Raw genomic sequence first — 54259 nt, forward strand, 5'->3', positions numbered from 1 at the left:
TCCAGGTCGGTGGTGAACTGCTGGAAGGCCTTGCCGAGCAGGGCGACGAAGCCGGCGATGGCGGCGAACCCGGCGGCGATGGTGATCATTTCGCCCACGTCGAACGTCGACAGCGTCGTCATGAGCTTGGCGATGGAGTCGAAGAAGGTGTTGAGGTGCGGGATCACCTTCTCCAGGTCGGTGGTGAACTGCTGGAAGGCCTTGCCGAGCAGGGCGACGAAGCCGGCGATGGCGGCGAACCCGGCGGCGATGGTGATCATTTCGCCGACGTCGAACGTCGACAGCGTGGTCATCAGCTTGGCGATCGCCTCGAAGAACGAGTTGAGCTGCGGGATCACCTTCTCCAGATCCGTGGTGAACTGCTGGAACGCCTTGCCCAGCGCGGCCACGAAGAGCGCGATGGCCGCGAAACCCCCCGCGATCATCCCCAGCTCGCCGAGGCTGAACTTGGCCAGCGCGTTGATCAGCGGGATCAGCCCGAGCGACAGCAGCACCACCGCGGCGGCCGCCTTCAGCGCCCCCGCGCCGAAGGTGGCCAGCGCCGCGCTGACCCCGAACAGGAACGCCACGATGACCGCCAGGCCCAGCGCCAGCAGGCCGATCAGCCCCAGCAGTTTCAGCAGGTCGATGTTCGCCAGCGGGTCGGCGCCGGTCACGATGATCTGGATGGTCCCGGTCAGCCCGATGCCCTGGTTGAGCTTGTCCAGGATCGCCTGGAGCAGCCCGATGATCACCGAACCGATCCCACTGACCTCGGTGGCGAAGGCCGCCACCAGGCTCTCGATCCGGGCCAGCCCCTCGATGATCTGGTGCAGGTGCAGGTGCGAGCGCCCGTCCAGCCAGCGCATGTAGGCGATGTGGTCGAGCAGCTCGAGGAACTTGTTGTAACTCAGGTAGGCCACCGCCCACCGGGTGGCCTCGATGTGGTCGAGCAGCGCCTCGTTCATGATCTGGACCTTGAGCCGCCGGTCGGCGACGCCGTTGAACACGTCGACCACGTCGATGCTCAACATCCGCAGCCCGTCCTGGAGCGCCAGCAGGGCCGTCTCGATCCGGTCCAGCGGCGGGCGGACCACGTCGACCAGGCCGCTGCGCACGTACGCGCCGATCAGGCGGGCACTGTTGTCGCTCAGCGACAGTGAGATGGGCAGCACCCCGTCCACCGCGGTTCACCGTCCTTTCCTGGTATCCGTCGCCCCGTCAGTGCCGCGACTGCGCCTTCGCCCGGTCCATCTCGGCCTTCTGCTCGGCGAGCACGTCGGCCAGCAGCCGCACGTACGCCCGCCGCTCGTCGATCTCCAGTCCCATCGCCTCCGACCAGCTCCAGTGCAGGTGGTAGCCGAGCGCGAAGACCTCCTGCCGGAGCCGGTCGGCGTCGGTCAGCTCGGGGTAAAAAAACTGGTCAGGTCCAACGAGGTGCGCATCGGCCGGCCGCAGGTGCCGCAGTCGAACTCGCGGCTGAGGTCGACGCCCGGCATCTCGTCGCGGAACGCCCGCTCGATCCGGCCCCGGTCGCTCATCGTCAGGTCGGACAGGATCTTCGTGCCGAGCGCCTCGCGGCGGTTGTCGGGCATCTCCTCCCCGTCGCCGCTGACGCTGACCAGGCAGCGGGCCAGCAGCGCGTTGGTGCCCTTGGCCGCGTTGTCCCGGGCGATCAACGACACCCGCTCCTCGTCGGCGCCGATCGGCAGGCGGAAGCGCAGCATGTCGTACCAGGCGTCCTTGGCCCGGTCCTCGAAGCCGTCCTCCAGCTCCACCACGATCTCCGGGATCCCCAGCCCGTCGCTGCGGCGTACCGGGAAGGTGTCCAGGTCCTCCAGCACCACCGTGGTCTCCCGGCACGACGGGCAGGTGTAGTGCGCCTCCAGCTCGGTGCCGAAGGTGAGCTTGCGCAGCTCCAGCAGCAGGAAGTTGCGGTCCGGTGAGGTCAGCGCACCGATCACCGACCGGTTCACCTGGCTGATCTCGCCGACCCCGCGCACACAGCCGTTGAGCAGCTCGGTGACCATCTTGCCGCCGTTGGCGCGCAGCTTGCGGTCGGCGAGCAGCGCCTCCTCGTGCCCGGTCATCTTGCGCAGCAGGGCGGTGCGGTGCAGCCGCCCGTCCAGGTCGAGGTGGCCGACGGGCAGCCGCACCTCGTGCTCGCGGGGCCGGCGGGGCCGGACCTCGATCTCGGTCATCGTCACGAGACACGCTCCAGGCCCTCGTGCTCCAGCTCCAGGGTCTGCTTGAACAGCCCGGAGCTGCCCGCCTCCAGATCGGACAGCTTGGAGGACTTCACCCAGGCGCCGTAGAAGGCGAACCGGAGCACCTCCTGACCGTTCTCCAGCTTGATCACCGCGCCGTTGCGTCGCACGGACGAGGTGTTGGTGTTCCCGTTGAGCTGGAACATCTCGGCGAACCAGTCCTTGAAGAAGCCGTCGAACCGGCTGCCGTCCATGTTGCGCTCGATGACCAGCGTGTCGAACTTGATGATGCCGCTGGAGATCTTGTGCACCGTGGGCGAGCCGCCGTCGGGCTGCTCGATCGTCTCGGTCATGCCCTCGTTCAACCCGGTGACCTTGGTGACGGGGCACTGGGTGCCCTCGATCTCCACCAGGAAGCCGTGCGTACGGTACGACTCCTGGAACGTCAGCTCTGCCATCTGTCTCGCCCTTCCCGTGTGCCGCTGATCAGCCGTCGGTCGCGGTCGCGCCGCTGTCCTGCTGGCCGACGACGATGAGGATCGCCTCGGCCGGTTTGGCCGGATAGAAATAGACCTCGAGGGTGAAGACCCCGTTCGCCACGTCCGCCGGCGCGTTGTTCTCGGCGTCGCACTTGACCGTGAAGACCTGCTCGGCCGGATCGGAGCCGAACGCGCCCTGCCGCCACAGCCCCAGCAGGAACGGGGTGACCACGTTGAACCGCACCATCCGGCGCAGCGCCTCGTCGTGCGGCTCCTGCGCCACCCAGGTGAGGCCGTCGCGCAGCGACGACTTGACAAAGTTGAACAGCCGGCGGACGTTCACGAACAGCCAGCGGGTGTCGGTGGAGAGCGTCCGGGACGCGTCGACGACGATGCCCGCACCGGGCAGCGCCCGGATGCCGTTGACCCCGCCGTTGCGGACCAGGTCGGTGTGGTCGGCGTCGGTCATGTCGTACTCCACGCCGAGGGCGTCGGACAGTCGCGCCTCGTCCCCGGCGGGCGCCTTCCACACGCCCCGGGCGTCGGCGATGCGCGCGTACGTGCCGAGCACCTGCCCAACCGGCGGGATCCATACCAGCGGCTGCGCCACCGCGGTGGCCACGTCGGGGTTGACCACCTGGATCCACGGCCCGTACAGCGCGCCGAACACCTTCCGGCCGCGCAGCCCCGCCGCGTACGCCTTGGCGCCCTCGCGGTCGAAGCCGTACGGCACCGCGCCGACGAACATCGCGTCGCCGCGCCGCTCGCAGTAGCCGATCGCCCCGGCGGCCACCCCGATCGAGGTGGACTCCGGGCAGGCCAGCAGCTGGATCGCCACCTCGTTGAACGCCTCCAGGCCGGTGCGCTGGGCCGGGTCGCCCAGGTAGGCGGTGTCCGCCGGGTCGGCCCCGTCGTCGCCCCCGGTGAGCGGGTACACGCCCGGGGCGGGGGCGTCCAGGCCGACGCCGGAGGCGCTGTCCAGGTCGGTGACGACCAGGTACGCCGAGCCGCCCCGCGGGTCGTTGACCACCGCCTCCACGTACGAGTCGTGGTTGTCGACCATGCTGACCGGGCCGAAGCGTTCCACCTCGGCGCCGTCGCGGCGTACCACCAGGTCGAACTCGACGGTGGAGACCCGCACCGCGGCGGCCGGCAACGCCGGGAACGCCGGGCTCGCCCCCCACCCGATCAGCCGGTACGTCTCGGACGCGGCGGTGAGCTGCCGGAACGTCTGCGAGCCGGCGACCGGGGCGGCGGCGGCCAGCCCCAGCGCGGTGCGCGCGTCACCGCCGCCGCCCGGCGCGGCCGTCGCGATCGTGCAGCCCGCCCCGTCCCGGTTCGACAGCAACGCCAGCCGGTTGTTGTGGGTGACCTCGGCGCTGAACGCGACGGCCTGCCGGTTGATCGCCGCGACCACCTCGGCCACGGTGACCGCCGCCGGGTTGGCGAAGTCGGAGTTGTGGAAGACGATCGTCTCCCCGGGCCCGCCGTCGGTGGTCACCAGCAGGCCCGCGCCGTCGGCGACCGTGGCGGCCACCGCGGCGGTGCCGATCGCGTGCCCGCGGACCGCGAAGCGCACGGCCGAGCCGATCCGGAAACCGCTCGCCGACGACAGCGCCGCCACCGTCCGGCCCGCCGCCAGGGAGCCGTCACTGTTGGCGTTGCCGCCGGTGAAGCCGAGCGCGGCCGGTGCGGTCACCGCGAGCCGGGACCAGACCCGGGGGTCGGTGGCCACCGCGGCGACCGCGACGGTGCCGTCCGGGGTGACCGCGGCCCGGACCGCCGTGGTCTGCCGGTTGATCGCCGCGGCCACCTCCTGCGCCGACGCCGCGCCGATGGTGGCGAAGTCGGCGGCGTGGAAGGTGACGGTGCCGACCTGGTCGACGCCCCGGGTGGTGACGGTGAACTGGGCGGTGGCCCCGTCGGTCAACGCGAACGGCTCGGCGGTGCCGCCGACCACCTGGGCGGGCACCGAGGCGACCCCGAGCGGGTGCGGCTCGACGGCCACACTCAGCGCGTCGCCCCAGCCGCCCGGCTCGGTGACGCCCCGCGCGCCGGCCCGCAACCGCAACGTCGGCACCGGGGTGCCGGCCTGGTCGTTCACCACCACGGTGGACGACGCGGCGCCCGCGCCGACGACCCGCACCACGTACGCGTCCGAGCCGCCGTTGTCGAAGAAGCCCCGGACCGCGTACGCGCCGAACGCGTCGGCGGTGTAGCCGCCGAAGGTGGACACGAAGTCGCCGAAGCCGCGGACCCGGACCGCCCGGTCGGGCGCGCCGCGCGCGCTGCGGACGAGGAACCCGGCGGTCGAGGTGGGCGCGGAGACAATCGCGGGGGACGACTTGCCGTCGACCTCCACGACGGTCACACCGAGGTTGATGGTCATCAGCTACTCCTAGGCTTCGGCGGCGGTGCCGCCGCCGGGCTGCTGGCCGACGATGAGGTGCACGGTCTCGGCCGGGCGGACCGGGTAGAAATAGACCTCCACCCGGAACAACCCGAGGTCCACGTCGGCGGGCGGGTTGTTCTCCGCGTCGCACTTGACGGTGAAGACCTGCTCGGCCGGGTCGGAGCCGAAGGCGCCCTGCTGCCACAGGCCCAGCAGGAACGGGGTGATCACGTTGAACCGGACCATCCGGCGCAGCGCCTCGGTGTGCGGCTCCTGCCGGACGAAGCGCAGCCCGTCGCGCAGCGACGACTTGACGAAGTTGAACAGCAGCCGAACGTTCACGTACTGCCAGCGGGTGTCGGTGGAAAGCGTCCGGGAGCCGGCCACCACCGGCGTCCGCCCGCCGGGCGAGAGCAGCCCGTTGGTACGCCCGTTGCGGACCAGGTCGTCGTGCTCCCCGGCGCTGAACGCGGCGGCCAGCGACAGCGCGCCGCGTACGGCGGCGGCGTCCCCGGCCGGGGCCTTGTGGATGCCGCGCTCCTGCTCGGTGCGGGCGTAGACACCCATCACGTGCCCCTCGGGCGGGACGAACCGCACCGGCGTCGGCCCCACCCCGGCGGGATCGGCGACCTGGACCCACGGCGCGTACAGCGCCCCGTAGACCTTCGCGCCCTGGAACTGGGCCGCGTACTCCTTGACCGCCTGGGTGTAGTGCGCGACGGTCTCGGTGTAGTCCGCGGCGGAGCGGGGGACCGTGCCGGCCGGGTGGCCCCGGTCCGGGGCCGAGCCGACGTACACGCAGTCGCCGCGCCCGGCGACGTAGTCCAGCGCGCCCCGCACCACCAGCGCCTCGCCCACCGCCGGGAGCAGGTGCGCGTCGGGTACCGCCAGCAGTTGGACGGCGGCGGTGTCCAGCGCGTGCAGGCCGGTGTGCGCGGCGGCGTCGCCGACCAGGTCGCCGGCCCCGGCGGCGGTCTCGCTGCCGCCGGTGAGCGCGACGCCGCTGACCACGGCGGGCAGGTCGACGCCGGGCGCGGCGCTGCCCAGGTCCGCGACCGTGACGTAGCGGGAGCCGGTGACCGGGTGGTTGAGCCGGTCCGACACGTAGTCGGCGGAGCCGGCCTGCATGGAGAGGTTCGACCAGGTCTCGACGACCGGGAACGCGCCGGTGGCGGGATCCTGCTGCCGGACGACGAGGCGGAACTCGGCGCTGCTGACGGCCACTCCGGCGGCCACCGCCTCACCGGTGGCGGCGCCCAGGGTGACCGTACGGGTGGCCCGGTCCACGGCCGTGACCACTCGCAGCAGCGTGGTGGTGGAGGCGATCCGCAGCACCGTGCCGACGTCGACGCCGGCCAGTGAGGCGAGCTGCACGCTGGTGGCGGCGGCGGTCGCGGCGGCCCCGACGGTGGTGACGGCCCGGGGATCGTCGCGGACGTCGAGCCGCAGCGCGTGCGCCCAGACGCCCGGGTCGGCCACCCCGCGGTAGCCGGCGCTGACCCGCAGGCCGGCGGCCGGGGTGCCCTGCCGGTCGTTGAGGGTGGCCCGGGCGGCCTGGCTGCCGGCGCCGGCGATCCGCACGACGTACGCCTCGCGGCCGCCGTTGAGGAAGAACCCGGTGACCGCGTGCGGCAGGTACCCGTCGGCGTGGTGGCCGCCGAAGCGGGCGGTGAACTGGTCCAGGCTGCTGACCCGGACGGCCTGGTCGGGCACGCCCCGGCGGGTACGCCCGACGAACGCGCCGACGGAGGTGGGCGCGGCCGCCAGCGCGGGGCTGGCCCGCCCGTCGACCTCGGTGACGTTCACCCCTACCTGAAGTGCCATCGCTACGAGTTCCTTTCTGGCGACATCCGGACCGTCCCTTGCGCGACGAGGCGGCGGAGCAGGCCGTCGGCGGCGGTGCCGGAGGCGACGACGAGACGTCCGCGGGCCGGCAGCACCTGCCGGCCGGTGGGCAGCTGTAGTTCGACGGGGGCCGAGGTGAGGTTCTCCAGGACCGTGGTGCCGGCGGCCGGCCGGCAGACCAGCCGCGCCGGAGCGGTGGGGTACGGGTCGCTGAGCGCGGCGTCGCCGGTGAAGCCGAGGACGGCGGCGGCGTCCGGCACGTCCGCCGCCGGTGGGGTCACCGCGAGCCGGGATCCGACGCCCTGGGTGGGGGAGGTGAGGCGGACGTGCCCGTCGCCGGTGGGCCGGGCCACCGCGCGGCGCAGCTGCCGGTTGATCCGCGCCGCGACGTCCTCGGCGCTCCACTGCCCGTCCTGGTCGTCGAAGGTGACCTTGCGCCGTGACCGGTCGTCCACCTGCACGCTCATCGCGGCTCCCGGCGGCAGCGGGTACGGCCCGGCGGCGGCGCCGGTGAGCACGGCCGAGCCGGGTCCGTGGCCGGACACCGCGACCGGGCCGCCCGCGCCCAGCCCGAGGGCGGCGGCCGCGGTGGAGGCGGTGGGGTCCACCTCCAGCACGGTGCTCTCGCCGGTGCCCTCGGTGGCGAGCACCAGCGCGCCGTCGGGGTCCACGTCGGCGGTGACCCCGTCGACGCCCTCGAACGCCGCGGCGAGCTGCTCGCCCGTCGCGCGCAGCTCGCCGCCGTCGGCGGTGGCGTCCGGCACGGTGTCCTGGTCGAAGGTCAGGGTCTGCCACGGTCCGTCGTCGACCCGCAGCACGAGGGTGGCTCCCTCGCGGAGCCGGTAGCTGGTCATATCCGGAGCACGATTCCTTCCTGGTCCTCGGGCCCGGGCGTCGGCGGCGGCGCGGACCCGCTCGGGTCCCAGGGGGTGTCCAGCGGGCCGGAGCGCAGCTGCGCCTGGCGCACCCACGGCGCCTCGGTACGCGCCCCCTGCTCGACGCGGGTGCCGACGTGCAGGTAGACGGGGGCCGGCACCGCGCGGGCGCGGATGTCCAGCGGTGGTGGCAGCAGCGTCTGCACCGGCAGCACGGTGCCGTTGACGCGCAGCCCGGTGTCGACGCCGACCCGCCGCAGGATCTCCGTGCGCAGCGCCAGCGAGTGCGCCCGGTGCCGGGCGGCGGGCAGCAGCTGGTACTCGGCGAGGACGGGTCGCGGAGGCGGGCGCAGGCTGCACACGGTCAGCCCGCCCCGGACCCGGAACGAGTCGCGCTGCGGGATGTTCCAGCCCCGCTCGGGCTCCTCGCGCTGGTCGGTCAGGGTGAGCAGCACCACCGGGTCGGGCAGCCCGTCGACGGCGGTCACGTCGGTGAACGGGGGCTCCTCAACGACCACCGGGGCGGTGACGCTCAGGCGCGCCCCGGGGCCGGTGGCCGCGGCCAGGGCGGGGGTGACGGTCAGCGTCGTCGTGCCGGCCACCTCGTCGTGCGCCGCCGCGGTCACCGCGTACCGCCCCGCCGTGCCGTCCAGGGTGATCCGGTTGCCCGGGTACAGCGCCCGGTTGAGGCCGACGACGAGGGTGGTCGCGCCGGCCGCGGCGGGCTGCACCGGCAGTGCGGTCACGCCGGGCAGCGACAGCCCGGCGAGCAGCTCCACCAGCGCCGTCTCCACGTCGAGCAGCGCCTCGTCGCGTACCGCCAGCAGCTCGTCGAGGTGGATCTCGAAGGGCACGCCGGTCAGCACCCGGAGGGTGAAGCCGGTGACCTGGTTGCGCCGGTCGCCGACGATGCCGAACCGGTGCTGCTCCCAGGTGCGCCGCCGGTTGACCGGGATCAGCCAGCGGTGCTCCTCGCCGGGTGCGTCGGCCGCGTCCGAGTAGGAGAGCTCCAGCAGGAAGGGCGCGGCCGCAGTGCCGTCGGCGGCGCGCGAGGCGTACGTCCAGAGCCGCAGCTCGTCGTAGCCGCTCAGGTCCAGCGGGGCCGGCGGGGTGAGCTGCGCGGTGACGCCGGTGGCCCCGGCGTGCGTGGTGAGCCGCAGCGAGCCGGTGCCCTGCACCCGGAACGCGGTGACGGCGCTGTCGAGCAGGGCGGGGTTCGCCGAGGTCCAGGGCTGCTCGAAGCCGTGCACCAGTTCACTGGCCATGTCGTTCCCCCCTCACCCTCGTCCGGTCTTGCTCACCGTTCCGCCTCGTCGTCCGCCCGGATGGCCGCGGCCAGCTCGGCCGGGGTCGCCCAGGCGACCTCGACGAGCTGGGGGCGCAGCCGGTAGCTCACCGCCGTCCCCGCTCCGGTGACCGCCAGCACCCGGATGCCCGGGTACTGGTCCAGCAGGTGCGTGGCGACCCCGGGCAGCCCGCCGGCCGGAGCCGGCACCACGACCACGTCCGCCGCCTGCGCGCCGGCGGCCTGCAACAGCTCCCAGGGGTCGGCGGCGACGCCGACCACCTCCAGGTCCGCCTGTTCCTCGACGGCCCGCAGAACCGCGTCCCGCACCGTCGTCGCCACGCCGCCGAGAAGTATGCGAATTGCTGGCACCATCGGCCTCCTCCGTGCGGCACCTATCACGGTACGAATGGGGGCGGCGGTCGAGAATGGAGCCTTGTGCCCAATTAGGGACCAGGGTGCGGACTGGTCCTTTGGTACCAGGGCCGGTGGTACCCCATTGATCTCCTCGGCCGTCGGTATGCATTCCCTGTCCGCTGCGCGACACCAATTCGATCGATCAGCAGAATGAGTTAGGTCGTTCGGCCGAAACGGGCGGACGATCGGTTTCCGGGCCGGACCTGAACGGGGTCCGCCTCGCGTCGCCGGCCCCTTTCCCGGGGGCGGCGATCACCCGATCGACGTCACCAGCCGGGCGCCCGGGCGGGACCGCGGGCGCCGCGCACCAGGGCCGCCGCCTCGCCGCGGCGGCTCACCTCGAGCTTCTCCAGGAGATTGTGTACGTGGTTCTTGACGGTCCGGATCTCGATGTTGAGCTTGCGGGCGATCTCCTTGTTGGACAGGCCCTCGTCGATGAGGCCTAGGATCTCGCGCTCCCGGGTGGTCAGCCGGCTCCCCCCGGCGGGACCGCCCGGGCCCTGCCCGCGCTGCCCCATCCGGCGCATCAGCGCCGCCGCCACCGGCGGAGGGCAGGTCACCTCGCCCCGTCCGGCGGCGGCGACGACCCGCAGCAGCCCGTCGCTCGTCTCGTCGCGCAGCAGGTAGCCGGTCACCCCCGCCTCCGCGCAGGCCACCACCTCGTCGTCGCTGCCGGAGACGCCCAGCGCGATTACCCGGGTGTCGGCTGCGGCGGCGACCAGCAGTCGGCAGATGGCGAGGCTGTCCCGCGTCGCCAGGCTCACCAGCACCACCGCGAAGCCGTGGTCGGCGACCGCGCGCAGGGCCTCGTCGGCGTCGGCCGCCCCGGCCGCTCGTTCGACGAACGGTTGTGCGCCGAGGACATCGAGGACGTGATCGCGGAAGAGCCGTATGTCGTCAACTACGAGGACACGCACCGATGTCCCCTCGGATTCATTCATCACTGTGCGTCTCCCGGCCCGGACGCGGCATGGCCGCCGCCCTGTGCACAGGAGATAACTCGCGGCCCGCGCGCACAAGTCCTGTGACACCTAGTCGACATGGTCATGCCGTGCGGGTCACTCCCGGTGGCTTTATTACCCGCCGACTTTGTCGCGGTGGTGGACAATGTGTCATTTCGTCGAACCGTTGGGCGAATCGTCCATTCCTGAATTGCGGTGCATGCCGCGCGGCAAACATCGGCCGGGACCGACCGACGACCGCGTTGCGGGCGCGCGGTCGGCTCCGGTAAGGGACGTCTCGTAACGGGGTGAAGGCGTTGCTCGGCATCGGGCTGGTGGTCAGCCGGCGACGATGATGGTGAGGAGGTTGGCGATGCCGGACGCGGTGTTGACCAACGTGTGGGCGGCGCGGCGGTAGTCGCGCAGGATCTCGAAGCACTTCATCCTTGAGGTTCCCCTGGTAGGTCGGAGGCTCCGGCGAACCGGGGGAAGGGTCTGCCGCACCGGAGCGTCGATGAGCCCCTCGCTCGAACCGGCGACCTCACACGCTTGATGCTTGCTTCTGGCCGCTCAGGTAGCGGGGCCGCCCGTGAGACGGCTTAGCGTCTGCCTGGCGTTTGGGTAGGCGAGTCGCAGGGTGTGTGCGGTGAGGCGGGTTGCCCACCAGGTGAGGGCGACGAGGTAGCCGACGGTCAGTGCGCTGCTGGTGTTGCTGGTGAAGACGACGGCGTAGCCGATGGCGAGGCCGGGAGCGGTGACGGTGCGGATGGTGCGGCTACGGCTGGCGGTCAGTGCGGTGGCGACGCCGAGCAGCGCGGCTCCGACGCTGCCGACGAGGCCGGGCATGCCGGTGAGGTCGACCGGCGCGGTGATGGTCAGTGCTGCCCGCATCAGGTAGATGCCGATGCCGGCGGTGGCGGTGTGCAGAACTGCTGGTCGGGTGCGTGTGAGCCAGTCGGGTAGCTGCGGGGCGGGGATGCGGGGTGCGGTGGCGGCGATGACGGCGGCGCAGGCGGCGAGCGGTAGCGCGGAGCCCAGGGTCCACTTCAGGTACGGCTGGTAGTCGTATTCGACGGCGGTGCCGGTGGCGAGGCCGTAGAGGGCTGCGGCGATCGTGCCGCCGGCTGCGGCGGCGAGGTATCCGCGTCGGATGAGGGTGCCGGTCGCCGGCTCGGGTGTGCTTGGGGTGGTTGTGCCGGCGAGCCAGGTGATGGGGGCGAGGTGCGCTACGGCGAAGGCGGTGATCATGGCGAGTGCGCCGGCGACGCCGAGCTGCGGCAGTGAGGTGCGCACGCCGATGACGTGGTAGTCGACGGTGACGACGTCTGCGGTGAGCACTGCTTGTAGGAGCAGGGCGAGGGAGCAGCCGCCGATGACAATGGCGCTGGTCAGGTCCCGGATGCGCAGCCGTACCCGTGGTAGTTGGGTGGCGGCGGCGGTGGGTGTTGCGTGGTGGTGCGCCGTGGTGAGGGTCAGGGCGCCGTCAGCGAGGGCGTGGGAGTGGCCGATGAGGCTGGTCGGCGTGTGACCGGTGGCTGCCGTGAGCCGCTCGTGCAGGCCCGGTATCGCTTCGGCTTCGCGGTGAATCACGCCGGTGAGGTGGTGACGGTCCACGTCAGCCGCGTCGAGGATGTCCTGGACCGCGCCGTCGACGCCGTCGAGGAGGGGCTGGGCTGCGGCGGTGACGTCGTCGCGGGTGATGACGGCGGGCTGGCGGGGTGCGGGTAGGAGGACGGGTGCGCGGTCCTGCGTCGTCAGGAGTTGCCGGGCCTGGCGGATGGACTCCAGCAGCGCTACCGCACCGTCGGATTGGGCTGTCTTGGCCGGCGGCGGGTCGTCGTGCGTGGGGCTGGTGCCGGTGATGTGCTGGGCGAGCGCGTGGTCCAGGTCGTGGGTCAGGCTGATCGGTCGGGTCGCGAGTTCGCGGTATCCGTCGGGGTTGGCCTGGAGGATGGTCAGGGTGATCCGGTGCCGGTCGGCCTGGCAGATCAGCAGGCAGGAGGCGTCAGGGACGGTGCCGGCCGTGACGTAGGCGGCGAGTGCCGCTGGCGCGGTGACCATGGCCGGGGCGGGGAGACTGGCGCGGGTCGCCGCGTCGGTGAGATGCCCTCGTCGCCGAGGTCCCCAGCCCGAGGGGATCGTGATGGTGAGAGCGTCGACGGGGGCTCCGGTCTGGCGGACGGCCTGATCGGCGATGTGCCACAGCTGACCGGCGAGCAACTGCACGGCGTCGAGCGGCGGCTCGGTCCTGGCTGCGCCGAGCAGTTCCAGCGGGTCGTCGATGAACTGGTGGTCCGGCGAGGGCGTGGATGGCGCGGTTACGCCTACGTGTAGCTGACCGGAGGGGTCGACGGTGAGTCCGTGGGGCATGACGATGCGGCCGTTGAGCATGACGGGGATCCGCGTGCCGTGTAAGTCGGCGGTGGCGGCGATGACCGCAGAGGTGAGGTCGATCGACAGTCGGATGCCCCCGTTTGGCATGTGAGGCAGTCTCTCTCGGCAGGGGTGGAGATCGTCAATTGCGGCTTTGTTGAGTGATCCTTTGTGCGCGGATGGTGAGAATCCTTCTCGGCGGGATGGTCATCGGCTCCTGTTGCCCTGTATGCGAGTAGGAGGTTGGTATCGGGCGGGGGGAGACAGGATGCCGCAGGAGTCGCCGGGTCGAGGTGACCGGCTGGCCGAGTACGTGCGTCCCACGGTCTACGCCCCACCCGCCCAGGCTGCACCGCGTCGTCCGGCGCAGCGGGCGTCCTCCCTGGCCCGGGTGATCCGTGCCGCTGTGGGCACGGCGGCTTTCCTGGGTGGGCTACCTGCCCTGCTGTTGCTCCTCGGCGGCAATCCTGTCCAGCGGTTGCCGTCGGGGTCGCAGCTGGTGGCGTGGTTCGACCAGCCCAGCGGACGATTCACCCCGACCGTGCTCGCGGGCGCGGTCATCTGGGCGCTGTGGCTGCTGTGGGCTGCGCTGGCGCTGCTACTGATCGCCGAACTGGTTGCCCTCGCGACCCGGTCGCGCATCCGGGTGCTGCGACTCCCCGCGCCGCTGCACCGGCTGGTGTTCGGGTTGGCCGGCACCGCGGCGATCGCCGTCACCTCCGCCGGCAACCTCACCCCCATCGACGGGGGAGGCAACTCACCCGCCGCTGTCGCCCCAGCCGGCGCTGCGCAGGCAGTCCCTCGGCAGGCCGTTGCGCGCGGTCCCGCGCTGATCCAGGTCGCCGACACCCGATACCTCTACACGGTCGAGCGACACGACACCCTGTCCAGGGTCGCCAAAGAATGGCTCGGCGACGCCGGCCGGTGGCCGGAGATCTGCCGCCTCAACAAGCACCGCCACTTCCCCGGAGTCGGCGGCACCCTGCGCGACTGCGACCTCATCTACCCAGGCTGGGAACTGCGGCTGCCCGCTGATGCCCGCCCACCGCAGGCAGCCACACCAGCCACCCCGGCCCCTGCGCCGCCACCAACCACCGTGACCCCCTCCCCGCACACTGCGCCAGACGGCCCGAGTCCTACGGCTTCGCCCACTACGGCCGACCGCGGATACTCCGCCACGTCCGAGAGCCCACCACCGGCCACCGCGAGCGCACCCACGCCGTCCACCGGGGCGGATCCCGTCCCCACGATCACGGCGTCACCTTCCACCTTGCCGCCTGCCAACGGCATGCACAGTCCCGCCGGGGCAGGCGACGAGCAGGGTGTGCAGTTGTCTGCAGGCAGTTGGCTGCCCTGGTCACTCGCCGCCGCGATCACCACAGCGGCGGCCCTGGTGTGGCGGCAGCGCCGACGCCGCTATACCGGCAACCCTGACGACGACCCACCCACCGAACTACCACCACCGGTGGTTGAGCTGCGCCGTGCCGTGGCACACAAGCCTGAACTACCGCCTCCCGGCCCTGACGACACCGGACCGCCCCGGCTGGAGCCCGATCTCGCACCTCTGCCCTCGGGCGCAACCGGCATCGTCGGCGACGGCGCACTCTCCGCCGCCCGCGCCGCTCTCGTCGCCGTGCTGGCCTCCGGCGACCCACACCACCCCCACCCGCGCGGCGAGGTCGTCATCGACACCGCCACCCTCAATACGCTGCTCGGCCCGGACATGCCGGCGATCGGCCCGTGGCCACGGCTGCACGTAACCGACAACCTCGCCGGCGCGCTCAGCACGCTCGAGTCCCTGCTGCTGCAACGCAGCCGCATCGCGCACGAACAAGCGCTCACCGACCTCGACGCCTCGCGACCTGACCCACCGGACGAGCAGGCGCTGCCACCGATCATGCTCATCACCGGGGCGCCGGGCGCCGATAACAGCGCTCGGATCCAAGCCACTCTCGCAGCGGGGAAGGAACTACACGTGGCTGCGCTGCTGCTCGGCGAGTGGCCCCACGGCGACACCATCGAGGTCGCCCCGGACGGCCATACCACCCACCTTCATGGACAGGCCCCTTCACCCGTACCGTCGCGCCTGGCTGTTCTCGAACCAGCCACAGCGCATCAGATCCTGATCACCCTGAAGGAAGCCCAGACGGGCGAACGGCCCGCCACCGCCTCCTTGGCGGCACCGGTCACGGCAGTACCGTTGCATGCCAGCCGAACCGCCACCACACCAGACGAACAGCCGGCTGCCACGTCCCCGCCAGCTGACTCAACGACCGCCAAAGCAGAACTTCGGGTGCTCGGGCAGCCGCGGATCGACAACATCACCAAGCCCGGCCGACCACTGCGCGCCAAAGCTCTCGAACTCGCCGTCTTCCTGGCCTGCCACCCCGACGGCGTCACCACCCGCGACATCGGCGAATACCTCGAACCGGACGCCCGCATCAGCCAAGCCGACCAACGCGTACACACCAACGCCTCGAACCTTCGCCACGTCCTCGGGCGCGCCGGCACGGCGGAGGCAAAGAACTCCTACGTCATCAAGACGGCCGGACGGTACCGGCTCGACCCGGCAACCGTCGATGTCGACGTGTGGACGCTGCGCGACCTCATGCGCCGCGCGGCCATTGCCCCCGAGCCGCGCCGCCGGGAACTGCTGACCACCGCCTGTGAGCTCGCGGCCGCACCGCTCGCCGAAGGACAGGACTACGAGTGGCTACAGCCACACCGCGAGACGGTCCGCCGTTGGGGCACCGAAGCTCACCTCCTGCTCGCCGACGACCTGCTCGGCCACGACCCGCAAGCCGCATCCGACCTACTCAACAAGGCGATCGAACTCGACTGCTACAACGAAGCCCTCTACACCAAAGCGATGCACGCCCGCCACGCCCTCGGCGACGCCGACGGCATCCGTACGCTACTGCGTGCCCTCACCAGAGCCCTCGCCGATCTCGACATCGAACCTCAGGGCGAGACCATCGCCCTGGCCGCCCAGTTCTGTGGCAGTCTGGCCGAATAGTAGGCAGCACCGGCTTGGGGGCACGGGCTGACGCCAGATCGAGCGTCGAGCAGTAATCAGCGGCGTCGACGGCGGTGCCCAGCGTCCGCAGTCCACCGTTCAGGCGCTCGGATCTACACAGAGCACCGCGACGACATTCCGCCACATTGCCGACGCCTATGGTCAGCCGGGCTGGCCGATTACCTGCGCTCGATCGCCTCGGAACGGCAGGCGATGCAGCGGTGCGCGGGCTGGCCAATGTGCCCAGGACGCTTGCACAGTTCACCACCGCCGGTGTTTGACACCGCTGCCCGCGGCCAGGTGGTCCCGGCTGGGACCGCAGCCCGCCGGTTCGTCGGCAGAAACCGCCGCCATCCAGGAGCGGGTGTCTCGGCCTTCAATTGGTCTTCATTACTTCGGGTGACACGTTGGCTGTCACCCCCGGCGGCCGAATCTGTCACCCCCGCCTGTTGTTCTGTCACCCCTGCTGCGGGTGTGGTCCGTCGGTTCGGTTGCGCCAGCCGGTAGACGCGGGTGGCGATGCCGGCGACCTTCGACACCACGAGGCGACCCAGTTGCACGAGCTTGGCCAGGCATCGTTGCACGGTGCGTTCGGAGCAGCCGACGTACTCGGCGAGGGTGGCCACGGACGGCCAGGCGTTGCCCTCACGGTTGGCGTGGGCGGCGATGGCAATGGCTACCGCTCGCTCGTTCTTCCCAAGGTCTTTTGTGGTGAGCAGGGCAGCCTTGACGGCTTGACTCATGGCTTGCGTATCTCCGTCCGTCAGGGTCCGGTGCGCCTGTGGTGGCGCCCCGGGCCGATTTCTGGCTTGAAACCGCCGGTACGTCCGGTACGGCGGTGCGATACGTGGGCGAGCTCAGTTGCTGCGGGGTTCTTCACCGACGCCAGGAAGCTGACGACATCGGCGTGAGAGCCGGTCGGGGCAGCCGCGGGGGCGGGCATGCCGGGATACCTGAGGTCGGCGGTGAAGGCGGTTCTTGCGATCGCTCACGGCAGGCATCGCATGGCGGAGCTTGTAGGCCGAACCCAGGACTGGCCATCGCTTGCGCCTCTTCGTCAGCAGGCCCTGTCGGGGCGGTGGGGTGATGCTGCGGACTGCCGCCGATGGATCAGCCACCGGCGGACCCGATCGACGCTCAATCCGTCGTCGGGGTCAAGCCACCTCAGCCGGGACCGCCAGCGGACGTCAGCGGCATCGCAGATCAGAGGCTGAGCGACACGACCCACGGGGTCCGGGCAGCTGAGCGCACTGCTGCATCGGGCCGCCGCCCTGAATGTGGACTCACCGCACCGCACGTCACCGCAGGTCACCGCACACGTGCCTGCGGTTACGCCGCGACCTCGGTCCCCGCCGCAGGCGCTCTGCGGCCTGGACCGGCTGCCGGAGGGGCGACTCCCGGCTGCAACGTACGATGCTGACGCCGTCGCCCACGATATGCTCGGCGCCCGGCCGGCCCAGGGAGCCGACCAGCCCTCGGCACGGGCCTTGCCGGCTCCGGCTGCCGCAGGCAACTGCGGTCGCGGCGTTCTCTACCAGCTCCGCGTCCCAACTACCGGCGCCCGGGCGGCTGCCGGACGGACGCACGGCGGGCGGGACGAAAACCGCGCATCCGCTGGAGCTGCCGCCCGGTGGCGGCCGACAGCAGCAGCATGGGCAGTCCGAAGCAAGCCACGACGACGGTGACCGCTCCGATGACCCTTTGGGTCATGGTGTGGCCCTTCCCTGAACACAAAAAAGGCCGGTCCCGCGCGGAGCGCGGCCGGGGACGGTGGCGCGAGGATGGAGACCGCGCCCGCGGATAGTTCGACGTCCGCGGGTCGTGCCGTGGGCGGGTGTGGCTGTCGCTCGGGCTGGCCGCCCGATCTCTCCTTCATGGGCGCGGTTGTGACGTGGGGGAGCCGCGCTGGGTGTGGGCCGGGGGCGGCGGCACGGGCCACTGCCGCCCCCGGCCAGGGGGTGGATGGGGACGGTCAGACCTTGAGTAGGTCGAAGGCGGCCATCTTCAGGTCACCGACCCTGCCGGTGACAACCCGGTTGGCGCGGACGGTGTCGTTCTTGGCGGGCTGGTAGTGGTCAAGGTATTCGGTGATGGCCTGGTAGCCGGCCCAGCGGCTGCCGGTGATGTGTTTCTGGGTGTCGGCCTCGCGGATGAGGTACTTGAGGGTGCCGATCCGCTGCTTGGCGTTGTTGCGGGTTTGTTCGGAGGCGTTGTCCTTGACCGGCCAGACCTGCGCCACCACGTTCTCGAACTCGCGCATGGTGAGTTCGGTCTGCAGCATCCGTTCGGCGGCCTTCTCGAAGGTCTCCACGTACTTCCACATCAGGCCCAGCGCCTCCCGAGCCTGACTGATCTGGGAGTTGACGTTGCAGGTGTGCCGGAACGTGTAGTGGCCGACCGCACGCCGGAAGGCGGCGCGTTGCGTGTTCGCGCAGACCACGCGAATCGGGCTGGCGTCCACGCGCAGGGCGGCGCTGCCATCGTGGGACGTGGTGCCGATCAGGTACATGTCCAGCCGGTCCACCCCACCGATCTCCATCGCGTCGGGCAGCTTCATCGTGACGAACACGCTCTTGCCGCGGCGGAGGCTGCCGGCGGTCTCGAAGTGGGCGCCGCCCACCTGATCGACGAGCCGGTCGAGCATCTCGGCGCACTGCTCGTTCTGGACCACCGTGTAGTCGGTGCCGACGACGCCCAGGTACTCGGTGTCGCCGGTGACCGGGTTGCGGCGCACGGTCATCCGCTTGTCGTCGGCGGGGATCTGCACCTCGACGCCGTCCACGACATCGATGCCGACGGTGCGGATGGTGCGCACACCCCAGCCGCCGAGCCGGGCCGCGGCCATGATCTCCTCGGCCTTCATCGTGTTCTGCGTGACGGTGCCGAGCTGGTGCCAGGCCGACACGCGGGCGCTGGCGAAGGCGGTGATTCCGTCCGCGAACGTTTCGAGTTCGTGCGGCACGTATCTCTCCTCTAAATGTTCTGTGGGGGCCGAGCCCAACGGGCCCGGCCCCGGGATGGGGATGAGGTGGTCAGGACTGCTCGACGGCCGTGCCGCTGTCGGCCGGCGCCGGGTAGGCGAAGGTCAGCGGCGCGTCGGAGACCAGGACGATGCGCCCGGCGGCAGCGGCCTTGGTGCAGTTGTTGCGCACCGCCCCGGAACTGACGGCGCGGCCGAGCTGCCCGCCGATGGCGGTGGCGATGTCCTGCGGGGTCATCGCCGCCCCGGGGGCGGCGGCCAGCACGTCAAGGGTGAGCTTCTCCAGCACGCCCCGGCCGAACGGTTGGCTGCCGTCGGCGTTGACGGTGACGTCGCTGCGCCGGCCCCCGCTGCCCGCGTTGCCCGACGTCCGGGGGCCCGGACGGGTGGGCAGGGTGACGACGTGGGTCTTCTCGTCTGGGCCGACGACGTGCAGGGTGCCGTCCGACCGGATCAGCGGCAGTATCGTGGCCGTGACGTTCGGCGTGGTCGCTGCGCCGCGGATGAGGTGAAGGCAGAGCGGGCAGCGGGGCGGCTGCGGGTTCGGGTCGACCTCGCTGGCCTTGGTCGGGCCAGGGATCCACCGATCGGGCAGGTCGGGCCGCCGTCGGGCGGCATCGGCCTGCTCCATGACGGTGAGCAGGCGGGCGGCGGTGACGTGACCGATGCCGCTCTCGGCCACGACCACGTCGAGGGTGGCGCCGTCGTCGCCGTAGTCGGCCAGTACGCCTTTAATCGCCATGACCTTGCGGTCCCCGGGACGCGTCGGCTGCACCACCGTGACTGTCGGTGCCTCGCGGCCTTCATCGCTGTTGTCGGCGTCGTCGCAGGCCTTGTCGCTGGCGTCGATTCGGTCGCTCTCGTTCGCCGCTTCGGCGGTCTCCTGGTGGGCGTCGCCGTCGGTGTCGGTGTCGGGGTGGTCCGCCGGTTCGGTGTCGCCGGTGGCCGGGGCCGCGTCGACGGGGTCCGGGTCGGCGGGCTGCTCGGTCTCGTCCGCGCCGGCCGTGTGTGCGTCGCCGGGGCCCGCGACGTCGTCGGGTACGACGTCGGTGGCCGGGGTCGCGAGGGTCCACCGGGTCGGCGTGCCCTCCGCGGAGTCGGCGTCGGTGTGCACTGCGACGATCACCCCGGCGTCGGCCAGCGTCTTGATCGCCTTGTCGGTGGTCGAGCGGGCCTTGCCCGACCTGTCGGCCAGTTCGTGGACGTTGCCCTGACCGAGATCGGTCAAGGCATCGAGGACAGCCTGCGTGGCAGGTGTCAGGGACAGGTTTTCCATCGGGTTCCTTCCTCGGGAACGTGGGGTTGGGGATGCCCGGCACGGTGTTGTGCCGGGCGGTGGTGCGCCGGGTCGCGGAGCAACGGTCAGCGCGGCAGGCGCCCACAGCGGTGCGCTGCCGTGCTACGTGCTGGTGAATTACGGCCCGGTGGCCTCGGGGCTGCGCGTGATGCGGCCGAAGGGGGGACAGGGGCCGGAGTTGGTGGGCTCGGCGGCCGCCGCCTGCAGGATGGAGAGCTTGCCCTCGGCAGGGTGGTGGTAGGTGTCGGCGTCAGCCGGGGACAGGCGCAGATGTCCGGTGCCGACCTTCAGGTCCGACGACGTACGCGGCTGGTCGGCCCGGCGAATGGTTGCAGTGGGATTCGGTGTGGCCGGGACAACGAGGAGCGTGTCGGGTTGCCAGAGCGCCGCCGCCGGCGGCCCGGGGACGGGGTGCGGGGCTGGGATGGGGCGGCGGCGTGCTGGTCGAGGGCGGCCGGTTGTCGGCGCGACCCGGTGACCGATCGGGTTGTGGTGCGCTGTTAGCTGGGAAGGTGGGCGAGTTCGGCCGGGGTGAGCTGGGCGGGGGTGCGGCTGTGCCAGGCGTCGGAGTGACGCAGGTGCCACCAGCGCAGCAGCGACCGGCAGGCCGAGGCGAGTTCGTCGCACACCGGCAGCGGATACGCCATGCCGGCCTTGATGTGCAGATGCTGTGGGTCCGTGTAGGCGGTCGGCGCCCACCCCTGGTCAGTCTCGGTGACCTCGCCGACGACCCGGTTCGGGTAGGGGACGTCGAAGGCGGTGGCGGCCTCGGCGTCGGGCACCACCAGCCAGGTGTGCGGATCCTTGAGCCGCAGCGTCGCCACGCCATGTGACGGGTCGCTGCGCCGCAGGAGCAGGTGCCGCCGGTTGCCGTCGCCTATGGGCCGGTGGTTGCGCCAGGCGCGGTAGGCGGTGAGGAGTCCGGCCCCGAGGACGGTGTGCCGCTCGCGGGCGGTGAGCGCGTCGGTGAGAGCTTGGTGGTAGCCGGCCGAGTGCAGGTCGGCGCGGGCGGCCAGTTGTTGCCGGGCCGTGTCGGCGAGCACATCCAGGCGGGTGAGGGTCTGGTGGAGGCTGGTGGTGCTGGTGGTGAAGTCGCGTGCGGTCTTGTGCAGGACGCGGGCGAGGTCGCCGATCGGGCCGAGGTTCGCGGTGTCGTGGCGCCACAGCTGTTCGGGAAGGACGTCGTTGGTGTCGGCGGCGATGCGCCGAAGCGCCGGATCGGTCAGGAACATCGAAAGCCTCCTTTGTGGGCCTCGGAGTTGCGGGCATGCGCAGGGCCGGTCGCGGCGGGGCGGCGACCGGTCGACCGTGGATTCAGGCGAGGGGGTTTAGGCGAGGGCGACGGCGCACAGTCGTGCGTTGGAGCGCAGGCTGCGCAGGTAGGCGCAGGCCTCGTTGAGGAAGCGGAGGCGGTCGGCGACGGAGGCGCTGGCCGTGATGAGTAGCCGGCCGTCGGTGGTGATCAGCGCGTCGCCGATCAGCGCGATGCGCCAGTAGAGCCCGACGTAGGTGTTTTCACCGGCCTGGTAGACGGACAGCTCGTAGGGGTCGAACGAGTGGGCGAGCATCGCCAGCACTCGGGGTTGCTGCTCGAAGCGGCGACGGGCCTCGTTCAGCGTGACCTTGGCCGGGTCGGCGAGGTGCTGAGCGAGGTAGTCCTCCCACGGGCGGGCGGGCCTGGTGGTGGCGCCGATGTGCGCGTTCCAGGCGCGCCATCGTCGGGCGGCGCCGTGGGCGGCCATCGCGGCGGTGCCGGTCAGGTCGAGGCGGCTCTTGCGGCCCCCGGCGGCCGTGGTGACCGCGCCGAAGCAGCGGGCGGCGTCGAGCAGGTGGTAGCCGAAGAAGCGGGTCAGCCAGCCGATGAGGCGGCGGTGACGGACGTGGTAGCGGCGGGAAGGGGTGCCGTGAGCGTGCAGATGGTTGTGGACTTTCTCCGAGGCGGCGAACCAGTCGGCGTCGTCGCCGGCGGTGAAGCAGACGGTGACGACCTGAACGGTGAGCGGCCTGGGGGTGGGCATGACACAGTGCTCCCTTCGCAAAGGATATGAATGAGCGCGCGGTGGGGTCACCGGATCGCGGCGTCTGAGCCGGGGAAGCTGCCGGGAACGATGCTGCGGGCGGGGACCGCGAGCCGACCACAAATGGGTGGGCTGTCGGTGATCCCGCAGCGCGGGCAGGTCCGAGGAGGACAGACGGGCGGCGGCGCGAGCAAAGGTGAGCCTGCACCGTAGCGTCGTGACCTGACAGCACAAGCCCGGTCGGACGTTGCGGCCACGCCGCTGGCCTGCGATGACAGGCTCAGCCGCGCGGCTGTCAGGATCTGTCAGAGGACGAAGGTCCCGTCGTCGTCGTAGTTCGGGTTGTCCGCCACGGGCTGGCCGTGGTCGCTGGGCAGCGCGGCCAGCCGTATCCGGCCGGTGGCGGCGGCCGGAAGCCAGACCGCGTCGGCGGGCTCGCTGGTGTGGGTGGCGGTGGCCACCGCAACGTCGCCACGCCGGGCCCTAAGGAGCCGGTGGAGGTGTTCCTCGCGCTGCTCGCTGCCGAGCCAGAACAGCACCGGATAGCGGGGGCCGCCGCGGCGGATCAGCTGTGCGTACCGGTCGAGCTTGGCCACCACCCGGGTCAGGGGTTCGGTGCCGGTGTCGGCCTCCAGGAAGAACCCGACCGTGGTGTCGTCGACGCTCCACAGGCCGTGTCCGTCGGCGGTGATGGTCCGGTACTGCTTGGTGGTCAGCGACTCGGACCACCACCGGTCCAGTCGCGTCTCGGGGTGCCGGCGGGCGTGCGCGGTGAGCCGGACGAAGAACTCGTTCGTGGTGAGCAGGTGCGCCAGGTGCGGGTTCGCCGACAGCCGCTGTGCTGTCTGCCGACTGGTGCGGAGGGTGGGTTCGGGCCGCTGGTGGGCGGCGGCCTGGAATCGGTGCCCGTGGTGGCCGAGGGTCCAGTGCCACGGCTGGCTGCCACCGCCGTCGCGGGCGAACCGGAACCGGTCGAGCAGGCCCAGGGCGGCCAGCTCACCGAGTCGGATCTGGCAGGTACGTCGGGCGTGGAACAGCATGCGCTGGATCTGGTCGGTGGTGAGGACCTGGTGGTCGTCGAGGAGCTGCAGGAGCAGCCGGTCGCGGCTGGTGATGTGGGGGTAGATGGTCAGCAGGGAGGCGGAGCGCGATTGCGGCATAGAGGGTTCACCCCGTGGAAAGAGAGTCCCGTAGGGAGTCTGGATGAGTCGATCTTGGGATTGGGCTTGCCGTCGGCCGTGTTCGGGCAGGCCAGGTACCTGACAGGCCAGATGCAGAGGGCTCGTCTGGGGCCTCGTGTCGCGGACACCCTCAAACGAGCCCTCGATGCCGGACCCGGTCGAGCCCTGAAACGAGCGGCCCCGCCCGGTCAGCGTTCGCGAGAGGTCATGCGCCGGCGCATCGCCGTGCGGGCGAGCTGCTGCATCGGCGGCTCGCCGTCAGCCCGCCGGTGCGCAGCCGCGCACGCCTGCCGGATGGCGGTCGCCTCACCGACGACCGGCGCCGGTGGGTTCGTGGTGAAGGTGAAGGCCGGCAGTTCCCGGTTGCCGACCAGCAGCCGGGCGGCGGCGGTGTAGACGTCGAGGTGCGCGAGGTCGTGCTCGTCGAGTTCGGGTCTGGTGTGCCGGGACAGCTCGCGTGCGTCGGCGGGGTCGACGGTGAAGAACACCTTGCTGCGCGCGTTCGCCGACACCGCCGCCGCCACGTCGTGCGGTAGTTGCGCCAGGTCCTGGTGCGCCAGGACCAGACCGAGCCGGAACCCGCGGGCCTCGGCCAGCATGTCTCCGACGCTGCCCGGCAGGGTCAGGAAGTTCTGACACTCGTCGACATACAGGCAGGCGTCCCTGCGCTGGTCTTCGGGGGTGCAGGCGCGGGCGATGGCGGCCTGCCAGACTCGGGCGACGATCAGCGAGCCCAGGATGCGGCTGGTCTCCTCGCCGAGGATGCCCTTGGGTAGCCGGCACAGCAGCACCCCGCCGTCGAGCACCTGGCCCATGTCGAACGACGAGTGGGCGTTACCGATGACGCTCTTGACGAAGTCGCGCAGCAGGAACGCCCGCAGCCTCGCCAGGACCGGGGCGATGACCTGGCCGCGGAACTGGTCGTTGATGCCGTCGTACCAGAGCCAGAACCCGCCGAGCCCGTCCGGGTCATCCAGGCCGTGGGTGAACCGGCCCCGGAACTCCCGGTCCTGCAGCAGCGACGGCACCAGACTCAGGGTCGGTTTGGCGTGGCGCATCAGGGTCAGGCACGCCACCCGCATGGTGTCGTCCATGCGCGGACCCCACTGGCCCTGGAAGATCTTCGCGAAGATTCCCACCAGGTTGTCCACCGCCAGGTGCGGATCGCCCTGGTCGTCGAGGGGGTTGAAGCAGCCCGGGTTGTCCTGGTCCGGGTCGATGATGACGATCTTCTTCGCGTACGAGGTGGGAAGCCGGTCGAGGACGTCGGTGATCAGGTCCCCGCGCGGGTCGATGACGACCGTGCCCCGGCCGGCCTTGATGTCGGCGAGGATCATATTCAGCAGCAGGGTGGACTTGCCGACACCGGTCTTGCCGACCATGTGTACGTGCTGTCGGGCGTCGGTGACCTTCAGGCCGACGCTGTGCTGGCCGATCTGTGAGCGGCCGAGCACCTTCACGCTTCGCCCGCCGGAGGGCACCTGCACCGGCGCGGGCACGGCCTTGGCCCGCGCCCGGTCCAGGCCTGGCACGGCGAGGTCCTGCGGTAGCGCGGCGAGGGCGGCGAGTTCCGGCACGGTGGCCAGGAATCCGCGCCGCAACCTGCGGCCCGCGAGCGTGGCCACCGGCTGCGCCATCCGCATCCGCCGCAGCCGGTTCGGGCCGGTGTAGGTGGCGGCGGCGGACGCGAGCGTGTGTCGGAGCCCGGCCAGACGCTTGTGGACCTGCGCGCTTCGCCGTCTGTCCGGCGGGGTGCGGTCGGGATCGGTGGCCACGGCGTACCGGATGGCGATCTCGAAGTGCGGCACCCGCACCGCCTTGTCCACGATTGTGCGGGCGTCGGCGCTGGCGACCGGGTCTCGCTCCACGACCCGCCCGGCCGCGACCGGGGTACGCGGCCGGGACGGGCCGGGGCTGACGATGTCGAGCAGCCAGAGCAGGGGTTCGATGGCCAGCTGTGCCGCACGGGAAGCGGCGTGGGCGGCGGCGTCGGGTCGGCCGTGGGGATGGGTGCTGACGGTGGCTGCTGCCCGCCGGGCCGCGCGGACGCGGCGGGCAGACGCGGGGCGGGCGAGGATCTGCACGCACGCGTGCTCGCGGTGCCGTACTTCGCCGCCGGCGGCGAGCAGCGTGCGTAACGGGTCTGCGTCGTGGTCGCTGCGCAGCGGCAGCCCGTCGGTGTGCTGCGGCCAGTGCGCGCCTCCCACCTCGTCACCTACCTCGGTGGGGATGGGCGCTGCGGCGTCGGTGGCGGTCATGGTCGCGGCGGGCCAGGCTGCTCGAACGGCCGCCTCGACAGCGCCCGGTGGCACCGTGGCGGGCACCCACACCCGGATGGTCAGTGCGCGGCCGGTCCAGGTGTACTCCCAGGCGACATGCGGACAGCCGAACACCCGGCGTCGCCACCCCGAGGGCGGCGTCAGCACACCCATGAGGGTGGTCCAGAACGCGGCGGCGGCTTCGGCGGTGACCTGCGGCGGGGCGGCGATGGTCAGCCACCGCGCGCCGGTCAGGAGCCGCCGGTGCCGCCAGGCGAGCACCGCGTCGTGGGCGACCACCGCCGCGACGATCGCGGTGGCGGCGAGGACGCCGAGCCACGGCCGGGCGATGACCCACTGCCAGAGCGCGGTGGGCCAGGTCGGGGTGATGGTCATACAGCCTCCCCGATGCCGGTGACGGCGATGGTGTGCTCTGCCGCCGACCCGACGGCGCGGAAGGGGATCCGGCTGCGTCCGGCGACGAGCAGCCCTTCACCCCGGGGCGTGGAGAGCAGCAGCCGTGATTCGCCGGCGGTCAGGTTGAACGCCTCGCTGACGGCGTCGATGGACTGGGTGCTCTGGCGCATCAGCACCTGGGTGGCGGCGTTGGACACCACGGCGAGACCGAGGTCGGTCGACAGGACGTCGGCCGCGTCCTGGGTGATCACGCACAGCCCGGCGGAACGTTTGCGGGCGGCTTTGGCCATCCGGAACAGGAACCGTGCGCCTTCGCCGTCGCGCATCAGCAGCCACGCCTCGTCCACCACGACGAGCCGCCGTCGTTGCCGGCCGGCGTCGGTGGGGGTGTCGATGCTCGACCAGATGGCGTCGAGGGCCAGCAGGGTTCCCACGGTGCGCAGCTCGTCGGGAAGGTGCCGCAGCGACCACACGACCAGGTGCCCGCCCGGTGTGGTGGTGGTCGGCCCGTCGAAGAGGTTGGCGAAGTTGCCGACCGTCCAGGGGGCGAGGCGGGCGGCGAGCTGCTCGGCGGCGGGGTCGTCGTCGGCGTCGAGGCAGGCGGCCAGGTCGCGCAGCAGCGGCGCCGGCCTGCTCCAGGTAGCGGGGTCGGCGGTGATGCCGGCCTTGTGGTAGGCGCTGATGATGGCCCGATCAAGGGCCGCGCGTTCGGCCGGCGGCGGCATCTGCCCGAGCATGACCGAGATCAGGGTGTGCAGGTAGAGGCCCCGCCGGGTGAGGGCGTCGGCCCGGCCGTCGGCCGGCAGGTCGAAGGGATTGACGCGTACGCCCGGCTGGCCGAGCTGCACGACGATCCCGCCGACGTGCTCGGCGAGCGGCCGGTACTCGTCCTCCGGGTCGATGACGGCGACCGCCGTGCCCTGGTACAGGTTGCGCAGCACCTCCAGCTTGACGAAGTAGCTCTTGCCCGCGCCCGATTGGGCCAGGACCACGCTGTTGTGGTTGTCCTGCGCCCATCGGTCCCAGATCAGCACCCCGTTGCTGGTGGTGTTGACCCCGTACAGCACCCCCTCAGGTGCGGCGACGGTGCCGGGGGAGGGGGCGGCGAGGTCGGCCGAGGCGAGGGGGAACGCCGCCGCGAGGGCGGTGGTGTCCAGGATGCGGCGCATCCGCAGCGGATCCACCCCCACCGGCAGGGTGGCCACCCAGCCCTGCTGGTGGCGGAACGTCGCCGGCTGCAGATCCAGCAACACACTCGCCGCCGCCGACTTCACCCCGGCGGCGCCGGCAGCGAGCTCGTCGAGGGTGCGGGCGTGCACGGTGACGTAGATGCCGACCTCGAACAGCTTCGCCGCGCCGCGGGCGACGCGCTCGGCGAGGTCCGCGGCGTCGGCCGCCGCCGCCTCCACCATCGGATCCCCCAGCCGCCCCTGGTCGACGTCGAGACGCCGGGAGGATTCGAGGCGGGCACGTTGGCGCTTGAGCATCGGCGCCGCCAAGGACGCCGGCACCGGCTCCAGATGCACCGCGACGTCGACCCGGCCGGGATAGGACAGCAGCGGCTCCAACCACGCCGGACCGACCTCGGCCGGGTAGCCGCACACCACGTACGTGGCGGCGTAACCGTCACCGACCTGCACATGCCACGGCGTGACCGACAACGCGGCCGGGGCGGGCATGCCCTCCCCGGCAGCGACACTGCTTCTGAACGTCTTCCACAGGTTCACGATGTGCTCCGCACGGTGATCGGGGTGCCGGGCACCGCACGAGGGCCCGGCACCGGAGGAGAGAACGGGTCGACCGCAGTCGCGAGGGCCGCCGCAACCGCAGGCCCGTCCAGGGCCGCTGCCTCCACACCGAGCCCGGACAGCGTCCGCACGGCGGCGTCGGCGCCGTGCTCACCACTGACGACTGCCAGTACCTGGCGACGCAACGGATCCCGGTCACGGTCGAGGTCGAGCAGGAACTCGACGTAGTCGCCCGCCGCCCTCTGCAAGGCGGGATGGGGCAGGCGAGGCGCCTGGTTGACGGTGGCCTGCGCGTAGACGGTGATGTCGTGGCGTTGAGCGGCCACGACGATCTGCGCCGCACCGGTCAGGCTGTTGAGGAACCGACCGAAGCCGTCCAGCAACGCGGCCTGCTCGCCGCCGGTACGCAGATGGATGTTCGTGGTGCCGCAGGTGATCAGGACCTTGGTGCTGCCCTCGCTGGTCAGGACTCCGGTCGGGCTGATCGTGGTGACGGGCGAGCGCAGGGGCGCCGGAAGGACCGGTTTGCCGGCGACGCTGGCGACCGTGCTCGGGCGGGCATGCCCCGGAGCCAGCACGGGCGGGCTGTCGCCGAGCGCGAAGCCGTGCCGCAGCCACACGTCCAGGGGCAGGCCGTCGCGGCGGCCGAGCGCGAGCACCACGGCGGCCGCAAACAAGATGAGCCCGGCGACGGCCCAGGCCACCGGTGGCAGCAGGGCACCGAACACGCCGTGAACGCCGTAGCCGACGAGCCCAGCACCGCCGATGATGGCCAACTGCCGAAACGTCAACCCGAACGCGATGCGATCGGCCTCGTTGACGTTGGCCGGCACCACCGCCCGGGGTGTCGTGTCGTCGCTGTTCATCGGCCACCTCGCGCAGCGGTACGACCGATGCGGCCCAGGGGCAGGCGGCGGGTGACGGACTGGATGAACACCGCCCGCAGCAGAACCCCGCCCATGCTCGGTGAACCCTTGCCCGTCACATACCGGCCGAGCATGCCGGGGATCCGGACGGTGCTCCACAGCAGCACGGCAACCAGCAGCAGGTTCAGCACATCCGAGCCCGGCAGGCCGAGCACCACCGGCAGGTTCGCGTCCGGGTCGACCAGCAGATGGACACCGGTCGACAACGTGACCGCCTGCACCATCGGGGTGCCGAGGCACGCCAGCACGCTGCGCCACCACAGCCCGGCGACACCCTGCGTCCACGGCGTGGCGTAGCAGGCGAGCGCGACCGGGGCGACCCCTGCGAGGACCACCAGCGTCACCACCCGCGCCACCCAGCCGGCCACGAGGGCGAACATCAGGACGACGATGAACAGACCGATGATCGTGGCGATCAGCGCGCTGCTCGGATCGGTGAGAGCGGCGCCCACGTGAGCTCGGGCCATGGTGACCGTCTTGACGGCCGGCGCAGCCGTGCCCACCATGGCCGCCGTCAACGCGTTCGCGATGTCGATGAGCGCCGCGCACAACGGCACCGCGAAGTGCGACATCACCAGCCCGACGACCAGCCGGGGCAGGAGGTCCTTCAGCGTGTAGCGGACGTCGACCGAGCCGCTGACCATCGTGGCGACGCCTGCGGCGATGATCGCCAGGACGAAGCAGGCACTGACGACCAGGGAGCTTTTGCCCGCGATCGTGGTCACCTGCGGTAGGGCGGTGACGTCCGGAGATAGAAACATCGAGGACGTCAGGAAGGCCAGGAGCCCGCCGAGCAGGTCCAACACCCGCCCGGCGAGCCACTGCACCATCTCGTCCATCCACCAGCTGGCCATCGCAGGATCCCTCAGCCGCCGAGGATGCCCTGCAGGACCTGCAGGATCACCGGCGCCAACACCGTGAGGGCATAGCCGATCAGCGCCGACCTGAAGTTGCCCTTGGCCTGGTCAATTTGCGCCGGGTCACCACCGGCGGCCATGTACCGCAGGCCGCCGATGACCAGGAACATCGTGGCGACGAGGGCGGTCAGGCCCATGATCCAGCTGGTGGCGTCGGCGATGACCTGGGCGATGCTCTTCGGTGCCGCTGGCGCCTCGGGTGCCGCAGCGGCGAGGTCGTTGAGAAGAGACAGAGTGGTGTGCATGGGGCTGCTCCACGAGGAACCGGTGGGCCGCCGCGGTGGGGACCAAGCGATGGACCGGTCTGGTGGGGGCGCTCCTCCCTTGCCTGATCGTCAAGGGCTGCGGTGTCAGTACGCCGCGCCAGCCATGCCAGACCGATGGCCTCGCCGGAAGGAGCGGTCCCCACCGGGCGGGCATGCCGTGGATGACATGCACCGCTCAGATCTCGGCTGTCAGGCCGATCGAACCCGCCACCGGCCTGTCAGGCCCTGACGCTGCCGGTCAGCGCTCGCCTTGCCGCGTGCTGAGGACCCGCGTCGCATACAGCCGAGGCCGCTCCAGGCGGATTGCTGGAGCGGCCTCGCGGCGAGACGAGTCGGGGAGGATCAGGCGGCGGTAGCGGCCTCGTCGCGCCTGCAGGTGCGGGTCGGGCCGGACAGGTCGCCTCGGGTGACGGCTGCGGCAACGACACGCTCGGCACGGCGGCGGCGCATCCGCAGGACCGGCGCGGTCACACCCTTCTCGACGGCCAGGCGCTCGATCAGCGCGTCGCCGAACCGGGTCGCGCTGATCAGCTCCGCAGCCTCCGCGGTGATAAGCCCAGCCGCTGCTGCCCGGCCGAGCAGCAGGTCCGGGTGCCCGTAGGGCATCCTCGGCGTACGCGATCCGTTCGACAGCTCGAACGGCAGTTCCTCGCCGTCGTCGGCCTTCACGACCGCGGCACCGGCGCGCCACGCCGCCCAGCACAGCCGCAGCCACAGCCGCGGCGGGGTGAGGTCCGCCGTACGCAGTGCCTGGAGGAACCCGGCGAGGACTTCGGAATCGACGTCGTCGGCGTGCCGGACGTCGCCGCGGCTGATCCTCGCCGCGAGGTGCGTCAGCGCGGGCAGCGCCACGCCGATCGCGCCGACGACCCAGGCCGGTCCCCAGTGGCGGGCGTGGTGGGCGAGCTGCCGCCACAGCGCGTCGGTGACGTCGCTGTCGTAGCGCTCGTAGAGCAGCAGATTACGCAGCTCGTCCAGCGGCATCGTCGTGTCCGGCAGGCCCGGTACCGGCCGGGCGTCGAAGACCAGCGGAGCTGGTTCACACGTCAACAGCTCGAACGCCTTCTCGGCGGTGGTCAACGCCGTGGCGGCCGTCCTCGTCCGGGTGATCGGTGTCATGGTGTTCCCCTCGGTCCGGAGCGCCCCGGCGTGTGCGGAGGCTCATGCCTCGATTGGGACAGCCCGACCTGACACCAGAGGCGTTCGGCCAGACCGAGACAGGTCGTGTCCGGCTCTGTCAGGTTCGCCGCCGCCAGGACGCCCGCCCACCCGCTGACTGTGGAATGTCGGACGGTCGGGAACGGCGGGTTCTGTCAGATCGAGGGCGGGTTCGATCGGCCTGACAGCGACGCACTGGGGATCGTCAGTACGCCCGCCGGTCCGGGGGCCACCGTGCCCATGACCGACAGAAACCCGCGCCGCGCACCCGTCCCCGTCGGAGACGTGGTGGCCGGCGACCCGCCCGTACCGATCACCGTCTGGCCTGTCCCCGCCCCGCAGGCGAGCGAGACCATGTCCAACGCGATGGGCGTCCGACTGGTCCACAATCTCACCCACCCGTCCGACCTGATCATCGACCTGGCCGTGGGCCCACAGCTGGCCCAGGCCGTCATCGCCGCACACCGTCGCAGCCACCTGCAGGCGCCCCGTCCGGTCGGCTGGGGTCGAGAGCCGGCGGCGCTGATCGTCACCGGCTGGCCGATCGACGACGCTGCGCCACTGCCGGACTTCTTCGGCCGCTGCCGCGCCGGCCTTGCGCCGGGCGGCTGCGTGGCCGTGTTGCTGCCGCACGGCGACTGCACCGCGCCAGTCGACATCGTCATCGCCGCAAAGCGGGCGGGGCTGGCGTACCTGCAGCACATCGTGGCAGCCGACCGACCACCCCAGCGCGGCGAGCGGGCGCAGCTGGACATCCACACCGATGTGCTGATCCTGACCCGCCGCGCAACCGACACCGGGGTCACCGATGGCTGAACCCCTGCCGGTCACCTCGCTCTGGTTGACCTGCCAGCAGCCCGCCCGCGACCAGCGGCGTGGTCGTTACGTGCCGCAAACATCGAGTCACCCCGGGAAGATGCTGCCCCACCTGGCCGCCCACGCGATCAGCTCGTACACCGCGCCGGGTGACCTCGTCTTCGATCCGATGTGCGGGGCCGGCACCACGCTGGTCGAGGCCATGCACCTCGGCCGGCACGGCATCGGCATCGACGTCGAGCCGCGCTTCACGCAACTCGCCGCCGCCAACATCGCCCTCGCGCAGTCGCAGGGCGCCACCGGCACGGCGCAGGTGCTCACCGGCGACGCCACCGGCCTGCTCGATCTCATGCCCGCGTCCGCGATCGGTGAGGTGAGCCTCGTGCTCACCTCACCGCCGTACGGGCGCGGCACCCACGGCCTCGTGCACACCACGAGCACCGGGGTACGCAAACGCGACCACCACTACGGCGACCGGGACAGCGGCAACCTCGCCTACGCGGGCTGGTCGCGCCTGCTGGACGGGTTCGCCACGATCCTGGCCGCCAGCTACCAGCTGCTGCGCCCCGGCGCCACCGTGGTCATCACCTGTCGACCGGTACGCCGACACCGCGACGACCTGATCGACCTTCCCGGCGAACTGCTGGCCGTCGCACAGGCGATCGGTCTGGTGCCGGTGCAGCGGTGCGCGGCGATGCTCGCCGCCGTCCGCGACGGACAGATCGTGCACCGCGCCAACATGTTCGGGCTCCTCGCGGTTCGCCGCGCCAGAGCCGAAGGAATCCCCGTGCACCTGGTAGCCCACGAGGACGTGCTCGTCCTCCGGCGCTCAGCGGCGGCTCCCGCTGACCGCCGCCCGAGACCGATACCGCAAGCAGAACCGGCACTACCTGGGATCGCTTGACTGTCAGGTTCTGCCAGGAGACCGCGGCTGACAGACCCGTCCTCGCAACCGCCGACGCGCCTAGCCTGAGCTCTCACCCAATTTCCTGTGCCTTTGATCTGACGCCTTCCGCGACGGCATCGCGCCCACCACGACCGGTCGGCCGCCGCCGCCAGCCTCAGATCTGGCACCCACAAACCCGCGCCCCTCGCCCACGCGACCGGGACGCGGCATCCCCATCCCCTCAGGCGGCCACCACCAGGTGGCCGCCTTCGTCATGTCCCGAGGAGGACACATGCATCACCTGCCACCCGGCGGCACGCGCGCCGATCACCGCAACGCCGACCCGACCGGCCGCCGCGCCCATACCGGCGCACTCGTCGGCGAGGCCAGCGGAGGCCGCTCGGCCCAGCCCGCGGCACCGGCTTCGTCCGTCGAGCCCCTCAGCGACACCAACCGGTGCACCGACGGCAATCGGTGCGGTGCAGCGATAACCGATGTAAGCCTTACGGCCCGGCTCCGCGCTCTGCACGCCGAAACGATCGCCGCCGTCGAGCAGCGGCAGACCCTGGCCACGAAGGCCCGCTCCGGGCTCATCACCGCGCTGCAAGACCGGCTGATCTGCCGGCCCGGCTGCGAGGACGCCCTCGCCACCTGGGGTCTGCAACCGCTGCCGCAACGATGGGCCATCTGCGCGGCCGCGCAGCTGTCCCACATCCGGTCGCACGTCGATCAGCAGGAGGCCCGCGAGCAGGCCCGCTTCGGCGTGCCGGACGAGCTGCGTCACCTGCAGCCGGCGATGGCGGTCTACCCGCGCCACGTCATCGACGTGGCACCGGCCACGGACGCCGGCGACCAGCCCGGGCTGCGGCGGTACCGCATCACCGTGCAGGTCACGATCCAGACGTGGGTCACGGCGACCTCAGAGGCCGACGCCTACAAAGCAGGCCGCGCGATCGTGGGAAGGCACCTCTCCGCGCTGGCCGACGCCGGCATCGTGATCACCGCGTTGACGTGGCAGGCCGCTGACGGCCCGAGCGACGTGCCGGCGAACGAGATCGACAACGCACCGCCCGCGTCCGGCTCGGCGCAGGTGACCGGACTCACCGCCGACCTCACCGCAGCCACGGCAGCACGGGACGCGGCGGTGCAGCGCCTCACCGACCTGAAGCGCAGTATCCGCGCCCGCGCGATCCGCGCCCTGGTCGACGAGGAGATCGGCGGCATCTACCAACACACCGCCGAGCGGGTCGACCGGTTCCTGGCCGACCTCGGCCTTGACCAGCTACCTCGAGCGCACCACCTCACAGTGGCCGCCGAGCTGACGCTGCGCCTCGCCGCCGGTACCACGCGGGAAGCGTGCGACACCGCACGTGGCCTGATGCAAGCGGCTACCACCAGCAGTCCGGATGAATCGCGGCCGTGGACCGCGTACGGCTGGGCCGTCCCCGAGTACGTCACCGCCGACGAGCACGGCTGGCGGATTACCTGGCAGCACGAATACGAGATGTGGCTTCGCGGCCGCAGCACCGCGCACGAAGCGACGGCAGCGGCCGAGGCTTTCGCCCGCGCGGACCTGGACCGGGTGCTGGCGGACATCGACCACCACGTGATCACGGTGGCCGCCAGCGTCGAGGCCCTCGGCATCGACCTGTACCTCGACCCCGACCGCGACTGAATCCCCGCCACCAATCCACCGACAGGAGAACATCACCATGTCGTTCTCAGACGACAAGCTGACCGTGCGATCCCCAGCCGACCTGGTGACCGCAGTGCCCTACCTTCTCGGGTTCCGCCCGGACGAGGGCAGCGTCGTCGTGATCGCAACCAGACAACGCCGGGTCATCTTCGCCGCCCGCGGCGACCTTCCCGCCCTCGACGCCCCCACGGCCGACCTCCTCGACCTCGCCGCCAACCTCGTCCCAGTTGTGGAGCGGCAGCAGCCGATCACCCACCTCATGATCGTCGGATACGGGGAACCCGGCCACGTCGACCCGGCACTGCGCATCCTCAACGAGGCCTTCGCCAACCGCGGCATCACGATCCTGGACCTGCTACGCGTCACCGGCACCCGGATCTTCAGCCTCCGCTGCGACGACCCCGCCTGCTGCCCACCCCAGGGAACCCCGTTCGATCCCACCGCATCACTCGTCGCCGTGCGGGCAACCGCCGCCGGGCTCGTCGCGCTACCGGACCGGGCAGCCGTGGCAGCCCGATTCGCTCCGGTCGACGGCACCGTCCGCGACCGCATGCGCGAGGCCACCGCAGCGGCGCTCACCCGCCTGACCACGCTGCAGGCTGCGGGCAACAAGGAAGCAGACGAGGCCGGCGCGCAGGCAGTCCGCGACGCGCTGCGACAGCACGACGGCGGCAAGCTCCTCACCGACGACGAGGTCGCCTGGCTCACTGTGCTACTGCAGCGCACCGCTGTGCGGGACAGGGCCGTCGAACTGACTCAGCCCCACGACGGGCACGTCACGTTCTGGGCCGAGGTCACCCGCCGCGCCGAGGAACCGCTCGTTGCGGCACCGGCCGCGGTGCTCGCCGTCACCGCGTGGCGCTGCGGCGACGGCGCCCTGGCCGGCATGGCCGCCGAACGCGCCCTGCAGGCCGACCCCGCATGCCGGCTCGCTCACCTGATGCTGCAAGCCCTGCACGCCGGAGTCCCACCAACGGTGTTCGACCAGGCAGCCCCGACCGACACCACCACCGAATAACCGAAACCACCCAGGACCAGGAGGACCACCATGGATCCCACCCGCAGCATCCTGCTCGCCCTCGCCAAGAAAGCCGAGGAAGCCCGGCTGCGCTGGCACGCCGACCGCGCCGCCGTCCGAGCCCGCGGCGAAACCCCGACCCGCAGCGAAGCCTACGCGTACCACGTCCAGGCCAACCTGTGCCTGATCACCGCGATCGACGCAGCCGACCTTCCCGCCGGCTTCCGCCTCTACGACGTCACGCTGTCGCGCGACCCGCTCGCCGCTGCCGAGCAGCTGCGCCAAGCCGCCGTCGCTCACGATCACAGCGGCCCGATCGAGGTCGCACACGAGGCGGGCCGCCTGGCCTACAAGGCGGCGTTCGCCGAACCCGTCACCGCACAAGAACAGCAGCACATCGACCTGCTCGCCGGCCTTCCCGCAGCCCGATGCGACAAGATCATCGAACTGGCCGAGGAACGCACGTGCTACCGCAAAGCATGAGAACCGGTCAACCGGCGGCCCCGTTCCTCATCAGCGTCCACGCCACGGCGCACCTCATCCCCGGCGAGCCTGCTCCGCTTACCCAGCGAAAGGAAACGATGAGCCTCTACACCCTGACGCCCAAACCCGGCTACGAGCGCTACACCATCCAGGTCGGCTGGAACCCGAACGGCACCTACTTCGCCACCGTCGTCGACTTCGCCTGGGACCCGCTCACCGACCCCGACAACGCGCCCGACACGGTACGGGTCGGCCCGGTCGACGCGAACCATGATCCGACCGAGGTGCTCCTGGCCGTCGAACCGTACGCCGACATCCCCCCTGGCCTGGCCGCCGCGCTCCGCGCCGACCGAGCCGCACCCCGGCAGAGCCTGCCGCCCGCCGGCGGTGCCCTGCCGCCGGGCACATTCGCTGACTGACTCCCACCCCGCGCGGCCCCCACGGGAGGCGCCCACCACGGTGCCGTGAGCCACACGGCACCTACAGAAAGAACGGCCCGCCAGCAGGCGGGCCGTCGTCGTATCAGGACCCGGGACGCCCGCCTACCAAACGTCGCGTCCCGGGTTCTCCCATGAAATGGAGGACCTCAGTGTCCCTGCCCCTGATCATGATCGCCACCACGTTGGTGGCGTTCACCCTCGGCGGCCTCACCACATGGCCACTCATCCGCCAACTCCAGCACCGACTCACCGACGCCATCTGGCAGCTGGAACACGACCCGCTCACCGGCCTGCTCAACCGCGCCGGCCTACTCACCGCGCACACCACCCTCACCACAGCCGACGACGCCGGACCAATCATGGCCGTCCTGATCGACCTCGACGACTTCAAACCGGTCAACGACACCCACGGCCACGACCGAGGAAACGACGTCCTCGCCCAGATCGGCGAACGCATCCACGACATCGCCACCCTGCACGGCGGCATCGCCGCACGGCTCTCCGGCGACGAGTACGCCGCCCTGCTGCCCGTCCGGACCACGGACCCAGCGCGCATCGGCGAGATCTTCGTAACTCTCATCTCCCAGCCCGTACAGCTGGGCGCGGACCGCGAGCCCGTCACCGTCACCGCCAGCGTCGGCCTGGCGCTCGTCGAAGCCACCGACCCGCTCCAAGAGGTAGCCCTGCGCCGCGCCGACATCGCCATGTACCACGCCAAGCACCACGGCCGGAACCGCCACTGCAGCTACGAGCCCGGCATGGCGATGCCCGCGGCCGAGCACCATCGAGGTCCCCGCCTCCGCGATCGCGGACAACTGAACAGCAAGGCGACGGCATGACGGCCCCCCGCGAGGAGATGGCCTGCCAGATCTGCCTCTCCCCGCTGAACACCCTCGGCACACCATCCACCTACATCCACCCGATCCAACTCGCCACCGACGGACACGAACCAGTACCCGTCCCGGTCAGCCAACTGCACACCGTGCACCGCACCTGCGACTTTTGCGGCGACCCCTACCCGCTCTGGACGCTGCACGGCGGCGAACTCGCCGCCGTCGCCGTCGGCCCAGCCGGGGGAGTGGTGCAAAACTTCGGCGACAGGTGGGCCGCCTGCGCCACCTGCCACACCCACATTGACGACGGCAAGAACGACAAGCTCGTCGACCGGGCGGTCCGGACGCTCGGCGTCGGCGACCAACCCCAGGCACGAGAACGCATCGCGCAACTGCACCAAGGGTTCCTGAACGCCCGGCTCCCAGAGCGCACGCTCATCACGACGACCGCCTGGCCCACTACCACCATCGCCGCCCGAGACCTACCGAAGGTCCGCGACCGGCTCGCCCACCTATACCGAGGACCGGACGGCCTCCCCGCCCCCCTCACGGCCACCGACGTACGTCACCAGATCGCCGACGGCCTGGACCGGTCACACCTGTTCTGGATCGACGGCGACTTCGCCGACCTAGCCGAACACGCCGCAGACATCCTTCCCGAGGTCACCATCAGCCGAGACCTCGTGCCCTCCACGGACGGCCTGATCGTGTGGTCTCGGGCGGTGACAAGCCGCCAGATCATCGCAGCATCGTGGACCGCCCGGCGCGACGACTGGGAAGTGGCCACTTACCGCGCGATCGGTGCAGGACTGGACGGCGAACCGCTACAGCGACTCCGCGAAGACGCGGGCTGGCTCGCACCAATCAACGCGGAACGGGTCGACGAACGACACCTGCTACCCGGCAACCATCCCGCCGCAGCGCTGGTGGCGACGTGGCTACTGATCGGGCAACAGACCGCAGAGATCACGACGGCGGACGTCGACAAGGGCATCCGCAAGGCCTACGCCCGCGCCAACCGGCCGGTGCCCGAGGTGCGCATCGTCAGTATCCGCGCCTACAGCGCCACACGGGCCGGCACGCGACCCACATCGGGCGACTCGGGGCTCTCCCACGGCAGCCGGTTCTGGGTATCTGGCCACTGGCGCAACCAACCACACGGACCTGGTAGAGCCTTGCGACGCCCGGTCTACATCAACCCGTTCCTCAGAGGCCCAGACAACGCGCCCATCAAACTCAGCACCACCGTACGCATGCTCGGCAGTCGTAGCCCGAAGCGGGAGGATTAGGAATAGACGGCGCTGGCCCGTGGGGCAGGACGGAGGACTCAACCCCACGGGCAGCGAGAGCTGCCAGGGCCTATCGTCCGGCTCCGCGGTCGCACACCGTCTCCGGACCGCTTGCGGCGGTAAGCAACCACGTTCACACCGAAGAGGTCACTGGTTCGATCCCAGTATCGCCCACCATAGATATATGCAGGCAGGAAGCCCGTCACCGGTTCAGCCGGTAACGGGCTTCCGCGCTGTTGCCCCTTAAATTGGGAGCAGATTGGGAGCAGGCGGTTCGGCTTAGCTGTCCACCGCCATTGGCCGCCCGGCGGCGGTACTGGTTACCGTCCCGGACCGCGCCCGCCGGCTGATCGTGAAGCCGGACATACCGCGACCGGCACCCGCCTGACGAAAGGGCGGCCCGCTATGGCTCACCGGCGTGACCGACGGCCGTCGGTCCGGTGGGCCGCCCACTCGCCGGTCCACATCGCGAGATCGTGTACCCAGCCCTGGGTGCTCTGCCGGGACTTCGCCGACCACTTCGATGCGTTCCTTGACGCGAAGTGGTCCAAGACATGGCGGTCGGTCGCCGTCCATGCGGGAAACTGCGCTAGCCATTCTTCTGCCTGTTCGGCGCTGTGGCCGCTGCCGATCAGCCACTGGACGAGCAACGCGAGTTCGACCCATGGTGCGGCCTTGGTTGCCCACGCCCAATCGACGATCCGTAGGCCGTGTGTGGTCACGATCAGGTTGGCCGGGTTGAGGTCGGAGTGGATGAGTGTCTCGCCGTCCATCGCCGGGTGCGTAAACCCGAGCCGGGCTGTCGGGGTGAACCATGGCTCGCCCGGCGCGGGAGTCTCCTGAAGTGTCTTCAGCGTGACTGCGAGCAGATCGAGATCCGCATTGCCGGGTGACAGGTCGGGGTGGGGACCGGCAAGATGCTCGGTCCCCACCACGAGCCAGCCATCGGACTCGAAGTGCCACAGGACTGCGGGTGGGTGCCGGTCGATGGCGCGGGTTGCCGCCAGCTCGTAGCGCAGTGACCGAACGTTCAACTCTCCCAAGGCCGCCTTGACGAAGACCGGTCCGGCGGGCCCGGTGACCGTCGAGGCGATCTCGGCGTGGTTGCCACTGGGAGCCGGGGTGACGGCGAAGGCTCCGCCGATCCGTTGGGCGATCCCTGTCGTGACACTGGCAGGCAGAGCGGTCCAGTCGCTACGCATCGGTTCTCTTCTCTGCTATCTGCCGGGCTGAGGCGGGTTCGGCGGGCAGCAGGACTCGGCCTCACCACCCCAGAATTCCATGTCGACCCGGTAGCCGGTGTCGTGCAGCGCCGCGAGTGTGTAGGTGATGGCGGTGCCGTCCTGCATGGCCTCGGTCAGGATCGGCCGGTGGTGTACGTAGTGGCCGGCGATCTTCTTGCAGGCGGCGGTGTAGGGCTCGCTGATCTGGAGTGCGGCGTGCCATACGGCGTCGACCGGCCGGGTGGGCACGACCCGGTAGGACTCGCCGGTCGGCAGGAGCATCCCGAAGTCGGGCTGGTCCACACGGTCGGCGTACGCCTTCAGGAAGACGAGAAACTGCCCGACGGCACGCTCGGCGTAGGTCTGGGTCACCTCCTGCCTGGCAGCGACGTAGCGGGCGATCCTGTCGAACACCTCGGCCGAGACGAGGGTGCGAGGATCTGCGGCGGTCGTCGTGACCGGCCTGTCTGCGGTGATACTCAAGACTCCTCCTTGGTTCTGTGCGGGTCAGCGAGGAAGGTGCGGCTTCGCGTCACCTTCGAAGCGGAGTTGCGTCCGTGCATGTTTTGCGTAAGCGATCATGGTGCGCGGGAGGCTCGCGGCAAGGTCGGTGCGGAGGCGCCCTCGCCCTCGGCAGGCGACAACGCATAGTCACCGGCCCTCCAGGATTGACCTTCGGAACGGTCCCCAGGCCACGAAGCGCTCGAACATCTCGCGCGGGCTCGGCCCGTCGTGCGGGTTCAGATGGAAGAGGTCGCGCATCGCTTCGTACATCAAACCGCTGAGGTAGATCGAGAGGGCGGGGAGAGCGCACTCGTACTCAACTTTTAGTAGGAGACGCGCCTCGGCGCAGGGCCATGGCCGGCCACACGAGCGGCACGCCCACATCGGCCGCAGCGGGGTATGCGGGGGTGCTGTCTCCGTCCTGTAGCTCGGCCGGTTCGGCGTAGGTCCGGCGCTGGGGATGGGCAGCTTGGACGCCATCACCAGCAGCCTCCATTCGCGCGCCACTTCTGCCCGTAATGAAGTTGCCCACCCGGCCCGGCTGCGCGATCGGAAGCAGCGCTGCGAGCCCCTTCCCCCAGGGAGCGGCGCTGACCGCGAGCACCTTCGGCGGTCTCACCAGCGGCCAACCGGATGCGCGGGGCTGATTGGCATAGAGCGTCGAGGCCGACCACCTCCACACCACGGCCGCGGAGCGCGTCGACGAAATGTGAGCCGATGAATCTGGCAGCGCGGGTCACCACCAGCACCCGGGCCATCATCGCTGCCCGCCCATTCCGGTCCGCTGCGCGAACACCCACTGCCACACGTAGGTGAGTAAGGGCGGGTCGGCCGGCGAGACCGTCGCCCGGCCGGTAGCCCGCACCGAGACGGGAGTCGAGGGGTGTGGGATGCCTGTCGTGTTGCCAAAGGCCTGCCGCGAGACGTACAGAGTCATGGCGCCACCGTTCGACGAACCCGACCCATTGGCTGCAAGTCCTGGTGGACCCGCCGGAATCCCGGCGGGTCCACCATCGCGAGGCGGCGGCTGGGAACACTCCGCCGGTCACCCGCCCGCGCAGCCCCGATGGCGGTACGCGGACGAGGAGTCACCCTCACGTACGCGCATCCGGCCGCCGCCACAGTTGAACGAGGCAACTCCCTGGCCGCCTTGCCAAACTCGGTCAATCTGTCCACCATGAATCCCCTGGCGTCGATGACATTGGGTCGGTGAGCAGGCCCGCCACTCGGCAGCGGTCTTCGATGCTCGTCAACAGCGAACCGTTCGGAGGAGCCAACCGGTACCGTCCACTAGCCGTCCGCTCGCAACCAGTCAGTGACGGACCGTAGCGGAGGTGGCTAGCGTGACCGTCGTCGACACGCAACGCGGAGGTGCTCAGATGGCCGGACGGCGCTATCCCCCCAACCGGCGGCTAGCGTGGGAGAGGCTTCAACGGGGCTGGTCGTACGAGGAGGTCGCCGAGCGTATCCGCGTGGGTTTGAGCCACGCCGGAGAGACCGACACTGGACTTAACGCGAACACAGTGCGGCGATGGGAGACCGGTGAACGGTGGCCGGACCCCCGTTACCGCAAGCACCTGGTGGCCATCTTCGACAAGCCAGCCAGCCAGCTCGGCCTCCTCACCCCCGATGAGCTGGCCATGTGCCCGCAGGCGGACACACTGCACGAGTTCAGGAGGTTGTGGGACATGCTCACCGGAGACGAGAACGAAGCTGGCTGGGACCGGGCAGCCGTCCTGCGAGCACTGTTCGGCGCCAGCATGCTGCCCCTGGTCGCGCCGCTGCTGTCACTGGACCCACAGGCGGCGCGCGCCGACACGAAAACCATCGACCCGGACGCGTACACCGACATTGTTCGCTGCCAGCGTGCCCTGTACTGGACCAGCCCGGCCCGGCCGCTCTACGAGGCCGCCTACGCCCACACCCAGCTCGGCACCGGACTCGTCCGAGCAGCGAGCGGCACCAGCCGCACCACCCTCGCTGCCGCCCTCGCCGAATCCGCGCTCCTCACCGCCCGCCTGGCGTTCTTCGACCTAAACCAACCCGCCATCGCCCAGCGCTGCTACGACGTCGCCCTCGCCGCCACCCGGGAAGCCGGCGATCACGCCCTGGCCGCCGCCGTCCTCGGCCACATGGCCTTCATCCCCGCCTTCAGCCACGACCCCTCCGCCGCCCGCCCACTGGTCGACGCGGCGCTGCAGCACACCTGGCACGGCGTCAGCCCGACCGTCCGCTCCTGGCTGCACTGCGTCGCATCGGAAGTCGAAGCCCGCGCCGGCGCCGGAGCAGCCAGCCGCCACCAGATCGACCTCGCCGCAACCGCAATCGAGGCCAACCCCACCCCGCCGGAATGGCTCGACTTCTACAACGCCGGCCGACTGCACTCCTTCGCCGGCTACGCGGCCCTCGCGGCCGACGACCACCCCGAAGCCACCAGACAGCTCACCAAGGCTCTCGCCGGCCTAACCACCACCGCAGCCAAGCAGCGCAGCATCATCCTCGCCGACCTGGCCTCCGCGCATAGCGACGACGGTGAGCACGCCGCCGACTACCTCAACCAGGCGATGGACGCCCTGCACAACGACTGGTACGGCACTGGCCTCGATCGCGTTAGGGAAGTCCGGCCCATACTCGGCGACAGCCGACAGGGCAGGCAGCTCGACGAACGCATCGCCGCTCTCGCCGCCAGCCGAGCCGCCCTACCTGGCAGCTAGGCCGCCGACTCGTTGTGCTTGCGCACCAGCTCGGGCAGCTCAGCCAGCGAGTCGAGCCGGAACAAGCAGCGCTCGCTGACGTCCTTGTCGTCAAGGATGTACCCCCACGGGCCGCGCCGTATTAGCGCGGTAGCGATCCCGGCCTGCTGCGCGGGCCGGATGTCGTTGTCCAGCCGGTCTCCGACGTACAACACCTGATCGGCTGGGCAGCCCGCCTCCGCCACAACGCGGTCGAAAAACGCCACCGACGGCTTCTCCACTCCCCAGCCGTCGGACGTGCCAATCACGTCCACCGGCATGTCCAAGCCGCGCAGGATCGTTTCTGCCCGAGCGGTCTGGTTACCGGCGAGGCCGACCTGTACGCCCAACTCACGCAGCGCGGCCAGGCATGGCCGGGCATCCGGGTAGAGGTTCTCCTCGGAGAAGTGTTCGGGCTGGCCGACCGCTGCGCGGCGCTCGCGCTCTTCGGTCAGGTCGAACCCGGGGCGAAAGACCTGGAACGTCTGCCGGTAGTCCAGGCCGCGAGCGATCACAGCCCCGAAGACCGCCGAGAAGGTGTGCCGGGGTACACCCAGCCAGTCCGCCCACGTCCCATACTCCCGGGACTCGTCGACGATCGTCTCGCCCACGTCGAAGAACACGCTCGCGATCACAGTCTGATTGTGCCTTGCCAGCTTCCGACGGGATCGTTGCCCCCTACGGTCGCCATGGCCAGGAAGACCGGGCAAAAGGAGCGGTGGGCCGACCCGGCGAAGTGTGCGATGCCCGGGGCACGGTGGAACTAGCTGGCCCGCGAGGGGCGTGATCACGCAGGATTGGCGCCGTGCACGCCACTCGCTACCAGTCCACCGGCGCCCGTAACGACAAGGGGACTCAGCCGCGATGGGCCGTGATCGATCGGGCGCTTGCGTCCTTCGCGGGCAAGTCCATCCTCGTATTGATCGCCGCGGCGCTTGACTCCCCGTCATGTCGCCCCTGGGAGTACCACCTGACGTTGCTGTGGCAATCCGGTGAAATTCGAGCGCCGGTCAAGCAGTGACGTCCTAGCGCGACAGCGGGTGAGGGAACGACCAGGGCTTGAGGTCGAAGGAAACCCCATAGTCCGCGAACTAGGTTCGACCACTCTCCGCGACCTGGGGAAACACACATACCCGGCGAGCGCGGACGCGCACGCGCGGTGACGGCCGAGGCTACGGTTGGGGTTGGGTTCAACTCTTCCGTTCATGCAGTCTCTGGTCGCGGCGCCTGGTACTGCACTGATGTCGGCGGAAGGCTCAACGGTGCTTGGCGGGCACCTGATTTAGCTGGCACCGCTCCTCAATCAGTTAGGCGCATCCATACGATTGTTCCCGGCCAACAGGGCTGCGGTCCCAGCTTTCGTATTGGCTTCTGAACTCGCTCTGCGGAGTTTGTAGAACAGGTTCGGTACGCGGGGTCCGTCGCGGCGAAGGAGGAAGGCAGCGTCCTGGACCTCTCGGCAGTTGCTGATCGCGAGCGTACCGGGCTGGGTGGTGTATGCGTGCCAGAGGTCGTCAATCTTGTGCTCGGCTTGTTGCCGTGCGTTGGCGTGTTGCCAGTGCTGTCGGGCGAGTTCGATGGTGTCGAGGAACGCCGGAGCGCTGGGGAGAAAGATCTTGATCAGATAGTCGGCGAGGCTCAGGTCTCGCACTAGCGCGATGACGAGTCCGATGATGAACCAGATAACGCCGGTGGTCAGGATAGTGGCGCTGTAGGCGCGGTGTTCCTGGCGGCTCCACACCATGCTTTGGCGTTGGCAGAGCAGTACGTCGGCCGGCCAGGGTGTGGTGCCGAGGTCGACGCTGTACCAGTTGCGGTATTTGCTGTCGTCGGAGACGTGGCGGGCGGAGGCGGCCACGTCTTCGGGGGCAGGTTTGCGGCCGGCGAGGGCGGTGTTCCACGGTAGATGGAAGAGGTTGGTGTCGTAGAGTTCCTGGACTCGGGCGGCGTGCTGGGTGGCTCGTTGTTCCATCCCGGTTAGCAGGGTGCGGCCGAGGACGAGCCATCCGGCGCTGATGGCGGCGACCAGGTCCGTGGTGGCCGGGATGAACAAGGAGATGAACGGTCCGACCGCGGCGAGAGCGAACGTGCCGAGGGCGCGGGCGCGCCGCCAGCGGTGGGCGATCTGGTAGTCGTGGCTGTAGGCGAGTAGCCGGTTGAGGTGCTGTGGTTCGTCCTGGCGCTGGGTGATGCGGGCCGAGTCTCCTTCGGGCACGGGCCGGTCCGTGGGTGTGCTCGTCACGAGAGCGGGAACAGCGGGCCGAACAGGGCGCGCCACGCGGTCAGGGCTTCGCCGGTGCGTCCGGTTCGGTCGAGGTTGATCGCGTTGGTGCAGGCGGCCTCGGCCGCGCGGAGCGCCTTGCGGGCGGCGTCCATCTTCGCCGGGTCGTTGTCCACCACATCGGAGACGTCGGGTCCGATGTGGGCGGGGTCCGTCCAGCCCTCATCGATGCGGTTGGCGGCGCTGGCGAAGAACTGTCGTAGCTCTCGGGGGTGGCTGCCGGTCCACCGGCCGGTGATCAGTTCCAGAGCCATCACCTCGATGAGGAAGGACGGCTCGACCGGGTGCCCGGCGACCTGGTTCCACTTTTTGATCATCTTGACCAGTGGTTTCCACTGCTCCGCGAAGCCCTTGTTGGCCTCCCGTGCCGCGTCGTAGTGCAGTTCGGGGTTGGTGTGTACCCACTCGCCGGTGACGTCGTCGGGGATCAGGTAGTGGTCGTCGTTGACGAAGGCGGGTACGACGTCGAAGGACGCGACCTCCTCGGCGTCACTGACGTCGTCGACGATGCGGATCCCGAAGTCCACCCGGACGGCGCGTCGGTCGCAGCAGACGCGGTCTTCGCCGTAGTAGGGGACCAGGGCAGCCCGTACGACTTCGAGGATGTCGTGCGGGTGCCGGTCGAGGTACTCGATGTTACCCAGCACGATCATGATGTCGACGTCGCGCAGCGGTTTGGTCTTCGTGTGCCGCCGGTAGGCGCCGGTGAGGAAGTCCCTGACGATGTCGAGGGTGTGGTCGGCGTCGAGCTGCTCCCGGATTCGCTTCTGCCGGGCACTCGCGGACGCGTCCTCGGTGGCGGTGGTCTCCAGGTTGGTGCGGAACTTGTAGAACGCCTCGTTGACGCTAATCATCCGTTGCTCCTGGTGTAGTAGTGCAGGCCAGCGCCGAGGCTGCCGCCGCCGATGGCGGTGCCGACGGAGTGCCGAGTAAACCCGGCGGTCGAGCGGAACGTGGTGGTGGACCAGCCGTCCACCGACGGGTAGCCGGGGGCGGTGTCGGCGATCAGCCGGTAGTTGCAGCGCGACGGGTACGAGCCGTTCTTGAGCACCGTGTAGGAGACCGTATCCGGGTCCAGCCACAACTCGCCGTCACCGTCGCCGTAATAGCTGTAGTCGATGGTGAAGTCGAAACGTCCCACCAGATCGTCGCCAGCGCGCTTGCCCGGGTCGTAGATCTCCAGCACCAGGCCCTTGAGATGCCCGGAGTTGAGCCACGCGGCGATGCCCGCCTCCAGCACCGCCCACTCGCCCGTGATCTTGCTGGTGCTCAGGCCGCTCTCCCGGATGATCTGCTTCATCCCGCGCAGCATGTTCGTCGCGACGTGGGTGGTCGCGTGAGCGTGGGTGTTGACGCGGACGGCAGTGGTCACGATCGCTCCAGTTCCGCGTAGTCGATCACGACACGATCGCTGGCGCCCTGCTGCGGCATCGCACTGGCCGTGGAGATGCCCTCGGTGACGTCCCGGACCTCGAAATGCGGATAGGGCCGCAACGCGCTACGCACCTCGTCCAGGTCGGTCACGCCGCACGGCAGCGAGATCCGCCAGCCGGACTCGGCCAACGGCCAGGTCGCCAGAGCCGCCGGCTCCTCGCCCTCGACTGCGGCCGCGCCGTGCAGCGTGTAGATCCGCACCCGGTCTCCCGCCACCGGCATGACCACGATGGGAGCCTCGCCGGTGTACTCCTCGGCGATCAGCATGGCGACCGTGCTCGTGACCGCCGTCAAGTCAGCGCGAGCGCTGGCACCCGGTGGAGTGAGCAGGTCGATGATCGAGTTCCAGGTCGCGACCGAGGTGCGGACGGGCACGGACGGCACCTGCCGTGATGCGACGCTCATCAGTGGCCGCCTTCCTCGCGCAGCACCGCCAGGAGATCTTGACCGGTGACCCGGTCGGGATTGCCCTGCGCCTCCTGTCGGTACGCGCAGGCGGCAGCGACGGCTTTGCGCAGCCGGCGCCCATCCAGACCGTCGGACTCCTCGGCCGCCGCGTCCAGCAGCGGGGGTTCCAGCAGCTGACGCGCTCCGGGGAAGGCGGCGGCGACCGCCGCAGCAGCGTGCTCGAGGATCTGACGACGCGCGGCGCGGTCCGGCAGCGGCACCTCGACGATCCAATCCGCGCGCGAGGCTAACGCCGGATCGAGCGCGTCACTGAAGTTGGTCGTCGCCACGATCAGCATCTGCGGGTGGCGACGCGCGAGCCGGTCGAGCCCGACAAGGGCCGCATCCACCGCCCGATGCACGTCAACCGGGTTGGCCTCCATCGACAGCGCCGCCCGGTCGGTGAACAGCGTCTCCACCTCATCGAGCAACACGACCATCGGACCCGCGGCGGCATGCTCATTCAGCAGGGTCCCGAACAACTGCTCCACCGCGCGCTGGCTGCGCCCCAACGACGAACTGGCCAGGCTGTGCGGATCGACCTCCACGAACAACCATCCGGCAGCGCTCGGTACGGTACGGGCCACCCGGTCCGCCAGACCCCGCGCGACGGTGGTCTTGCCGACGCCGGGCTTGCCCGTGAGCAGAACGACCCCGTGCAACGGCAGCGCGTCGAACGGCACCGCCGCGCGCAGATGCGCTTCGGCGACCGCCGTCCGCAGCAACCGCTGCTTCATCCCGTCCGGCAACACGATCGCCGACCACGCGGCAGCGAACTCATCGTTCGGCAACAACCGCGCATCGGCCACCCCCGGTGCCGCATCATCCGGCAGCCGCCGGACTTCAGACCCGCGAAGACCGCGCGTCATAGTTCCCCCCAAACCATCACGAGCGCCAGCTGACGCCCCTCCCGCGTCGGCTCGCGCACGAACCCAGCCCGACAAGTAGACGCCGAGCTACTCTTGACGTTGAGGACTCTACGACATGTACCGATCAAGGTACAAGCTGGCGGAGGGTGCCCACGCCGTGTCGTGTCGCCCTCGGCGATGTTCCAACTGGCGGTAGGGATATTTTTAATCTCAACGGTCAGTCCGGTATCGGTGATGGAGGTGTAGGTGAGCGACCCGATCGACATCGAGCTGTTGGGGCGGCTTGTGCGCGCCGAGCGCCTCAAGCGCGGGCGGCTCAGCCTCCGCGCAGCGGCCGAACAGGCCGAAGTGCCGTTCAACACGCTGGCGCGAGTCGAGAAGGGGGACCTTCCCGATCTCGCGAACTTCCGGCGCATCGTGCACTGGCTCGGCCTGCCGCCCGAGCGGTTCTTCCAGCCGCCCCGGATCAGGACCGAGAACACCCCCGAGGTCATCGCCCACCATCTCGCCCGCGACCCGAACCTGACCGACGCGGCCGCCGAGAAGATCGCCGGGCTTGTCCGCGAGCTGTACACCAGCCTCGCCAGCATCCAACGGCCGATACGCGTGCACCTTCGCGCCTCAGCAACGTTCAAGCCAGAAGCCTCGCGCAAGCTCTCCAGCCTGCTTGAACAGATGCAGCAGAAGCTGGAGTCCATGCCGCGAGCAGAACACTAAGCGGACGAGGCAGAGACCCCGATGCGACGAGGCTTCAAGACCGAGGCCGAACGACTTGCCGACCGCACCCGAGCCGAACTCGGGCTCCAACCGCATGCCCACATGCCGATCCGAAACCTCGCCGCGCACCTCGACATCGAGATCCATCCCGCCGACCAACTCGTCGACCGCGCAGAACTTGAAGAACTCGACGAGCTGCAACCGGGCGCGTTCTCAGCGGCGACCTTCCACCTGCCAGGCGGCCGGACCGCCATCGTCTGCAACCCGCTTAGCGAGATCGGGCGGACCAACAGCGACATCGCGCACGAGATCGCCCACGTCCTTCTTAACCATGAAATCCGAGAGATCCAGCAACTCGCCGGCCACACCTTCTTCACCTGCAACCCCGAACAGGAAGAAGAGGCGAACTGGCTCGCCGGCTGCCTGCTTCTGCCCAGGCCGCTGTTGCTCAGGGAGGCGTACGCTGCCTCAACCCCCGACCTGATCGCGGAAAAACACCACGTCAGCGTGCCCATGGCCAGATACCGCCTGAATGCCAGCGGCGTGCTCCTACAGGTCCAACGGTCCCGCGCCGGGCGAAACGCACGCTCGTAGCTCCTGGGGCGGAACACCGCAGGCGCAGCGCCACCGCTTCCTGCCGAATCCGGCCTTTATTGGGAGGGAGGCCCTGGTTCCCGTTGGCCAAAGACCCTCTACGTAGGTCCGGGCAGAGGTGTGGACGGCGTGGTTGTCATGCCGACCGCCCACGAACAGCCGGGGCCACTACGACAAGTTCCTGAGCTGCGGGAACATCCTTCGGGTGGTGTCACCTCCGGTTCGCCGGCGCAGGCGGCGTCCGCACGCGCGACCAACCACCCCCACCGGCCATCGTCTTCGAGGCGCTCACCGAGCCCGCTCGCGACCGGCGCGTCCCTGGCTGCGACTATTCGAAGACGGGCAATCGCCGAGATCCTGCACGCCGAGCATCCGCGCATGGTCGTCTGGTCGTCGCTGCGCTAGGCGACCGGATGCGCTGTGCGTTCGACCTGGGTGTCCGCTACCGGGATGCTCGTGGTGTACCAATAATTGTCATTACGGCACGCTTTTCGCTTGACGCAACGCCGAGCGGGTCAGGCCGGAAAAACCGTTAGATCCACACTTCCCAGGACATCAGCGCGGGACGCCAGGCTGTGAGAAGCCCCGCCATGCCCTGGGCGGGTCTGCGGCTGCCGTACGGGCTGCGCGAGTCGTGAGTTGGTCCTGGGCAGGGGAGCCGCGTCGGCCATTCGCGGAAGTCGAGCATGTGTTGAATGTTGCGGCTAAGGATGTACACGGTGGTGTAGTGGTCTATGGACGGTGCCGCGGCCGAAGTTCTTCCGGGGCCATGCGATCAGCGGAGCCGGGTAGGCGGTCGACGTCGAGGACGAACGGTTCCGGTCGGCGCTCGTCTAAATCGATCAGCCGCATCTGGTAGGCGGTAAAGTCGTAGAGGAATGCAGCCGTCGTACAAGTTGACGGCGACGTAGCCGGCGGCGGTGATGGCGGGTGCGCGTTGAGGATCGTGCCGACGGCGGCCTGCGCCTCGGGAACAGGGAGTTTGCTGGAACCGGGTCAGCGGCGCCATTCGATGGTGAACGTCAAAGGCCGGGTTAGTTATAACGCTCTGGAGTCCTCGCAGAACAAGGGGTAGTTTGGTTAAGCCGCAAGCCGCGTACGTCCCCGGCGCGGGGCGAGCTGCTGCACGGCCGCGTGTCGGATGCTGGAGGTGATGATGGTCGCCCTGATCGACCCGGCTTGGTGGACGTCGGGGACCTGGGAGGGGCGGCCAGTCAGGGAGTTCCTGGAGAAGCGCGATGTCGCGGTGGTCTTTAGGTTCCTGCGCGCGCGGGGCGTGTCGTACGGGGCAATCGCCGCTCTTGTCGGTGTCTCCGCCAACCGCGCCGCCGAAATCGCCAAGGGGACGCGACAGGTCACGGCCTACGAGGTGCTGGAGCGGATCGCCCTCGGTCTGAACATCCCGCGGGCTGCCATGGGTCTCGGCCGTGAGCGGGATGTGCCAACCGCGGGAGATGTGCGGACGAGCGTCGAACATTCACCCCGCCGGATGAACGAGAGTCCAGCCACCGATGCGGGCGGTCTGGATCGCCTGCGCGCGGAGCTGGACGAGGCACTGTCGTCGTCCAGCGTGTCGCCTCGGCATCTGGAGCTGGTCGAAGAGTCGACGAGTGAGCACATAAGGGTTTATCCCTCGGCGCCACCGACGGTCATGCTGTCGAGACTTGCGGCCGATTGTGCCGAGGTGCAGGTCCTGTCGCGCCGGCGGCAACCCGCGACGGTTCAAGCCCGCCTGTCGGGCGCCGCAGCTCTGCTGGCGACGATGTGTGCCGACGCGCTCATGCGACTGGGCAACGCCAGTGAGGCGCGGTTGTGGTACCGGACGGCGATCCACGCCGCGGACGACAGCGCGGACCCGCGGCTCCAGGTGTTGGCGCGCGCCCAGGCGGCGATGCTGCCCTACTACTTCGGTGACCCACACCAGACGGTGACGATGGCTGATCAAGCGCTCGCCATTACGGCTGCGGCGTCGCCGTCCGGTGCACTGGCAGCCGCCGGACGTGCAAGGGCATTGGCCCGTCTCGGGGCTGCTGACCAGGCGAGAGCAGGGATCGAGCAGGCGCACCGCATGTTCGACGAGGCAGGCGACGACGACAGCGACGCGGCGTTCCGCTTTCCCGCGAAGCGGCTGCTGTTCTACCTGTCTGGGGCAAGGACATGGCTTGGCGACACGAAAGAGGCGTACCGGATCCAGGACGAAGCGCTGAGCTTGTACGGTCCCAGGCCGAGGGTGCCGATTGATCCTGCTCTTATCGCCCTGGACCGTGCCCTCTGCCTCGTACGCGACCTTCGGTTCGCGGAGGCTGCAGTAGTTGCTTGCGCCGCCGTCGCCGGGCTGCCCGAGTTGCAGCGCACGGAGATCGTCCTGTCCAAGGCGGCTCAGGTCGTATCGGCGATTCCGCAACCCGCACAGGGCAGGGAGGTGATCGAGTTGGCGGAGTACGTGCGGGCGTGCCGCGAGCGGAGCCGTACCCTTGCAGCCGGAACTGCCGTGCTCGAACCCTAGGGGCCACATGTTCGTCGAGGCACGAACGCGTCCGATGCTTGCCGAGGTGTGTCGGAAGCTGGGCTGCTCTGCTGCCGAGGCGCAGCTGCTCCGGCATCACACCAACGCGGTGTACGCCGTGGGCGACGTGGTAGTCAAGATCGCGCCGATGGAGTTCGGACTCGACCGCTCGCGAACGGTGGTGGCGGTCGTTGACTGGTTATCGGCCAAGGGCTTCCCGACCGTGAGTCTGTGCTCCCAGGTGCCGGATCAACCGCTCGTGGTCGGCGGGCACGCCGTCACGGTGTGGCAGCGTTTGGACCCGGCGGACGACAACCCTGTCACCACCGCAGAGCTCGGGCAACTCCTGCGTGAACTGCATGGCTTTCCGATGCCGCCAGTGGAGCTGCCGAGGCTCCAACCAGCCGAGAGCGTCCGCAGGTCCGTGGACAACGCCCACCTCATCGACGATCTGGACCGCGACCTGTTGCTGAGCCGGCTCGAGGTTCTCAAGGCGGCCTGGTCATCGATGGCGTTCCCGCTGGGAGACAGCCTGATTCAATCCGACCCCCAGACCCGCAACGCTTTACGGCGGTTCGACGGTACCCCGGTCCTGGCTGACTGGGACGGTATCGCGGTCGGGCCGCGGGAGTGGGACATCGCCACCGTTGCGGTTCACTGTCGGCGATTCGGTGGCGGCCGGCAGGCGTTCGCGGACTTCACCGCCAGCTACGGTTGGGACGCCACCACCTGGTCGGGCTTCGAAGAGCTCTGCCGATTGCGTGAACTCCAGATGATCGCCACCAACGCGCGCAAGTCCCGGCCTGGCACGTCGGCAGCTGCGGAGGTGCATCGCCGGCTTGACGGTCTTCGCAACGAGAATGGTGCCGAGCTGCGTCGCTGGCAGATTCTCTGACCAACGGTAGGCGGCGCTCCAACCCGGTCCGCTCGGACGCGGAAGTTCGGCCCGGGATATGCGGTAAGGCGACCGCCCCATATCGGTACGCTGCGTGCATGGCATCGCCAAACTCCCCCGTGCGCGTTCGATTTGCCCCATCGCCGACAGGCATGTTCCACGTGGGTAACGCCCGCTCTCTGCTCTACAACTGGGTGCTGGCCAAGCAGTCCGGCGGCACGATGGTGCTGCGGATCGAGGACACGGACGCCGAACGCAGTAAGCCGGAGTGGGTGCAGGGCATCATCGACGCCATGGCGTGGCTCGGCGCCGGCTCCGATGAGTACGAGGGACCTCTGTTCCAGTCCGCCTATGTCCAGCACCACCGCGACGCCATCGCGAAGCTGCTCGCGGCAGGTCAGGCCTACTACTGCGACTGTGTGCGTACGCAGGTCGTGGAGCGAACCGGCAGCGAACACAAGGGGTACGACGGTTACTGCCGCGACCGCGGGCTGGCCGCGGCCCCTGGCAGCGCAGTGCGGTTCCGGACGCCGGACGAAGGTCAGACAGTCGTGCGGGATCTGGTGCGCGGCGAGCCCACGTTCGACAACGCCACGATCGAGGATTTCGTCATCGCACGTGGTGACGGCTCCCCGGTGTTCCTTCTCGCGAATGTCGTCGACGACATGGTCATGGGCATTACCCATGTCATTCGCGCCGAGGAGCACCTGCCGAACACGCCTAAGCAGCAGCTGCTTTGGGTGGCGCTCGGGCACGAACCGCCGGTGTGGGCCCACGCGCCGATCCTGGTCAACGAGAAGCGGCAGAAACTGTCCAAGCGCCGGGATCGGGTCGCGCTGGAGGACTTCCGTGCCGAGGGGTACCTGCCCGATGCGATGCGCAACTACCTGATGCTGCTCGGCTGGGCCCCCTCCGGTGACCGGGAGATCGTCCCCTGGGACGACATCGTGAGGGAGTTCCGGATGGCCGACGTCAATCCGTCGCCGGCGTTCTTCGACGTCAAGAAGCTGCGGGCCTTCAACGGCGACTACCTTCGCGCGCTGAGCACGGAGCAGTTCATCTCGGCGTGTCAGCCGTGGCTGCGCGGTGAGTACGCCCCCTGGCGGGCTGAGGACTACGACGACGTCGCCTTCGCCGCTGTCGCGCCGCTGGCGCAGACCCGAGTCGCGGTGCTCAGCGAGATCGTCGCCATGGTGGACTTCCTGTTCCTGCCGATCCCGTCGATCGACGAGGCTGCCTGGACGAAGGCCATGACCGGCGAGGCCCTGGCGCTACTCAGCGAGGTGGCTACCGCTTTCGAAGAGGTGGAATGGGATGCCGAGTCGCTCAAGCGCACGGTCGAGAGGTTAGGGGCAGCTCGCGGGCTGAAGCTGGGTAAGGCCCAGGCACCGGTCCGGGTTGCCGTGACCGGCCGTACCGTCGGACTGCCCCTGTTCGAGTCGTTGGAGGTGCTCGGCCGGAGCCGCACTGCCGCGAGGATCAGGAGTGCGATCGACCGGCTCTCATAAGGTCTAGACGAGTAAGTTCTAATCCTGATCAGTGGTCGTAGGCGGTCAAAGATCGGGTGACGGGTTGGCCGGTAGCTCGGTTGTGCCAGATGGCGGCGGTCAGGGCCAGGATG

The 54259-nt window shown here is 70.1% G+C and carries 48 protein-coding genes and 1 pseudogene; 16 read left to right on the forward strand and 33 right to left on the reverse strand.

The annotated features are described in order from the left end of the window. From AB0I11_RS24355 to AB0I11_RS24405, 11 genes and pseudogenes are all read right to left on the reverse strand, one after another. A partial coding sequence (locus tag AB0I11_RS24355; RefSeq protein WP_357324773.1) for a hypothetical protein occupies positions 1-1154 on the reverse strand: 1154 nt, incomplete at its 3' end. A 225-nt stretch (positions 1155-1379) separates the two neighbouring features. Then, positions 1380-2186 (reverse strand): hypothetical protein, encoded by an 807-nt coding sequence (locus tag AB0I11_RS24360; protein ID WP_357324776.1) that lies wholly within the window; start codon positions 2184-2186, stop codon positions 1380-1382. Then, the gene (locus AB0I11_RS24365) at positions 2183-2644 is read right to left on the reverse strand and encodes a phage tail protein (protein WP_046566633.1); all 462 of its coding nucleotides are present in this window, start codon (positions 2642-2644) and stop codon (positions 2183-2185) included. Before AB0I11_RS24365 ends, AB0I11_RS24360 begins: the two co-directional genes overlap by 4 nt. A 28-nt stretch (positions 2645-2672) precedes the next feature. Beyond that, on the reverse strand, positions 2673-5054 hold the full coding sequence (locus tag AB0I11_RS24370) for a phage tail sheath C-terminal domain-containing protein (protein ID WP_357324779.1): 2382 nt from the start codon (positions 5052-5054) through the stop codon (positions 2673-2675). Between the two features lie 9 nt (positions 5055-5063). Further along, positions 5064-6881, reverse strand: coding sequence for a hypothetical protein (locus AB0I11_RS24375; RefSeq protein WP_357324782.1), 1818 nt, complete (start codon positions 6879-6881; stop codon positions 5064-5066). 2 nt (positions 6882-6883) lie between these two features. Beyond that, a complete protein-coding gene (locus tag AB0I11_RS24380; protein ID WP_357324785.1) occupies positions 6884-7756 on the reverse strand; it encodes a hypothetical protein in 873 nt (290 codons plus the stop codon). After that, the gene (locus tag AB0I11_RS24385; protein WP_357324788.1) at positions 7753-9042 is read right to left on the reverse strand and encodes a hypothetical protein; all 1290 of its coding nucleotides are present in this window, start codon (positions 9040-9042) and stop codon (positions 7753-7755) included. Before AB0I11_RS24385 ends, AB0I11_RS24380 begins: the two co-directional genes overlap by 4 nt. Before the next feature lie 32 nt (positions 9043-9074). Further along, entirely contained in the window at positions 9075-9404 is a 330-nt protein-coding gene (locus tag AB0I11_RS24390; protein ID WP_357324791.1) for a hypothetical protein, read from the reverse strand. 341 nt (positions 9405-9745) lie between these two features. After that, entirely contained in the window at positions 9746-10396 is a 651-nt protein-coding gene (locus AB0I11_RS24395) for a response regulator transcription factor (protein ID WP_357324794.1), read from the reverse strand. A gap of 363 nt (positions 10397-10759) precedes the next feature. Then, positions 10760-10870, reverse strand: a pseudogene (locus tag AB0I11_RS24400) (IS5/IS1182 family transposase); the annotation flags it as partial. Positions 10871-10990: 120 nt separating this feature from the next. Further along, positions 10991-12901, reverse strand: a complete 1911-nt coding sequence (locus AB0I11_RS24405) for a hypothetical protein (protein ID WP_357324797.1) — start codon at positions 12899-12901, stop codon at positions 10991-10993. 160 nt (positions 12902-13061) lie between these two features. Between AB0I11_RS24405 and AB0I11_RS24410 the strand changes: the two genes are divergently transcribed. Next, on the forward strand, positions 13062-15809 hold the full coding sequence (locus AB0I11_RS24410; RefSeq protein ID WP_357324800.1) for a transcriptional regulator: 2748 nt from the start codon (positions 13062-13064) through the stop codon (positions 15807-15809). A 179-nt stretch (positions 15810-15988) separates the two neighbouring features. Here the strand turns inward: AB0I11_RS24410 and AB0I11_RS24415 are convergent, their stop codons facing one another. The 12 genes from AB0I11_RS24415 to AB0I11_RS24470 form a co-directional block, all read right to left on the reverse strand. Then, positions 15989-16552: a helix-turn-helix domain-containing protein gene (locus AB0I11_RS24415; RefSeq protein ID WP_357324803.1), complete on the reverse strand. Its 564-nt coding sequence runs from the start codon at positions 16550-16552 to the stop codon at positions 15989-15991. 1229 nt (positions 16553-17781) lie between these two features. Then, positions 17782-18771 (reverse strand): DUF932 domain-containing protein, encoded by a 990-nt coding sequence (locus AB0I11_RS24420; protein WP_357324806.1) that lies wholly within the window; start codon positions 18769-18771, stop codon positions 17782-17784. A 70-nt stretch (positions 18772-18841) separates the two neighbouring features. Continuing rightward, complete coding sequence (locus tag AB0I11_RS24425; protein WP_357324809.1) at positions 18842-20017, reverse strand: MarR family transcriptional regulator; 1176 nt, start codon at positions 20015-20017, stop codon at positions 18842-18844. A 569-nt stretch (positions 20018-20586) separates the two neighbouring features. Continuing rightward, positions 20587-21318, reverse strand: coding sequence for a hypothetical protein (locus tag AB0I11_RS24430; RefSeq protein WP_357324812.1), 732 nt, complete (start codon positions 21316-21318; stop codon positions 20587-20589). Between the two features lie 96 nt (positions 21319-21414). Continuing rightward, positions 21415-22104: a hypothetical protein gene (locus tag AB0I11_RS24435; RefSeq protein WP_357324815.1), complete on the reverse strand. Its 690-nt coding sequence runs from the start codon at positions 22102-22104 to the stop codon at positions 21415-21417. Positions 22105-22409: 305 nt separating this feature from the next. Then, positions 22410-23264: a replication-relaxation family protein gene (locus AB0I11_RS24440; RefSeq protein ID WP_357324818.1), complete on the reverse strand. Its 855-nt coding sequence runs from the start codon at positions 23262-23264 to the stop codon at positions 22410-22412. 209 nt (positions 23265-23473) lie between these two features. Further along, on the reverse strand, positions 23474-25939 hold the full coding sequence (locus tag AB0I11_RS24445; protein WP_357324821.1) for a type IV secretion system DNA-binding domain-containing protein: 2466 nt from the start codon (positions 25937-25939) through the stop codon (positions 23474-23476). Further along, positions 25936-27639: a DUF87 domain-containing protein gene (locus AB0I11_RS24450; RefSeq protein WP_357324912.1), complete on the reverse strand. Its 1704-nt coding sequence runs from the start codon at positions 27637-27639 to the stop codon at positions 25936-25938. The genes AB0I11_RS24445 and AB0I11_RS24450 overlap by 4 nt, the downstream gene beginning before the upstream one ends. 44 nt (positions 27640-27683) lie before the next feature. Beyond that, positions 27684-28574, reverse strand: a complete 891-nt coding sequence (locus tag AB0I11_RS24455) for a PrgI family protein (protein ID WP_357324824.1) — start codon at positions 28572-28574, stop codon at positions 27684-27686. Further along, complete coding sequence (locus AB0I11_RS24460; protein WP_357324827.1) at positions 28571-29488, reverse strand: conjugal transfer protein TrbL family protein; 918 nt, start codon at positions 29486-29488, stop codon at positions 28571-28573. Before AB0I11_RS24460 ends, AB0I11_RS24455 begins: the two co-directional genes overlap by 4 nt. A gap of 11 nt (positions 29489-29499) precedes the next feature. After that, positions 29500-29796, reverse strand: coding sequence for a pilin (locus tag AB0I11_RS24465; RefSeq protein ID WP_357324830.1), 297 nt, complete (start codon positions 29794-29796; stop codon positions 29500-29502). 363 nt (positions 29797-30159) lie between these two features. Further along, positions 30160-30936 carry a hypothetical protein gene (locus tag AB0I11_RS24470; protein WP_357324834.1) on the reverse strand — a complete coding sequence of 259 codons (777 nt, stop codon included), beginning with the start codon at positions 30934-30936 and terminating at the stop codon, positions 30160-30162. Positions 30937-31041: 105 nt separating this feature from the next. Here AB0I11_RS24470 and AB0I11_RS24475 point away from each other — a divergent pair, with 105 nt between their 5' ends. From AB0I11_RS24475 to AB0I11_RS24510, 8 genes are all read left to right on the forward strand, one after another. Further along, entirely contained in the window at positions 31042-31791 is a 750-nt protein-coding gene (locus tag AB0I11_RS24475; protein WP_357324837.1) for a hypothetical protein, read from the forward strand. Next, positions 31784-32695: a DNA methyltransferase gene (locus tag AB0I11_RS24480; protein WP_357324840.1), complete on the forward strand. Its 912-nt coding sequence runs from the start codon at positions 31784-31786 to the stop codon at positions 32693-32695. The genes AB0I11_RS24475 and AB0I11_RS24480 overlap by 8 nt, the downstream gene beginning before the upstream one ends. Positions 32696-32969: 274 nt before the next feature. Continuing rightward, positions 32970-34352, forward strand: a complete 1383-nt coding sequence (locus tag AB0I11_RS24485) for a hypothetical protein (protein ID WP_357324843.1) — start codon at positions 32970-32972, stop codon at positions 34350-34352. Positions 34353-34437: 85 nt separating this feature from the next. Then, complete coding sequence (locus tag AB0I11_RS24490; protein ID WP_357324846.1) at positions 34438-35391, forward strand: DUF4192 domain-containing protein; 954 nt, start codon at positions 34438-34440, stop codon at positions 35389-35391. Positions 35392-35421: 30 nt separating this feature from the next. After that, positions 35422-35874 carry a hypothetical protein gene (locus AB0I11_RS24495; RefSeq protein ID WP_357324850.1) on the forward strand — a complete coding sequence of 151 codons (453 nt, stop codon included), beginning with the start codon at positions 35422-35424 and terminating at the stop codon, positions 35872-35874. A gap of 98 nt (positions 35875-35972) precedes the next feature. After that, positions 35973-36293, forward strand: coding sequence for a hypothetical protein (locus AB0I11_RS24500; protein ID WP_357324853.1), 321 nt, complete (start codon positions 35973-35975; stop codon positions 36291-36293). Between the two features lie 170 nt (positions 36294-36463). After that, positions 36464-37153: a GGDEF domain-containing protein gene (locus tag AB0I11_RS24505; RefSeq protein WP_357324857.1), complete on the forward strand. Its 690-nt coding sequence runs from the start codon at positions 36464-36466 to the stop codon at positions 37151-37153. Next, complete coding sequence (locus AB0I11_RS24510) at positions 37150-38436, forward strand: hypothetical protein (protein ID WP_357324860.1); 1287 nt, start codon at positions 37150-37152, stop codon at positions 38434-38436. Before AB0I11_RS24505 ends, AB0I11_RS24510 begins: the two co-directional genes overlap by 4 nt. A gap of 410 nt (positions 38437-38846) precedes the next feature. On the opposite strand, the gene AB0I11_RS24515 is transcribed toward AB0I11_RS24510, so the two are convergent. The 4 genes from AB0I11_RS24515 to amcA form a co-directional block, all read right to left on the reverse strand. After that, a complete protein-coding gene (locus tag AB0I11_RS24515) occupies positions 38847-39638 on the reverse strand; it encodes a phosphotransferase (protein WP_357324863.1) in 792 nt (263 codons plus the stop codon). Positions 39639-39653: 15 nt separating this feature from the next. Beyond that, positions 39654-40142 carry a hypothetical protein gene (locus tag AB0I11_RS24520; protein ID WP_357324866.1) on the reverse strand — a complete coding sequence of 163 codons (489 nt, stop codon included), beginning with the start codon at positions 40140-40142 and terminating at the stop codon, positions 39654-39656. A gap of 168 nt (positions 40143-40310) precedes the next feature. After that, the gene (locus AB0I11_RS24525) at positions 40311-40643 is read right to left on the reverse strand and encodes a hypothetical protein (RefSeq protein ID WP_357324869.1); all 333 of its coding nucleotides are present in this window, start codon (positions 40641-40643) and stop codon (positions 40311-40313) included. Between the two features lie 277 nt (positions 40644-40920). Beyond that, positions 40921-41100 (reverse strand): multiple cyclophane-containing RiPP AmcA, encoded by a 180-nt coding sequence (gene amcA, locus AB0I11_RS24530; RefSeq protein WP_357324871.1) that lies wholly within the window; start codon positions 41098-41100, stop codon positions 40921-40923. Between the two features lie 406 nt (positions 41101-41506). Here amcA and AB0I11_RS24535 point away from each other — a divergent pair, with 406 nt between their 5' ends. After that, positions 41507-42877 (forward strand): helix-turn-helix transcriptional regulator, encoded by a 1371-nt coding sequence (locus tag AB0I11_RS24535; RefSeq protein WP_357324875.1) that lies wholly within the window; start codon positions 41507-41509, stop codon positions 42875-42877. On the opposite strand, the gene AB0I11_RS24540 is transcribed toward AB0I11_RS24535, so the two are convergent. Then, complete coding sequence (locus AB0I11_RS24540) at positions 42874-43530, reverse strand: HAD family hydrolase (protein WP_357324878.1); 657 nt, start codon at positions 43528-43530, stop codon at positions 42874-42876. The two genes, AB0I11_RS24535 and AB0I11_RS24540, sit on opposite strands and share 4 nt — an antisense overlap. A gap of 170 nt (positions 43531-43700) precedes the next feature. Here AB0I11_RS24540 and AB0I11_RS24545 point away from each other — a divergent pair, with 170 nt between their 5' ends. Beyond that, positions 43701-43916, forward strand: a complete 216-nt coding sequence (locus tag AB0I11_RS24545) for a hypothetical protein (protein ID WP_357324881.1) — start codon at positions 43701-43703, stop codon at positions 43914-43916. A gap of 282 nt (positions 43917-44198) precedes the next feature. Here AB0I11_RS24545 and AB0I11_RS24550 read toward each other — a convergent pair whose 3' ends face one another. Genes AB0I11_RS24550 through AB0I11_RS24570 form a run of 5 tightly spaced genes read right to left on the reverse strand, consistent with a single transcriptional unit; the run spans position 44199 to position 47926 of the window. Continuing rightward, positions 44199-45110 carry an S-4TM family putative pore-forming effector gene (locus tag AB0I11_RS24550; RefSeq protein ID WP_357324884.1) on the reverse strand — a complete coding sequence of 304 codons (912 nt, stop codon included), beginning with the start codon at positions 45108-45110 and terminating at the stop codon, positions 44199-44201. Positions 45111-45133: 23 nt separating this feature from the next. After that, positions 45134-46030 (reverse strand): CBASS oligonucleotide cyclase, encoded by an 897-nt coding sequence (locus AB0I11_RS24555; RefSeq protein ID WP_357324887.1) that lies wholly within the window; start codon positions 46028-46030, stop codon positions 45134-45136. Continuing rightward, a complete protein-coding gene (locus tag AB0I11_RS24560; protein WP_357324890.1) occupies positions 46027-46548 on the reverse strand; it encodes an HORMA domain containing protein in 522 nt (173 codons plus the stop codon). The genes AB0I11_RS24555 and AB0I11_RS24560 overlap by 4 nt, the downstream gene beginning before the upstream one ends. Then, positions 46545-47015, reverse strand: coding sequence for a hypothetical protein (locus AB0I11_RS24565; RefSeq protein ID WP_357324893.1), 471 nt, complete (start codon positions 47013-47015; stop codon positions 46545-46547). Before AB0I11_RS24565 ends, AB0I11_RS24560 begins: the two co-directional genes overlap by 4 nt. After that, positions 47015-47926, reverse strand: a complete 912-nt coding sequence (locus AB0I11_RS24570; protein ID WP_302765944.1) for an AAA family ATPase — start codon at positions 47924-47926, stop codon at positions 47015-47017. Before AB0I11_RS24570 ends, AB0I11_RS24565 begins: the two co-directional genes overlap by 1 nt. Before the next feature lie 246 nt (positions 47927-48172). On the opposite strand from AB0I11_RS24570, the gene AB0I11_RS24575 reads away from it, so the two are divergent. From AB0I11_RS24575 to gltX, 5 genes are all read left to right on the forward strand, one after another. Beyond that, the gene (locus AB0I11_RS24575; protein ID WP_302765943.1) at positions 48173-48643 is read left to right on the forward strand and encodes a hypothetical protein; all 471 of its coding nucleotides are present in this window, start codon (positions 48173-48175) and stop codon (positions 48641-48643) included. Between the two features lie 21 nt (positions 48644-48664). Next, positions 48665-49237 (forward strand): ImmA/IrrE family metallo-endopeptidase, encoded by a 573-nt coding sequence (locus tag AB0I11_RS24580; RefSeq protein ID WP_357324899.1) that lies wholly within the window; start codon positions 48665-48667, stop codon positions 49235-49237. Positions 49238-50378: 1141 nt separating this feature from the next. After that, on the forward strand, positions 50379-51743 hold the full coding sequence (locus tag AB0I11_RS24585) for a hypothetical protein (RefSeq protein ID WP_357324903.1): 1365 nt from the start codon (positions 50379-50381) through the stop codon (positions 51741-51743). A 7-nt stretch (positions 51744-51750) separates the two neighbouring features. After that, on the forward strand, positions 51751-52638 hold the full coding sequence (locus tag AB0I11_RS24590) for a phosphotransferase (RefSeq protein WP_357324906.1): 888 nt from the start codon (positions 51751-51753) through the stop codon (positions 52636-52638). Positions 52639-52736: 98 nt separating this feature from the next. Then, complete coding sequence (gene gltX, locus AB0I11_RS24595; protein ID WP_357324909.1) at positions 52737-54146, forward strand: glutamate--tRNA ligase; 1410 nt, start codon at positions 52737-52739, stop codon at positions 54144-54146. Positions 54147-54259 lie beyond the last annotated feature (113 nt).

The sequence above is a fragment of the Micromonospora sp. NPDC050495 genome, assembly GCF_040655175.1.
GTDB lineage: Bacteria > Actinomycetota > Actinomycetes > Mycobacteriales > Micromonosporaceae > Micromonospora.

Excerpts from the sequence above, each read along its gene's own strand:
- AB0I11_RS24590 (WP_357324906.1), top strand. The coding sequence starts at position 51,751 with ATGTTCGTCGAGGCACGAACGCGTCCGATGCTTGCCGAGGTGTGTCGG.
- AB0I11_RS24440 (WP_357324818.1), bottom strand. The coding sequence starts at position 23,264 with ATGCCGCAATCGCGCTCCGCCTCCCTGCTGACCATCTACCCCCACATC.
- AB0I11_RS24470 (WP_357324834.1), bottom strand. The coding sequence starts at position 30,936 with ATGACACCGATCACCCGGACGAGGACGGCCGCCACGGCGTTGACCACC.
- gltX (WP_357324909.1), top strand. The coding sequence starts at position 52,737 with ATGGCATCGCCAAACTCCCCCGTGCGCGTTCGATTTGCCCCATCGCCG.
- AB0I11_RS24380 (WP_357324785.1), bottom strand. The coding sequence starts at position 7,756 with ATGACCAGCTACCGGCTCCGCGAGGGAGCCACCCTCGTGCTGCGGGTC.
- AB0I11_RS24450 (WP_357324912.1), bottom strand. The coding sequence starts at position 27,639 with ATGCCCGCCCCGGCCGCGTTGTCGGTCACGCCGTGGCATGTGCAGGTC.
- AB0I11_RS24585 (WP_357324903.1), top strand. The coding sequence starts at position 50,379 with ATGCTGGAGGTGATGATGGTCGCCCTGATCGACCCGGCTTGGTGGACG.
- AB0I11_RS24555 (WP_357324887.1), bottom strand. The coding sequence starts at position 46,030 with ATGATTAGCGTCAACGAGGCGTTCTACAAGTTCCGCACCAACCTGGAG.
- AB0I11_RS24365 (WP_046566633.1), bottom strand. The coding sequence starts at position 2,644 with ATGGCAGAGCTGACGTTCCAGGAGTCGTACCGTACGCACGGCTTCCTG.
- AB0I11_RS24515 (WP_357324863.1), bottom strand. The coding sequence starts at position 39,638 with ATGCGTAGCGACTGGACCGCTCTGCCTGCCAGTGTCACGACAGGGATC.
- AB0I11_RS24385 (WP_357324788.1), bottom strand. The coding sequence starts at position 9,042 with ATGGCCAGTGAACTGGTGCACGGCTTCGAGCAGCCCTGGACCTCGGCG.
- AB0I11_RS24445 (WP_357324821.1), bottom strand. The coding sequence starts at position 25,939 with ATGACCATCACCCCGACCTGGCCCACCGCGCTCTGGCAGTGGGTCATC.
- amcA (WP_357324871.1), bottom strand. The coding sequence starts at position 41,100 with ATGACTCTGTACGTCTCGCGGCAGGCCTTTGGCAACACGACAGGCATC.
- AB0I11_RS24430 (WP_357324812.1), bottom strand. The coding sequence starts at position 21,318 with ATGTTCCTGACCGATCCGGCGCTTCGGCGCATCGCCGCCGACACCAAC.
- AB0I11_RS24460 (WP_357324827.1), bottom strand. The coding sequence starts at position 29,488 with ATGGCCAGCTGGTGGATGGACGAGATGGTGCAGTGGCTCGCCGGGCGG.
- AB0I11_RS24570 (WP_302765944.1), bottom strand. The coding sequence starts at position 47,926 with ATGACGCGCGGTCTTCGCGGGTCTGAAGTCCGGCGGCTGCCGGATGAT.
- AB0I11_RS24405 (WP_357324797.1), bottom strand. The coding sequence starts at position 12,901 with ATGCCAAACGGGGGCATCCGACTGTCGATCGACCTCACCTCTGCGGTC.
- AB0I11_RS24580 (WP_357324899.1), top strand. The coding sequence starts at position 48,665 with ATGCGACGAGGCTTCAAGACCGAGGCCGAACGACTTGCCGACCGCACC.
- AB0I11_RS24410 (WP_357324800.1), top strand. The coding sequence starts at position 13,062 with ATGCCGCAGGAGTCGCCGGGTCGAGGTGACCGGCTGGCCGAGTACGTG.
- AB0I11_RS24495 (WP_357324850.1), top strand. The coding sequence starts at position 35,422 with ATGGATCCCACCCGCAGCATCCTGCTCGCCCTCGCCAAGAAAGCCGAG.
- AB0I11_RS24435 (WP_357324815.1), bottom strand. The coding sequence starts at position 22,104 with ATGCCCACCCCCAGGCCGCTCACCGTTCAGGTCGTCACCGTCTGCTTC.
- AB0I11_RS24525 (WP_357324869.1), bottom strand. The coding sequence starts at position 40,643 with ATGGCGTCCAAGCTGCCCATCCCCAGCGCCGGACCTACGCCGAACCGG.
- AB0I11_RS24500 (WP_357324853.1), top strand. The coding sequence starts at position 35,973 with ATGAGCCTCTACACCCTGACGCCCAAACCCGGCTACGAGCGCTACACC.
- AB0I11_RS24455 (WP_357324824.1), bottom strand. The coding sequence starts at position 28,574 with ATGAACAGCGACGACACGACACCCCGGGCGGTGGTGCCGGCCAACGTC.
- AB0I11_RS24510 (WP_357324860.1), top strand. The coding sequence starts at position 37,150 with ATGACGGCCCCCCGCGAGGAGATGGCCTGCCAGATCTGCCTCTCCCCG.
- AB0I11_RS24415 (WP_357324803.1), bottom strand. The coding sequence starts at position 16,552 with ATGAGTCAAGCCGTCAAGGCTGCCCTGCTCACCACAAAAGACCTTGGG.
- AB0I11_RS24480 (WP_357324840.1), top strand. The coding sequence starts at position 31,784 with ATGGCTGAACCCCTGCCGGTCACCTCGCTCTGGTTGACCTGCCAGCAG.
- AB0I11_RS24370 (WP_357324779.1), bottom strand. The coding sequence starts at position 5,054 with ATGACCATCAACCTCGGTGTGACCGTCGTGGAGGTCGACGGCAAGTCG.
- AB0I11_RS24465 (WP_357324830.1), bottom strand. The coding sequence starts at position 29,796 with ATGCACACCACTCTGTCTCTTCTCAACGACCTCGCCGCTGCGGCACCC.
- AB0I11_RS24565 (WP_357324893.1), bottom strand. The coding sequence starts at position 47,015 with ATGAGCGTCGCATCACGGCAGGTGCCGTCCGTGCCCGTCCGCACCTCG.
- AB0I11_RS24485 (WP_357324843.1), top strand. The coding sequence starts at position 32,970 with ATGCATCACCTGCCACCCGGCGGCACGCGCGCCGATCACCGCAACGCC.
- AB0I11_RS24375 (WP_357324782.1), bottom strand. The coding sequence starts at position 6,881 with ATGGCACTTCAGGTAGGGGTGAACGTCACCGAGGTCGACGGGCGGGCC.